47 protein-coding genes (1 of these 47 running past the window's edge) are annotated in these 57,671 nt (G+C 40.2%); 7 read left to right on the forward strand and 40 right to left on the reverse strand.

Going from position 1 to position 57,671, the window contains the following annotated elements:
• Positions 1–118: 118 nt before the first annotated feature.
• From PSE60_RS02170 to PSE60_RS02300, 27 genes are all read right to left on the reverse strand, one after another.
• Positions 119–877, reverse strand: coding sequence for an iron ABC transporter ATP-binding protein (locus PSE60_RS02170; RefSeq protein ID WP_102138091.1), 759 nt, complete (start codon positions 875–877; stop codon positions 119–121).
• Position 878: 1 nt separating this feature from the next.
• On the reverse strand, positions 879–1,862 hold the full coding sequence (locus tag PSE60_RS02175; RefSeq protein ID WP_210838764.1) for an iron chelate uptake ABC transporter family permease subunit: 984 nt from the start codon (positions 1,860–1,862) through the stop codon (positions 879–881).
• Positions 1,849–2,811: an ABC transporter permease gene (locus tag PSE60_RS02180; protein ID WP_004907840.1), complete on the reverse strand. Its 963-nt coding sequence runs from the start codon at positions 2,809–2,811 to the stop codon at positions 1,849–1,851. The genes PSE60_RS02175 and PSE60_RS02180 overlap by 14 nt, the downstream gene beginning before the upstream one ends.
• A gap of 3 nt (positions 2,812–2,814) precedes the next feature.
• Positions 2,815–3,783, reverse strand: a complete 969-nt coding sequence (locus tag PSE60_RS02185) for a siderophore ABC transporter substrate-binding protein (RefSeq protein WP_272664445.1) — start codon at positions 3,781–3,783, stop codon at positions 2,815–2,817.
• Between the two features lie 379 nt (positions 3,784–4,162).
• Complete coding sequence (locus tag PSE60_RS02190) at positions 4,163–4,432, reverse strand: helix-turn-helix domain-containing protein (protein WP_210838760.1); 270 nt, start codon at positions 4,430–4,432, stop codon at positions 4,163–4,165.
• Positions 4,433–4,446: 14 nt separating this feature from the next.
• Positions 4,447–5,289, reverse strand: coding sequence for an MrpH family fimbial adhesin (locus PSE60_RS02195; protein ID WP_210838758.1), 843 nt, complete (start codon positions 5,287–5,289; stop codon positions 4,447–4,449).
• Between the two features lie 15 nt (positions 5,290–5,304).
• The gene (locus PSE60_RS02200; protein WP_042845555.1) at positions 5,305–5,835 is read right to left on the reverse strand and encodes a fimbrial protein; all 531 of its coding nucleotides are present in this window, start codon (positions 5,833–5,835) and stop codon (positions 5,305–5,307) included.
• Complete coding sequence (locus PSE60_RS02205) at positions 5,835–6,320, reverse strand: fimbrial protein (protein WP_042845556.1); 486 nt, start codon at positions 6,318–6,320, stop codon at positions 5,835–5,837. The genes PSE60_RS02200 and PSE60_RS02205 overlap by 1 nt, the downstream gene beginning before the upstream one ends.
• A 10-nt stretch (positions 6,321–6,330) precedes the next feature.
• A complete protein-coding gene (locus PSE60_RS02210) occupies positions 6,331–6,885 on the reverse strand; it encodes a fimbrial protein (protein WP_042845557.1) in 555 nt (184 codons plus the stop codon).
• Positions 6,878–7,459, reverse strand: a complete 582-nt coding sequence (locus PSE60_RS02215; protein ID WP_210838756.1) for a fimbrial protein — start codon at positions 7,457–7,459, stop codon at positions 6,878–6,880. Before PSE60_RS02215 ends, PSE60_RS02210 begins: the two co-directional genes overlap by 8 nt.
• Before the next feature lie 13 nt (positions 7,460–7,472).
• Entirely contained in the window at positions 7,473–8,225 is a 753-nt protein-coding gene (locus tag PSE60_RS02220; RefSeq protein WP_210838753.1) for a fimbria/pilus periplasmic chaperone, read from the reverse strand.
• A 35-nt stretch (positions 8,226–8,260) separates the two neighbouring features.
• Positions 8,261–10,951 (reverse strand): outer membrane usher protein, encoded by a 2,691-nt coding sequence (locus tag PSE60_RS02225; RefSeq protein ID WP_272664446.1) that lies wholly within the window; start codon positions 10,949–10,951, stop codon positions 8,261–8,263.
• Between the two features lie 20 nt (positions 10,952–10,971).
• Entirely contained in the window at positions 10,972–11,523 is a 552-nt protein-coding gene (locus PSE60_RS02230) for a fimbrial protein (protein WP_272664447.1), read from the reverse strand.
• Positions 11,524–11,602: 79 nt separating this feature from the next.
• Positions 11,603–12,133 (reverse strand): fimbrial protein, encoded by a 531-nt coding sequence (locus PSE60_RS02235; protein ID WP_272664448.1) that lies wholly within the window; start codon positions 12,131–12,133, stop codon positions 11,603–11,605.
• A gap of 1,476 nt (positions 12,134–13,609) precedes the next feature.
• Positions 13,610–14,767 carry a sugar diacid recognition domain-containing protein gene (locus PSE60_RS02240; RefSeq protein WP_272664449.1) on the reverse strand — a complete coding sequence of 386 codons (1,158 nt, stop codon included), beginning with the start codon at positions 14,765–14,767 and terminating at the stop codon, positions 13,610–13,612.
• 175 nt (positions 14,768–14,942) lie between these two features.
• Positions 14,943–16,088 (reverse strand): glycerate kinase, encoded by a 1,146-nt coding sequence (locus tag PSE60_RS02245; protein ID WP_210840270.1) that lies wholly within the window; start codon positions 16,086–16,088, stop codon positions 14,943–14,945.
• A gap of 80 nt (positions 16,089–16,168) precedes the next feature.
• Entirely contained in the window at positions 16,169–17,491 is a 1,323-nt protein-coding gene (locus PSE60_RS02250) for an MFS transporter (RefSeq protein ID WP_272664450.1), read from the reverse strand.
• Positions 17,492–17,626: 135 nt separating this feature from the next.
• A complete protein-coding gene (locus PSE60_RS02255; RefSeq protein ID WP_272664451.1) occupies positions 17,627–19,129 on the reverse strand; it encodes a xylulokinase in 1,503 nt (500 codons plus the stop codon).
• Positions 19,130–19,149: 20 nt separating this feature from the next.
• A complete protein-coding gene (locus PSE60_RS02260; RefSeq protein WP_272664452.1) occupies positions 19,150–20,190 on the reverse strand; it encodes a zinc-dependent dehydrogenase in 1,041 nt (346 codons plus the stop codon).
• Positions 20,191–20,226: 36 nt separating this feature from the next.
• Positions 20,227–21,036 (reverse strand): class I fructose-bisphosphate aldolase, encoded by an 810-nt coding sequence (locus PSE60_RS02265; RefSeq protein ID WP_004259316.1) that lies wholly within the window; start codon positions 21,034–21,036, stop codon positions 20,227–20,229.
• A gap of 30 nt (positions 21,037–21,066) precedes the next feature.
• Positions 21,067–22,026 carry a D-2-hydroxyacid dehydrogenase gene (locus PSE60_RS02270; RefSeq protein WP_272664453.1) on the reverse strand — a complete coding sequence of 320 codons (960 nt, stop codon included), beginning with the start codon at positions 22,024–22,026 and terminating at the stop codon, positions 21,067–21,069.
• A 244-nt stretch (positions 22,027–22,270) separates the two neighbouring features.
• Positions 22,271–23,524, reverse strand: a complete 1,254-nt coding sequence (locus PSE60_RS02275; RefSeq protein ID WP_272664454.1) for an amino acid deaminase — start codon at positions 23,522–23,524, stop codon at positions 22,271–22,273.
• Positions 23,525–23,545: 21 nt separating this feature from the next.
• Positions 23,546–24,997 (reverse strand): sodium:solute symporter family protein, encoded by a 1,452-nt coding sequence (locus PSE60_RS02280; RefSeq protein ID WP_210837584.1) that lies wholly within the window; start codon positions 24,995–24,997, stop codon positions 23,546–23,548.
• Between the two features lie 24 nt (positions 24,998–25,021).
• Positions 25,022–25,414, reverse strand: coding sequence for a RidA family protein (locus tag PSE60_RS02285; protein WP_004259329.1), 393 nt, complete (start codon positions 25,412–25,414; stop codon positions 25,022–25,024).
• 13 nt (positions 25,415–25,427) lie between these two features.
• Positions 25,428–26,864 carry an N-acyl-D-amino-acid deacylase family protein gene (locus PSE60_RS02290; protein WP_272664455.1) on the reverse strand — a complete coding sequence of 479 codons (1,437 nt, stop codon included), beginning with the start codon at positions 26,862–26,864 and terminating at the stop codon, positions 25,428–25,430.
• Positions 26,865–26,882: 18 nt separating this feature from the next.
• Positions 26,883–27,509, reverse strand: coding sequence for a 2-dehydro-3-deoxy-6-phosphogalactonate aldolase (locus PSE60_RS02295; protein ID WP_210837588.1), 627 nt, complete (start codon positions 27,507–27,509; stop codon positions 26,883–26,885).
• 33 nt (positions 27,510–27,542) lie between these two features.
• On the reverse strand, positions 27,543–28,538 hold the full coding sequence (locus PSE60_RS02300; RefSeq protein WP_272664456.1) for a 2-dehydro-3-deoxygalactonokinase: 996 nt from the start codon (positions 28,536–28,538) through the stop codon (positions 27,543–27,545).
• A gap of 245 nt (positions 28,539–28,783) precedes the next feature.
• On the opposite strand from PSE60_RS02300, the gene PSE60_RS02305 reads away from it, so the two are divergent.
• Positions 28,784–29,566 carry an IclR family transcriptional regulator gene (locus PSE60_RS02305; protein ID WP_004907793.1) on the forward strand — a complete coding sequence of 261 codons (783 nt, stop codon included), beginning with the start codon at positions 28,784–28,786 and terminating at the stop codon, positions 29,564–29,566.
• A gap of 115 nt (positions 29,567–29,681) precedes the next feature.
• Here the strand turns inward: PSE60_RS02305 and narI are convergent, their stop codons facing one another.
• The 5 genes from narI to PSE60_RS02330 form a co-directional block, all read right to left on the reverse strand.
• Positions 29,682–30,359: a respiratory nitrate reductase subunit gamma gene (gene narI / locus PSE60_RS02310; RefSeq protein WP_004907792.1), complete on the reverse strand. Its 678-nt coding sequence runs from the start codon at positions 30,357–30,359 to the stop codon at positions 29,682–29,684.
• Positions 30,356–31,078, reverse strand: coding sequence for a nitrate reductase molybdenum cofactor assembly chaperone (gene narJ, locus PSE60_RS02315; protein WP_272664457.1), 723 nt, complete (start codon positions 31,076–31,078; stop codon positions 30,356–30,358). Before narJ ends, narI begins: the two co-directional genes overlap by 4 nt.
• The gene (narH, locus tag PSE60_RS02320; protein WP_109912751.1) at positions 31,075–32,616 is read right to left on the reverse strand and encodes a nitrate reductase subunit beta; all 1,542 of its coding nucleotides are present in this window, start codon (positions 32,614–32,616) and stop codon (positions 31,075–31,077) included. The genes narJ and narH overlap by 4 nt, the downstream gene beginning before the upstream one ends.
• Positions 32,616–36,377, reverse strand: coding sequence for a nitrate reductase subunit alpha (locus PSE60_RS02325; protein ID WP_272664458.1), 3,762 nt, complete (start codon positions 36,375–36,377; stop codon positions 32,616–32,618). Before PSE60_RS02325 ends, narH begins: the two co-directional genes overlap by 1 nt.
• A 67-nt stretch (positions 36,378–36,444) precedes the next feature.
• Positions 36,445–37,845 carry a NarK family nitrate/nitrite MFS transporter gene (locus tag PSE60_RS02330; RefSeq protein WP_272664459.1) on the reverse strand — a complete coding sequence of 467 codons (1,401 nt, stop codon included), beginning with the start codon at positions 37,843–37,845 and terminating at the stop codon, positions 36,445–36,447.
• A 327-nt stretch (positions 37,846–38,172) separates the two neighbouring features.
• Here PSE60_RS02330 and narX point away from each other — a divergent pair, with 327 nt between their 5' ends.
• Positions 38,173–39,915 carry a nitrate/nitrite two-component system sensor histidine kinase NarX gene (gene narX / locus PSE60_RS02335; RefSeq protein WP_272664460.1) on the forward strand — a complete coding sequence of 581 codons (1,743 nt, stop codon included), beginning with the start codon at positions 38,173–38,175 and terminating at the stop codon, positions 39,913–39,915.
• A 21-nt stretch (positions 39,916–39,936) separates the two neighbouring features.
• Positions 39,937–40,593, forward strand: a complete 657-nt coding sequence (gene narL / locus PSE60_RS02340; protein WP_272664461.1) for a two-component system response regulator NarL — start codon at positions 39,937–39,939, stop codon at positions 40,591–40,593.
• Positions 40,594–40,605: 12 nt separating this feature from the next.
• On the opposite strand, the gene PSE60_RS02345 is transcribed toward narL, so the two are convergent.
• From PSE60_RS02345 to PSE60_RS02375, 7 genes are all read right to left on the reverse strand, one after another.
• Positions 40,606–41,760, reverse strand: coding sequence for a CdaR family transcriptional regulator (locus tag PSE60_RS02345; protein WP_272664462.1), 1,155 nt, complete (start codon positions 41,758–41,760; stop codon positions 40,606–40,608).
• A gap of 14 nt (positions 41,761–41,774) precedes the next feature.
• Positions 41,775–42,938 carry a glycerate kinase gene (locus PSE60_RS02350; protein ID WP_272664463.1) on the reverse strand — a complete coding sequence of 388 codons (1,164 nt, stop codon included), beginning with the start codon at positions 42,936–42,938 and terminating at the stop codon, positions 41,775–41,777.
• Between the two features lie 33 nt (positions 42,939–42,971).
• Entirely contained in the window at positions 42,972–44,312 is a 1,341-nt protein-coding gene (locus tag PSE60_RS02355) for an MFS transporter (RefSeq protein ID WP_272664464.1), read from the reverse strand.
• Positions 44,313–44,435: 123 nt separating this feature from the next.
• Positions 44,436–45,620 (reverse strand): thiolase family protein, encoded by a 1,185-nt coding sequence (locus PSE60_RS02360; RefSeq protein WP_272664465.1) that lies wholly within the window; start codon positions 45,618–45,620, stop codon positions 44,436–44,438.
• Between the two features lie 9 nt (positions 45,621–45,629).
• The gene (gene fabG, locus PSE60_RS02365) at positions 45,630–46,367 is read right to left on the reverse strand and encodes a 3-oxoacyl-ACP reductase FabG (protein ID WP_272664466.1); all 738 of its coding nucleotides are present in this window, start codon (positions 46,365–46,367) and stop codon (positions 45,630–45,632) included.
• A gap of 26 nt (positions 46,368–46,393) precedes the next feature.
• Positions 46,394–47,962 (reverse strand): acyl CoA:acetate/3-ketoacid CoA transferase, encoded by a 1,569-nt coding sequence (locus tag PSE60_RS02370; RefSeq protein WP_272664467.1) that lies wholly within the window; start codon positions 47,960–47,962, stop codon positions 46,394–46,396.
• Positions 47,963–48,029: 67 nt separating this feature from the next.
• Positions 48,030–49,547, reverse strand: a complete 1,518-nt coding sequence (locus PSE60_RS02375) for a class I adenylate-forming enzyme family protein (protein WP_272664468.1) — start codon at positions 49,545–49,547, stop codon at positions 48,030–48,032.
• Between the two features lie 497 nt (positions 49,548–50,044).
• Between PSE60_RS02375 and yghU the strand changes: the two genes are divergently transcribed.
• Together yghU and PSE60_RS02385 are read left to right on the forward strand one after the other, a co-directional pair.
• Positions 50,045–50,884 carry a glutathione-dependent disulfide-bond oxidoreductase gene (gene yghU, locus PSE60_RS02380; RefSeq protein ID WP_272664469.1) on the forward strand — a complete coding sequence of 280 codons (840 nt, stop codon included), beginning with the start codon at positions 50,045–50,047 and terminating at the stop codon, positions 50,882–50,884.
• 644 nt (positions 50,885–51,528) lie between these two features.
• Complete coding sequence (locus PSE60_RS02385) at positions 51,529–52,797, forward strand: cytosine permease (protein WP_272664470.1); 1,269 nt, start codon at positions 51,529–51,531, stop codon at positions 52,795–52,797.
• A gap of 25 nt (positions 52,798–52,822) precedes the next feature.
• On the opposite strand, the gene PSE60_RS02390 is transcribed toward PSE60_RS02385, so the two are convergent.
• Complete coding sequence (locus tag PSE60_RS02390) at positions 52,823–54,565, reverse strand: lysophospholipid acyltransferase family protein (protein WP_272664471.1); 1,743 nt, start codon at positions 54,563–54,565, stop codon at positions 52,823–52,825.
• A 580-nt stretch (positions 54,566–55,145) separates the two neighbouring features.
• Here PSE60_RS02390 and PSE60_RS02395 point away from each other — a divergent pair.
• Positions 55,146–56,552 carry a cytochrome-c peroxidase gene (locus tag PSE60_RS02395; protein WP_115168044.1) on the forward strand — a complete coding sequence of 469 codons (1,407 nt, stop codon included), beginning with the start codon at positions 55,146–55,148 and terminating at the stop codon, positions 56,550–56,552.
• A 309-nt stretch (positions 56,553–56,861) separates the two neighbouring features.
• Positions 56,862–57,671: the 5' portion of a nucleoside permease gene (locus PSE60_RS02400; RefSeq protein WP_004259450.1), read on the forward strand. Its footprint extends 462 nt past the window's final position; 810 of the gene's 1,272 nt are visible here — the first part of the coding sequence; its start codon is at positions 56,862–56,864; its stop codon lies beyond the right edge, outside the window.

Genomic DNA, 57,671 nt, shown 5'->3' on the forward strand with positions numbered 1-57,671 from the left:
AAATCATTCGAACTGTAGCAAGGCGGCAAGAGAAGATATCTCGGGGAGCATACAAAGGTATGTGACCCGAGTAGCTAAACGAAGCCAACACCGCTACAGTGCGAAGGATGACGAAAATTTAGTAGTAAAGAGCAATATACTGATCATCCACCCGCTTAATATCCACTGGCGTATCAAAAATATCCTCAATAATTTCAGATTTCATGATCTCTTCTGGTTTACCGTGATAAGACAGACGCCCATTTCTCAGTGCAACAATGTAGTCAGAATAAACTGATGCAAAGTTAATATCATGGATGACTAAAATAATCGTTTTACCCAGCTCATCAGCTGCTTTACGCAGTAATTTCATCATAATCACTGCATGCTTCATATCGAGATTATTCAACGGTTCATCAAGTAAAACATATTCTGTATCTTGACATAAAACCATTGCAACATAAGCTCGTTGTCGTTGGCCACCCGATAATTCATCTAAATAACGGTGACGCAAATCTGATAAATTAAGAAAAGAGAGTGACTCATCAATTTTCTTTTTATCATCAATGGTTAAACGGCCTTTCGTGTATGGGTAACGCCCAAAACCAACCAGTTCCTCAACGGTTAATCGACTCGCAAATTGGTTCTCTTGACGCAAAACCGATAAACATTTTGCTAATTTATCACTGGGTGTTGTTGAGACATCGAGTTCATTCACTTTGACATAACCGCCGTCATCGGGCTGTAACAAACGCCCAATAATCGACAGCAGTGTTGATTTACCTGCACCATTAGGCCCGATGATTGAGGTAATACCGCTATTTTTAATTGTTGTTGTCACGTTATCTAAGACTTTAGTATCCTGATAACTTTTCGATATCTGACTAATTTCAATCATACTAAAACCTTCTTAACACCATATAAATAAAGAAAATTCCGCCGACAAACTCGATAACGACTGATAATGTTCCCGCCATATTTAGACCATACTCAAGAATCAACTGGCCACCAATCAGCGCAATGACACCAAGTAGAAAGGAAACGGGGAGCAAATAGCGGTGCTGGCTACTGCCAGCCACTAAATAAGCTAAGTTCGCGACCATCAAGCCTAAGAATGTTAAAGGGCCAACCAGTGCCGTAGAAACGGCAACCAAGATTGAAATAAGTAACAAAATAACAGTGACTTGTTGGCGATAATTGATCCCTAAGTTCACCGCATTGGCTTGCCCTAACGCGATAACATCAAAACAATAGCGCATGCGCCATAATAAGATACCCACCACAGCTGTAATCAGCAGTGTAAATATAATCAGTTCGGGAGTCCCCTTCGTGAAGGTTGCAAACATCCGGCTTTGTAAAATAGAAAATTCATTGGGGTCCATTAAACGCTGTAGTAATGTCGCCACACTGCGAAATAATGTGCCAAGAATGATACCTACCATCAATACTAGGTTGATATTCATTTTAACTGACACAAATAACCAGCGATAAAGCAGAACAGAGAACAGCACAAGTAATGTGGACTCTAATAAAAATTTACCAATATTCAATAACCAAGAGGATGGAAAGCTATCGGTATAGAAGACAAAAATGGTTTGTAATAATATAAATAATGCTTCTAACCCCATGATAGATGGGGTCAGTATCTTATTATTAGCAATGGTTTGAAAGAGAACTGTTGAAACCCCAGCAGCGAAAGCCACCACGATCATCGTGAGAACAATATAGCCTCGATGCGGCAAAATGTAGGCAAGGTTACTGCCCAAATTGACCGTCATATAAAGAATAATGGATAACAATGACAATGCCAGTAGTATCCATATTCTTTGCAACGGCGTTACCCTTTTCTTAGGCAACGCTATTGATGTATTAACTTTTTGCATAACGTTGTTGCTTCAACAATAAATATAAAAAAATCACCGCGCCAACAACACCTAAAATCACACTTGCAGGGATTTCAAATGGATAGCGAATTAAGCGCCCAATAATGTCACACAGTAAAACTAAGCCACCGCCAGCGATACAAATCCATGGGATGGTTTTACGTATGTTATCTCCCATCACTAAGCTCACGAGATTTGGAATAATTAAGCCTAGGAAAGGTAATGCCCCGACCACCACGACTACTACACCGCTGATTAAAGCGATAATCGATAAACCGATGGTCATCACTTTGCGATAATTTAGGCCAACATTAATTGAAAACTCACGTCCCATACCGGCAACCGTAAAGCTATCGGCAATCCAGCAAGCAATTAACGTTAATATTCCTACTAACCACAATAGTTCATATCGGCCTTGAATGATGCTAGAAAAGTCACCGCTCATCCATGCACCAAGTGATTGTAATAAGTCGAAATAATAAGCAGTAAAAATGGTTAATGCGCTAATCACTGCACCCAACATAATCCCTACTAAGGGGACTATCAGGGCGGATTTTAAAATTACACGACGCAATAGCACCATAAACAACATGGTGCCAAGAAGTGCAAAACCGCTAGCGACCACCATCTTAGTCATAATACTTGCTGCTGGGAAAAGCACCATAACGACCAATAAACCTAAACTGGCTGACTGGGTTGTCCCTGCAAGAGAAGGTTCAACAAAGCGGTTTTGTGTTAGTAATTGCATAATTAGCCCAGCAACGCTCATGGCGCTACCTGCTAAAATCAAGGAGACGGTTCGGGGAATTCGGCTAATAAAAAAGATGTCTTGCATCTCTGGGTCGGTGAAAAGCGAAACGGGTGATACGTCACCCGCTCCAATAAACAAGCTTAATACCGCTAAAACCAATAACGCGATAATTCCACAAAAAAGATAAAGCGTTTTCATTGGTTATTTTGCTTGGCTCTTCTCTAATGCTGTATTGATATCGTCCATTAACTTAGAGTAAGTTTGAATCCCACCCGCAATGTATACAGCAGTTGGGTCTAGGTAAGTAATTTGGCCTTTTTCCCACGCGGCGGTTTTTCTCACTAATGCGTTATCTAATACTTCAGCCGCTGGCTGTGCATCAGATTTACCAATTGCGCTATCACGGTCGATAACAAATAACCAGTCAGGGTTTAATTTTACCAGTAACTCGGCATTCACGATATTACCGTGGCGACCGGTGTTTTCTTCAAACACATAAGCAGGTTCAAAACCTAATACATCAAAGATAAAGCCGAAACGAGAACCTGGACCGTATGCGGAGATTTTACCACCACTGACTAAGATCACCATCGCTTTACCCGCAGTAGGCGCTTTAGCTTTGATACCGTCAATTTTGGTATTGAAGTCAGCAATCAGTTTTTTGGCTTGTTCTTCTTTACCAAACAATGCACCAAGTTCATTAGTACGTTCAGTTAAGCTACCAATAAAGTTTTTGTTATCAATGTCTAATGAAATTGTTGGCGCAACACCACTGAGTTTGTCATAGGCGTCACGAGCACGGCTTCCACCTAAAATCAGGTCAGGTTTAGCATTACTTAATGTTTCATAAGCAGGTTCAAATAATGTCCCGCCATTAACGTATTCAGAACCACTATATTTCGTTAAGAATTCAGGGAAGCGAACGTTGGTTTGTGGAACGCCTGCAACTGGGGCTCCCAGTGCATCCATGATGTCCAGTGTTTCCATGTTCATCACAATGACTTTTTGAGGGTGACGAGGAATTTCGGTTTTGCCTTGGGCATGTTCTATCGTAATAGTTTGTTTTTCTGCAACTTGAGTTGTTTCTGTCGTGTCTTTCGCGTTATCACAACCGGCTAATACTAACGCAGATAACAAAGCAATACCCGAAACTAATGATTTTGCAAACATCTAATGTCCTCCGTCCATCGATAAAAGTACTGATGATTAAATTTTGTGATTCACAATTTAGCGTATATTACACGCAAATAAGCGCAAATGATATTAGTTTGCATTTGCATTCACCGAAAAGTTGTCACAACGCACAAAAACATCAATTTAATACGTTGAATCCATGAGTTTTAATGTTTTAAAAGAAAAGGAAAATATAAAAAGCGAGGAAAATTGAATAAAAACGTGATTTGGCAGCGTGTGATGACACTTCATTCAGTAGAATAAATAGGTTGAGCTTTCGACTGTACTTGTTTGCATAACTACTTTTATTACAGCAGGCGACATAAAGTCATCATCTCAACCTATTTACCATTAACGCCCATTTAAATGCTCATTATTACATATCATCCAGTCGCCCATTTTCACTGAGCTGAGAACTAATATCTTCAAGGAACCAATCAATCGGTGTGCCCATCAAAAATGAGAGTTTAAATAAATGAAACAAATCAATTTTGATTTTGCCTCTTTCATAACGAGAGATTTGTTGCTGACTAACACCTAACAACTGAGCTAACTGAAACCCTGTATATCCCAGTTCTCTACGTTTTTCTAAGATCCTCTGACCTACCATATAATGGATTTTTTCACTGCCGTTTTCTGAATACATATTTTCACCATTTATTAAGGCACAGTTAAAATAAGAGCTGCGGCACCTTCAAATTGACCGGCTTGAACTCGGCCATTGGTACCTAATACTGCTTTCAGGGTGACCGAATTTGTTCCACCAGCAGGTACATGGATTTTGTAACCATTTTCCCCTGGGGTATCGTTCCCACCTAAATACAAATTCGCATATAAGCTATTATCTGCCCGTAAATTTACACGGCCATTTGTCACGTTAACACCTGTGGCAATCACCAAAACATCCATTGCTAAGTTACATGTCACACTGATGTTCACTTGTTTTGATTGGCCAGCAAGTTCTGCTTCGCTAATTGGGCCAAAGTTGATATCTGGGATCGTATTGTTGATCTTACAAGCTCCAATCGGTGGAGGCGCAATACCACATAATGAGCCGGGAATTAACCCACCTCTACTTGTAACCCCAGTATGATCTTGGTAAAACAGCCCCACGCACTCTTGGTTATTTTGCAGCCTAACTCCGGTATGAACTGCCCACTGTGTTGCTGGAGCTGTCGCCCTTGCCAAAACACCGGGTATATTCTGAATGTCACGCATGTATCGATACTTAGAAATTTCGGCCAACTCGACAGTTGCCGCCCCCGGTGTTCCACTAGCGGTATGCTTATGGCTTATGGTGAGATAGCACTTCGACCACCCAAAGCAAGGATTATACGTAGTTGGCAATTCAGGGTCCCAGCGAGCAATAACATACTTATAGTCTGCATCCCCATTATTTGGGTTATTACCGGGTCTTGATTCCGTGATATAAGAAAAAATAGAGGCGGATGCAGTAGATGACAACATGACTGCACCAAACAAGAGCGATAAAAAAACTTTCATATTAGTTCAGCCTTATTATTCATAATCTAATTTAAATGTTGCTACAGCACTGTAAGGCCCTACTTTTATTGTCTTATCAGCAATAGCATCCGGTTCACCTTTTAAATAGGCGTAGAACCGCAACTGGTTAGTACCATCTTGTAGCGTTAGCTTCGAGCCTTTCTGTTCAATCGCCAGTGGTGTTTTATCTGAATTTTGTAGCCCCACCGCGAAACCGGATGCAACACTACTCGTTGATAATGCTAAAAAACCAGGCAGTGCTAGATTAGGCGTTCCTGAAAAGGTGACTTCCACAAATTTGCCTATTGTCGTGTCACAGTCAGACAACTTAATCACAAACTCTTTAGGCGGGGTTTCACCATAGGCATAAAAGTTTTTCTCCGGTGTATCAAAAAAATCCATCGGAATGTTTTCATCACCCGGTAAAATAGTGCAAGGTTCCTCTACTAAATTACCGATAACTCTTAAATTATCAGGCACAGCAAAAGCAGCATTAAAGTTAATAAGTAAGGCTCCTGCTACTGCACATTGAATTAGTTTGTTCATTATTGGTACTCCGCTAGCAATGTCCCTGTTGCAGTAAAGCCTCCTTCAGGCAACGTAACTCCCAATCGCTTGACAGGAACAACCTCTAAAACAGGCGGTTGCCCATAGGTAATTTTTAATGGTTTATTGATTTCAAAACCTAAACCATTTTGGGTAATACGCATGCCAAGATCTCGGAAATTAGTTTCCAGTGCCGACTTATCAAAATCTGTTGCAGTCCCTTTGATAGTTAGCATTAAGTCCCAACCTTTTAAGTTGTCTTCACACTTCAAAGCGTAATTAATAGGTTTCGTAAATCTGACACCATCAATCTTATGTAAACCAATATCTTTGTATTCGATAACGTGGACTTTATCTTCAAAAACAGTGCAAGGCGGTGGAATTAGTAAGGTTCCCGTAAACTCCACATCATTTGCCATCACGGCACTGCTAGGTATAACTAACAAACTCATTATCAGAGGAAGTCTTTTCATTATTCTTTGCATTATTTTTCCCTCACTGATAATCAAGTTTGATAGTGACGCCTGCATGAAAAACCCCACCCTTTGTTAATGTTGTGGATAAATCACGAACAGGTATGGCTTCAAACTGAGGCGCATTTGGGTAAACAAACTTGATTTCTTGGTTTAATCGAAGCTTGCTTCCGTTATAACGAAAAGCAATTCCTAAACCCGGAAGATCTGTTTCAATTGCACCGTTATCAAAAGATGCAGGAACACCAACCAACGTCATTTTCATTTGTGATGTTGGTCTTTTCTCACAATTAATATTGTAATTTATAGGTTTTGAATAAGCGTTACCGTCAATTCGCGTACTCATGATTTCATCAAAATTGACTTTAATGATATTCCCGCCGTTGATTTTGCAAGGCGGTGGAGCCAAAACAACCCCTTTAATCGGTACAGTTATCATACCCGGCGTGATTGTCGCCCGTGTATTTCCCGATGGGCTAATACGCGAATCGGGTAATCCGGCATAAGAAACCGATGTAAAAAATAGTCCAGCGAGACAAGATGCCAGCAGGTACCGCTGCTTATTTAAATCACTCATAATCCACCTTAAAGTCCATTACGGCGCTGAAACTTCCTTCCGTCAGTTTTTCGGGAGTTCTCACTGGTGTAACAAAATATTGAAGAGTTCCCTGCGGTGCATCGAGAAATTGAGGACGACCTCGGCTTCCTAGCCTGATGTCTTCTCGTTGTGCATCTGTCACTTCTAACGCCAAGCCGGAGACGCCTTTTACACTTAACATTTCTGGAAAATGCTGATCTGATACAGCAACAAAAGAGACAGTTATCACTGGTTGCATTGCATCCCAAAGCGCTCGACCCGTTCTCGTGTCTTTCATTCGGCTTTCCGTGCGAATGCAATGTCTAAATTCTAATTCGAATGAAACTGGCTCAGCTCTATCACCCGGTTTACGGAGTGAATAAGAAGGGATCTCCCCTAGAGACACTTCTTGGCGCATTGAATTAGTCACATCCATCGTACAAGGTGCTTCGGTCATCATGCCATTTACTGTCAATGTTCCGTGTAATCCATCAATATCCCAACTGTCTGCTCCAAAGGTGAACACTGGAACTAAACCGAATAAGATAGTGCTGAACAGGAGAGTCCTTTTCATACGTTATTCCCCGTTATCTGTCCGTCGAAGATTCAACTTTGCAAGTTGTACCAGCGCAACCAAACGTCAATTTAGGCCTTCCACCATAATCGTTGATATAAGTTAGAACTGGTTTTGCCCCCATGGCGCTTGCACTACCTTTAAGCATTCCATTACTTTTTGGTGAGATCATGACAGGCTCAAACTGTTTCACCGTGTCTCCGCCCACTTTTGTACTTGCGTCTACAATAGTGACGAAATAAGCGGTTGGATTCGTGACTTCGTAGGCATCACCCTTACGTGTTAGCGTGATTTTTTCTTGCCATGGATTTTCTAAATCCGTGCGTGTGGCATATAACGCTTTTGGGCGATAAAACAATTTAATTCGCGTCTGTAATGCAATTTGTAATACGTTCGCTTCTTTACTACGTGGTGGAATTTCACGTAAATTAAAGTAATAAACACTCTCTCTGTCCTGAGGCAATGCGGCAACATCAGGGAGAGATTGAATTTTAACTTGGCTACCTTCCCCCGCTTCTACACGTTGAACCGGGGGTAAAACTGTGAGTGGGCTTTCAATTTTGTTACCATTTACATCTTCGATCCACCCCTGTGCAAGGTAAGGTAACTCTGTGTTTTCATTCTTAATATTCAAGCTAATGGTCTTTTCAGCCCCATTATAAATGACGCGTGTTCTATCAAGTGCAATCGCGGCCAAAGCCTGCCCACATAGCACCGCAGATAACGTGATTGTCGTAGTAAAAAATGCAATTTTTTTAATATTCATATGTACCAACTATTTATAAAATCAAGTAACGTGAGTTACTCGGTATAATCTGCACTGTAAGCAATATCCGGTGGTTTCAATAACCAACGCTGACTCGGTGCTACGCCCTGTTTAATCGGTGCAGGTTTGTAAACTGGAGCTGACTGCCCAACAGGAACGGCTTTTGCTGGCATATACCCAGGTTCAACACTTGGGCTGCTTGTACACGGTAATAACAGTGAGTTAAATTCAGCCGTTGTAATATTTTCTGGAACCTGAATTTTGCATTGCACACTTCCATCCCAATGCACATCTAAAACTTCATTTGGGTTAATACCAGAGATATACACGGAGCCATTGTCCGTCACGATACCGAGCTCTCTATTCTTCTCATTTCTCACGGTGGCGCCGAATGGCGGGTAACTACCGTCAGCCAATGCCAATCTCACCATGGTTTTAATACCTGATAACACTTCAAACTCGCGGTAAGCAACTGCCCCTTCGGTCAGCGTAATTGGCTGAGATGTTCGAATAGCTTCCACGTTGTCAGGCAATTGAGTCACATCAATATGTGTATTGGTACGGTAGTAATCACTGATATCGGCGACCACCGCTTTACCAAAAATATTGGTTTCAGTGCTCGGCCCAAAACCTTGGATAGGTACATTTTTTACACCTTCAGTACCCACCATCACACGGCTACCACCTGGGGTATTAATACGATGCAGTGCGGCACCATGACCTGTGACTGTTGCACCACCTTGTAAAGAAAAGGCGGCTGAAGAAGTATCGCCATTGATATAGCTGGTACTTGCAGTCACTGTTGCTAAATCTGCGTAACGCGTATAGAAACCATCAATAGTTCCACGGCCTCGGCTACTCACCCCAGTACCAACACGATAGTTGGTCTTATCATCAACGGAGTCGAAATAGCTGACAGTGTGTGAGTTACCATCTTTCGTTATCATATTGTTGTAGCTAATTGATGCTCTATCTGCCCATGGCAAAGAGAGGTTCATGTATAGCCCATCGTCATTATTTCTATTATCAAATTTGTTGCGGAATGCCGTTAAACTTAAATTGATATTTTTAAAACGACCAATATTGAAGTATTTCGCAATAGAAACGTTATAGCGTTTTGCCGCTGGCTTATTCCAATAGGTTTCGTGGTTATAGTTCAGATAAGCCGTCAGGTCTGCATTTGTGAAATACTTATTAAATGTAATCGTATACAGCTCTTTACTATTATCGAATTCCACACCTCTATAGCGGCGATCTAAGTATTGGTTCATACTCATAAAGTCACGTTCAGAGAATCGGTATCCAGCAAAGGTTACTTGGCTATCATATTCTTCAAAACGTTTTGAATAACTTAAGCGATACGATGCACCCGTATAGATTTTGTTATCCGTTTTCAGTTTTGCTCGTGACTCGGTGACATCAAATGAAATTGCACCAAAAGCCAGCAAATCTCGACCAATACCCAGTGATAACGCGTTATAATCACCCGCGGCTATACCACCACCGAATAATGACCAACCGTTGGAAACCCCCCAACTAAACTCACCGGTAACAAACCCTTGTCCCTCAGTTTCATGTTCCATATTATTCGGTCGGCCACCTGCGATCTTAAACAGCACGGAGCCTGGGCGAGTTAAGTAAGGAATAGAGGCGGTATTCATTTGAAATTCTTGTACGGAGCCATCTTGCTCTTCGACGCGGACATCTAATTTACCGCTTACCGCATCACTTAAGTCTTGAATACGAAAAGGCCCTGGTGCAACTTGGGTTTCATAAATAACTCGCCCTTGCTGAGTCACAATAACTTTTGCGTTGGTTCTTGCAACACCGGTGACTTCAGGCGCATAACCACGTAAATTCGGTGGTAACATTCTCTCATCAGAGATAAGGCTTACCCCCATATAGCGGAACGAGTCAAATAACCCAGAACGCAGAAATTGTTCACCCATAGTCAGCTTCGCGTTCAGTTCTTTTACTGCTCTATAAGCGTAATATTGGCTCCAATCCCATTTCCGGTCTGTCGGCTGCCCATTAGTACGATTATAACTTGCTTGCCAATCAGCCCTAAACCGCCACGCACCAAGGTTAAAACCTGTAGTACCATTACCAGTAACCGACTGTTTATTGGCTGAATCCGCAGGTCTTGTCACGTTAGCATTCAAGTTATAGTCAAAAATTAGAGCGGGTACCCCTTCATCCCAACGTGATGGTGGATCCCAGTTATCAGAAGTAAACTCGATATAAGCCTGAGGTACCGTAATTGTGATAGTTTCTTTGGCTAAAGAACCATTGATTGTCATTCCTGGGATCGTTTCAGGAATTAAACATTGGCTCTTATTAGCAAACTCAACCTTCTGCTTCCATTCATCGCGCAAAGCGATATGGTCGACAACATCTGGCGTTAAACAAGGCTCTGTCATACTCGGATCATTAGGATCCGCGATATATTCAATATCAAAAGTGTCAGCTAAGTCGCGACTATTTAAATTAATTTTAAATGGGTATTTCCCTGGCATGACATAGCCAGCTCGAGAAAACTCATTTAAGGAAATATTACTTTTATCCTGAAGGTCTAAAACATCCGTATTAAACTCAATACTATCATTATTCGCATTAGCTAAATTTATATGAGCAATGGCTATAAACACCATGGTAGCAACAGGCGTTAAAAAATAACTTACTGAGTTATTAAATACTTTATTTTTACTTTTTAATCGCAGAGCCATAATAGTCCCTTAGTAATAACTCAGTAATAATCCATTTTAAAACGGATAGTTGTCTGATAATTTCCTGGTTTTAAGCGTTTATTATTAGGTACTACCTGCACCTTATAGTGCAGAGTTGTCTCCCCCGCTCTAATGGGTAAATCAGGCATTGCCTTACCAGGTATTGCAACATTTCCAGCTATATCAGAAATTTTTACTGACAACCCATTTGCATGCCCGAAAACATCGAAGCTGCGGCCATCTGTTGGGCCATCAAATGTAATATTGAAAGTTTGCCAATTAGGAGTTCCAGGAGTTACCGGTGTTAGAACACAATTGATAAGGCGTATAGAAAAATTACTTGCAGGACTTTCTCTATCGTTAATTATCTGGCTAACCGGTACAGTTGTTATGTTAACTGATTGATCTCGGCTATCTGCATCAATTGCACAAGGGCTCTCAATAATTGAACCGCCCATAGTGACAGTTCCTTTGAACTGACTTTGTGCCCGAGAATTTTGATTTTGCGCACTCGCTATCGGGGCAAATATCATTCCTGAAAGCACCATGACAATGATGCCAAAGTGATTCATAGCGACTCCATTTCAACTTAATAACCAATTTCAACGCATTAAAATTAGTGCCCATACATCCTTGTACGGGCGGTACCAATTACTGGTAGCTCAGAGCAAATGTTGCGATTGCGTCAAATTCACCTGGTACAGCTGGTTTGTTTGTTGCATCAGCATCACCTTGCAAATACGCTTGGAAACGCAGTGTATTTGCACCAGTGAATAAAGCTTGAGATGGAGATTTAGCACCTAAAGCAATTTTAGTACCGTTGAAATCAGTGATCACGATACCTGCGTTTTTCGCAGTACCAGCGATAGCTAAACCATCAGTTACAGAAGCACTTGGCGTACCAGTAAATGTAGTTTGAACAGTTTTCAGAGTCGTGATATCGCACTGCTCTAATTGGATGTTGAAGTCACGAGCCAGACTTTTACCGCCACCGTTTAATGCAGATGTTGCGATAGCACCCATTGGTACTTCAAATGCTTGAGAACCTGGTGGGATTGAACAAGGAGCATCAATGATTGAACCTTTAAAAGTGACTTGGCCGCCACCTTGGTTTGCAGAAGCAGAACCAGCAACCACAGCCAGACCTAAACCTAATACTAAAGCAAGTTTATTTAATTTCATTTTATACATTTCCATTAGATAAAAAGACAACACAAATTAAAATAACAAGTTATTATTAATCTGATTATTTTAATTTTTTTCTTAAAATATATTCGGTTAGTAAACATTAAGGATTGACACTAATAACCATTCCTATTTATCAAACTCCATTAATAAATAAAATAATTAAACAATGCATCAATGCGTTGCCATTATTATACCTCATTTTAGTTATGTCAAATCCACAAATTAATTAACCACTCACATTGTAAGTTAGTGATATATATATAATATCCATAACATACTCTATTTTGAATACACCATTACAGGATAAACAAGTGATGTAAATCTAATTAAATTGATTTTTTCTTAATAAAAAACCACAAAATAAACCCAATCATTATTAATAAAGTTTTTTATACTCATAAAACGGGTTCTTATTAGTGAAAAAAAATGGTTCGGAAAATAACGCTAACATTAAAACAAGCCTAAATTATTAAACCGAAATTTTTATCGGTGGATAATTAATCAGAAATATCCCAAAAAAAAGAACTAAATAATTTCATAATATTTCTTAATTCATTAATTGTTACATTTCAATCCAAATAATTCAAACATAATAATTACAATAATATCAAATAGATAAATCAATATAACCATACATAAAAACATAAATCACAACGAGAAAAGAATAATATAATAAAACATTTTTTTAAATTAAAATGAAAATAGAAACAATTAAGTGAAAATTCAAAAAAAGCATACACTAGAAAAACCTTCGTATTACAAAATATTTCAAAAGGTAATTAAAGGTAATTTTTAATTAATTTATAAACACAAAAATCTTATCTTAAGACCTAGAAAATTCAAAATAAATATTTTCAATAACAATTTCATTATGAAATTAATCTATTTAATTAAGATAAGTTAGATAAAATCATTTATTAGAAAACTCACAATGAGTAAGTATGATATCTTAAATTGTTATCGATAATTACATCACTGACATAATAGTGACATTAAAATATAGAGACCTTACCGTTAAGTAAAAACACCCATCAAACAAAACATAATTCATCTTTATTATTAACATTATCGACATACTTATTGTTGCATTTGTAGGTAGCTAAAAACTTAATTTACTACCCAAGAACAATGGAACTAAAATATGATGAAAGTAGATATTATTGAGTCAAATATAAAATAGATTGATCTCAATCAGGTTAAGAACAATCTATGCTAGCTTAGTTTGATGTCAATACGTCTTTATTTTCATGATAAGGTATACATTGAGATGGTACATGTGAGTAAGCAAGAAGCCATATCATACTCTAAGCATCGGTGAGTCGGTAGATAGTCTCTAACTAGTCAAAGTATAAGATAAGAAGTAGAAATTTTACTGCCGCTTCGTGGCGTCAGAGTTTGAGGTGATTGCCAACAAGGCTAATTTTTTCTTCTCTTACCCCATGAGAGCTGATCCTCAATAGTGTTATCGGATTAATTTTTCAGCTGTAAAGCAACATACAATAGAACCTTGCTTTCAATCGTTAGTAGATCTAATTTTGTTATCTCAGATATTCTTTTTAAACGATAATCTAGTGTATTCCTATGAATAAACAACTCTTTAGCTGTTTCACGAGATAATAAATTATTTTTAAACCAGACTGTTAATGTTTTAATCAATACACCATTAGAATCTTCATGCAATAATGTATTCAATGGTTTTAATAATTCTTCTGAAGACCATTTAAAATTTAACCCGTATAATAATACGGGTAGCATGATATCTTGGTAACAATAAACTTTTAATTGGGGTTTTTTAGCTTTCCCCACTTGCATGGTAATTTTAGCTGTCTCATATGATTTTTTAATTGATTCCTCTGCAGGATCTAAAAAGAAATTACCTAATGATATTTTCACTTGTAATTTAAATAACTTAAGAATATCTGATTCTAATTTTAAAATTTTCTTTTTTTCATTGTCAATATCCCAGCGATTGAACTTATTTAATGCAGGGGTTAAGCAGACAATTTCCGTCAAAGATTGAATAGCGACTAAGTTATCAGGATTATTATATTCTATTAATTTTTTAATTTCTTGCAATTCACTAAATGCACTATTTACACCTAATTGTCCGCTATCTACTTCAATAATAATAGCGACTCGTGGAATAGAGAAATTAATATTAAGCTTTTTAGACCATTCAGTTATGTTATCAGGAATTATTCCATTTTCGATATACGCAAGAATAATTTCTTCTTTAAAACGATCGTTTAAATTCAAATGGTTATAAATTTCTGCCTGCTCTAGCATCATTACTGCCGTCATGGAAACCAGCTCCCCAAATTGTTTAATTTGGGTTGGCTCTCCGGTTAATCCTATTACACCAATAATTTTACTATTCAAATAAAGAGGTAAATTAACTCCTGGTTTAACCCCATGTAAATGATTCGCAGTGGCGTCATCAATAACAACTGTTCGCTTTTGCTTTATTGCGAGTAAAGCACCTTCATGAAACTCTCCTAATCTATTACTATCTCCACTTCCTATAATACACCCAGTTTCATCCATAACATTAATATTACAATCAATAATTTTCATGGTTCTATCAACGATTTCTTGCGCTAATTTGGAGGTAAGACAATAATCATACATATTTCAACCTCTTTTACTGGTGCTGTAAAATAGAAACAAACTTTCCAATCATAAATTTTAATAATGCTTATTTTTAATTTAATAAACTCCAGTATTCAATATTCCTTGAAAAAATCAAGAAAAATAAATTTCATTTAAAATAAAGCAAACAAAGCTAAATTTTAAAACTATTATTTCAATTTGTATTATCTATTTTAATATTCAGCGTATTTGCAATATTTTTAGTACAATTAAATAAATTACTTTCTGCGTTATTTAGAGCTTCTTTTAGTGAGCTAATTTTATGTAAAATACTAAACGCTGAATCAATACCATATTGTTGTAAATGACTGAGATCATCACCAAGGCTTCCAACAATGGCAATAACGGGTATTTTATGTTTTCTCGCTAACTGAGCGACGCCAAAAGGCACTTTGCCATTTAAACTTTGGCTATCTAACCGCCCTTCCCCTGTAATGACTAAATTTGCCCCTACCATATGTGATTCAAGGTTCAAGGTTTGTGCAATAATATCAAAACCAGGCTTAAGTTCCGCTTTGAGAAAAGCAAGTAATGCCGCTCCCATCCCTCCTGCAGCACCTGCTCCTGCAATATAGTGAACTTCCACATGCAAATCTCGCTTAATGATATCTGCAAAATGTTCTAAATTTTTGTCTAATATTTCAACATGTTCATTCGTCGCACCCTTTTGGGGGCCAAATATCACAGATGCCCCATTTTTCCCAATTAATGGGTTCGAAACATCACAAGCAATACTAAATTGACAAGCTTTTATCCTAGAGTCCATTGTGCTGACATCAATACTCGCTAAATCGGCAAGCGCTTGTCCCCCTAATTTGATTTGTTGCCCATGCGAATCTAATAATTTGGCCCCAAGTGCTTGCAACATTCCTGCTCCGCCATCATTGGTTGCACTTCCACCTATACCAATAATAATTTGCTTTACCCCAGTATCTAGGCAGGCCTTTATCAATTCTCCTGTTCCATATGATGTCGTAAGTAATGGGTTTCTTAATTCAATAGGGACTAGCTCTAGCCCACTTGCCGCAGCCATTTCAATAAATGCTTGCTGTTTATTTTGAGATAAACCATAGAATGCCTGAACACTCGAGCCTAAAGGACCAATAACATCAAGATGATAAATTTCCCCATTGGTCGCCTCAACCATCGTGACAACTGTGCCTTCACCGCCATCCGCAATAGGGCACTTAACATAAGTTGCATGTGGAAATACCTCTTTGAACCCGTTCTCAATAACCGTTGCGACTTTCAATGCAGATAAACTCTCTTTAAATGAGTCAGGTGCAATGACTATTTTCATAAAAATAATCCTTTAGAAATTTTTATTATCAATAAGTTAAAAATTCAGGTGGGTACTCGCCCACCTGATACGACTTTTTATTATTTCGGTTCATCGAGTAAAAGGATCATAATTAAGCCAATCACCGCACAGATACCAAAGTAAGAGAAAACAGCATCAAACTTACCGGTCATATCTAACAATAACCCTGCCATCATAGGTGAAACGAAGCCCCCTAAGTTTCCTCCACTATTCACAACAGATATCGCAATTGGATAGTTATTATTATCAGCGACTCCCATTGGATAAGCAGTAAATGCAGGCCAGCCAATATTCAAGAACAAACCAACCGAGAAAAGGGCAAGTGCAACTGCGGTCGTGCTTTCGGGTACATTCAACATCACTAACATCATCGCAACCGTCGCTACTGCGGTAAAAAGCATGGTGGGTTTACGACGACGACCAAAAACTTTATCAGAGATCCAGCCACCAAAAATCGAACCGATAAACCCACCAATAAATGGCATTGATGCAACAAAGCCCATCTTCATAAATGAAAAGCCTTTTTCATTTACCAGATAAGACGGTATCCAGGTTAATATTCCATATAAAATACTTACCATCATGAAATAAGAAATAGTATTACACCAAATATTTTTAGATTTAAATATTTGGGAAGCTGAACTTAATGGTGTGACTGATTTAACACGAATAAATTTATCTAACGTATTAAATTTAGGACTCAAAACAATATTGCCTTCTATTTTCTTTTCTGCAATTTCTGAATTATCGGCACGAATATAATCTAATTCACTTTGCGAAACAAAGCGACTTTCCTCTGGTTTTGTTCTAACAAATAAATACCAAATAATTGCGAGAAAAATACCGGGAATAGCAAATAAAATAAAAACCCAACGCCATCCATAAGTTAATGCAATCCAAACGACTAATGGTGGAACAATAATCGGAGCAAACATCGTTGAAGCAATATAAACGCCAGTGGCAGTTGCTTTTTCTTTTGCTGGAAACCAGTTATTAATTGTCGACGTTAGCCCGACAGGAGTTGGTGCTTCGGCCATACCTAGGCCAAGACGCAACCACTTAATAGCAAAGGCAGATTGGGCTAAGCCAATAAACCAAGTCATGGCAGAAAAACCGAGAATGGATAATGACACCATACCTCTGATCCCACGTTTTGCCATCCAAAATCCTGCGGGTATTTGGCATAAAGCATAACCGAGGAAAAACATACTCGCGAGAGAGCCCGCTTCTAAATTAGTTAATTTAAACTCATCAGTAATAAAAGGTAAAACCGCACCAATATTACTTCTGTCTGCATAATTTACAGCATAGACGATAAAAATCAGGGCTAATACCACCCAACGATAATTCGTCTTTGGCCTAATCGGATTTGAATTTATCATTATTTTCGCTCCAGAGCAGTTTATTATTTAATACACGTTTTATTACCTGCTTTTCTAAGAATGAAACGATCCCTGCTAATTTATTAAAATTAACATTTAGGAACGTTATTTAATTTAAACTTACTTCAACTAATTTTATTTACTCGACAAGCTATGCATTGTTTCTTTTAATAAAGGATACAGCCCATTGTAAATATTAAACTGCTTGTTATAAGTATCTTGTGTTTTTTTATCTTGATTTGGTGTGAATGTGATATCTTCTGTTTTTATAATCGGCAAATCAGGGTCATTAATGCCACAGAAAAAACCGGCTCCTGTCGCACCAACCATTGCAGCACCAAAAGCCGCTGCGTCTGCTGTTTGGGCAATATTATATTCAACCTGAAGAATATCCGCTTTAATTTGAGTCCATAACGTATTACGTGATCCTCCCCCTACGCTGAGTAATTCATCTAATATCACTCCCCATTTTTCATTAGCAATATTCAAAATCTGTTTTAAACCATATGCTGTACCTTCAAATGCCGCCCTGACCATATCATCGCGAGTATGATTTAGACGTAAGCCTATCCATGCTCCCGATGCATTAACATCCCAAATAGGGCTACGTTCTCCAGCTAAATAAGGCAGATAAATTAAGCCATTAGCACCAGGTACTGATGATTTTGAAAAGATCTCCAACTGTTCATGGTTATTAACTTCCGGCCAAACCGCCTGATTTAGCCAACTGAATGTCCCCCCAGTTGTCGACATCGCCCCATGGGCCAACCATTGATTAGGAACGATGTGGTATCGGTTCATAAAACGAGGATCAAAGTTCGGCTCTTCTAAGCAAAACGTAATGACCCCTGATGTTCCTGTTGATTCAAAAGCTGTTTCTGGGTCAAGTAGCCCAACGGCAAATGCCGCAGCAGCAGTATCTGCCGACCCTAAAATAATTGGTGTATTTTCTTTTAACCCCGTTTCTTGAGCGGCTTCTTTACTCACTTTACCAACCACAGAAGTGCACTGGTAAATCGGCGGTAAAATATCGTGATTAAACTTCCAATACCTTAATAGTTCTTTTGACCACTTAGGTGCTTTAGACAAAACTACTGCGCCAGAATACGCGGCTTGAGTCGGGTCAATGGCAGCTTTTTGACTTCCTAACTTTAAAGATAAAAAGCTATTAAGTAGCACAACTTTATGAACTTTTTGCATTAATTCCGGCTGTTGTTCTTGTAGCCATCCTAACGTTCCCACCCAACATGCGGACGGACTTGGACTATTACAAGAAAGCGCCCGAACATGCGTTATATTTTCCCCGAGTGTTTGCTGTATGAACCCTTCGGAACGTCCATCAAGATAAGTAATCCCATTTGCGACAGGTTTATTATGTTTATCCAATAAAACCAGCGTTGGGCAAGCAACAGAAAAACTCACAGATACGATATTCTTTACTTGAGAAGTCACTTCTCTGACTGCATCTGCGGTCTTTTTCCAAAAGTCATTTAAGTCGATTTCATGATTTTTGGGAGATTTGGAAATAATATTGGTATCACGTGAAGCCTTTGCCAATAATTCTCCATGGAAATTAAACGCACAAACTTTCACGCTACTGCTACCTGCATCAATTCCCAAATAGACACTGTCCATCATGCTGCCTCCAACGCCTGCTTTTAATTGTTATGTATAATAATTTTAATCGCGTCACCTTTTTGAGCGGTTGCCATGGCCTCGTTGATCTCATCTAAAGCAAATCGGTGAGTTACTAATTTCTCGATATCAATTAAGCCCGAAGAAATCAGTGTCAAGGCTTGCTGGTAGCCTTCTCGACTTAACGCACTGGCTCCTGTAAGAATAAGCTCGTTGTAGTGAATAATATTGACATCAATTTGCGCCATATCATCCTTTGAAAAGCCAGCAAACAGGTTAACTCGTCCTCCTTTTCTAGCGAGTTCCAATGCAGGATTAACTAATCCAGGGATGCCAATAGCAATAATCACAACATCTGCCCCCACCCCTTCCGTCAAGCCTTTTACCACATCCAGTAAGTTTTCTTGCTGGCTATTGACGACACGTGTGGCACCGCAATTTAACGCAGCCTGCTGGCGTTGTTCATTGAGTTCACTAACAATAATATTTGTCGCACCTGAGAAACGCGCAAGTTGCACATGCATTAACCCAATAGGCCCAGCACCAATAATGACCACAGTATCACCGAGCTCAATACCCACATTTTTTTGTCCATTGATACAGCAAGCTAACGGCTCAGCTAATGCTGCAGCTTCAAAAGACATTCCTTGCGGTATCTTAAAGACATTACCCGATGACAAAGCAACCTCGGGTATTCGAACATATTCCGCAAAAGCGCCATCAAATTCATAACCGATTGCTTGGCGGTTTAAACAGACATTTTCTTTACCGATACGACAATAAACACAAGAACGGCATGGCACGACAGGGTCAACAGCGATTGCATCTCCTACATTTAGTTCGGTCACATTTTCACCAACCTCGACAATTTCCCCTGAAAATTCATGTCCTATTACAGAAGGGTAACGTACACCTTTGGTTTTTTTACCGGAAATAATCCGTCCGTCAGTTCCACAAATCGCGGCAGCCTTGACTTTAATAACTACATCGCCTTTACCAACTTGTGGATATTTAACGTCTACCACTCTAAGTTCATTAGGCGCATACAATACCGCTGCTTTCATTTTTTCCTCCCCATGCATAACAGCTATGAACGTTGGTTATTTGCCACCCGCTTGCTTGTATTCCGCGATAGCTTGGTCAACCGAACAATCATCATTGATTAATGCATTCAGAGCCTTAATGACTGCTGTTGGGTTTTCGTGCTGCCATACGAAACGCCCGTACGTCACACCACCAACACCAATATCTAATGCTTTACGTGTATTTGTTAGGAAACTAACAAGATCGCTCCCCATATCGCCACCAGCTAAAGCAACCATCGCTGGGCAGCTATCAACGACAGATTTAAATGTCTCAGGGGAACCAGACCAGAGTGTTTTGATGATATCGACACCTAGCTCAGCACCTGCGCGAACACAGTAAGCGAGATTTTTCGCATCAAAACTGTCTTCAATCATTGGGCCTTTTGGATAAATATGTGCGACTAAAGGCAGTCCTGCGGAAGCAGCGGCTTTCGATACTTGACCTAAAAATGTCAATTGCTGTGCCTGTTCTGGTCCACCCATAATACAGCCGACGGAAATGGCGTCGGCTCCTAAACGAATCGCTTCTTCAACGTCAGCAACGGGTGTGTCATAAGCTTCATGGTAGGGTATGGAATAACTTGTCGCTTTCATGATGATAGAAACATCGGAAGCAACATACGGAGGATAAACCTTTTCAATAATACCTTTATGCATCGTAATGGCATCAGGTGCGCCCGCAACAACCTGTTTCATGACAGATTTAATATCACCAATTCCCGGTAATACACCACGTGTAATCGGATGATCCATAGTAATTGCAAGAAGACGACCAGATTTTTTATTTAATAATCTTTTTAAACGGATTTCTTTTCCTAAAAACATATTGATGACCTCTTTAAATCAATGAGTGAATTAATTAACTAAATTTTGAGGATGGCCAGATAAAAAGGCTTCGATATTGTCCATCATCATGTCTGATAAGGTTTGTATGGCTTCAAAACTAGCCCATGAGATATGAGGGGTAAGAATAAAATTTGATAACTGAGTTAATTTCATCATATAACTTTCTTTTTCTGGTGGTTCTGAAATACAAACATCAAACCCAGCACCTAATATTTTATTATTTATTAAAGCGCCATATAATGCTTCTTCATTAACGATCCCACCTCGTGCAGTATTAATTAAAATACAAGACGGTTTCATCTGCTCGAATTCTGGAAAACTAATTAAATCCCTAGTGGATTTGAGTAATGGACAATGAATAGAGATAATATCGCTTTTCGCAATAACATCTTCAAATGGTGTATATAGTGGGCCCATATTATTTGTGCCTTTGTATGTGGAAAATAGCACCTTCATACCAAAAGCTTTTGCGATATCAGCAACTGCCTTACCTAAGACACCATCACCAATAATACCAAGCGTCGACCCAGATAAATTATTAATTTTATAATCAAAATAACAAAACTGGCCTGACTCTTGCCAACGACCATTTCGTACTGATTGTGCATAGGCTAATAAGCTACGACGTAAGGCTAAAATCAAGGTAAACGTATGCTCAGGAACTGTATTTATTGCATAATTTCTGATATTAGAAACTAATATATTACGCTCATTACAAGCACCAATATCAATCACATCCGTTCCTGTTGCAGCGACAGAAATAAATTTGAGTTGCTTTGCAGCTTCAATAACTTTTTTAGTAATTTTTACTTTATTGGTAATAATAATGTCTGCATTTTTTACTCGCTCAATAATTTCATCTTCCGATGTTTTCCCATACAGTTCTAAACTATATTCTTTATTTATTTCCTTAATATTTATTCCTTCAGGGAAAGTTTCATGATCGAGAAACACGATTTTAACTGTCATTTTTATCACCACCCAATTAATCAACAAAATGAATATCAATTAGACTTTTTGATTTAATAAAATTATATAATTCACTTATCAGGAAGGCATTGTAAGAATGACTAGTTTTCAATGTTAAAAATTGAATATAGTTGTGCAAATGCACAATTTGTTATGAATTCGATCACAAGAATGTGATGAATAAAAAAATCGGCCACTTAAAACAAGTGACCGATTTAAAATAAAGTGAGTTAATAACTCTACATTAGAAAAAGGTTGGCATTTCCTCTATAACATCATATTTATCATCAACAAGATAAATCACTTTCCATTTATCAAATGTAATACAGGGGTGAGATGTCCCAAAGATCAGTATATCGCCAACTTGGAAATCACAATTTTCATCAAAAGATAAAATGGCATGTTGGTCCATTAATCCGACTGTGTTTGCACTATTCGTTTGAAAATAGACTGGCTTCCCCTCTCGATATTGCATTAGAGGCTGAGGTAAACCTGCATCAAAGGCGACATCCCTTTTGCCAAAATTAACAATCGCTCGTCCCTTCTCAGGTACTGACTGAATTAATGCCACAATTTCCATCGCTGGCATCAAATCGCCATCTAACTGGCAGGCCATACTATCCCTAACTTTCAATGCTTTCTGGGCTTCATCATAAATACCGTGGTCATATGTAATATAGCATCCAGGGCGGATCACAAACCGAATAGGTTTAGAAAGATGAAACTCTGCCATTTTTTTACTGACCAGATCATACCAAACTGAACCTGCCCCAGTGATTAATAACTCCCCTGAATAACGTGCAAATACGCCTAAGTTATCCAGTTTTTGACTGGTGGTTAACACTCGCTGTAAAAATTGCTGTATCTCTTCAATATCCTTTTGGGCATCATCGCTATGAATAACGCCTTCATAGAATTCAATGCCAGCAATCATCAAAGAAGGAAGTTTGGTTAACTCGTTTGCCAATGTGATGGCTTCTTCTTCACTTCGACACCCACAGCGTCCACCATTAACCCCTAACTCAATCAGAACATTTATGGTTAAATCTAACGATGAAAAAAAGGCCGCCAGCTGTTTTGCATGAGTCACGTTATCAACACAACAATAAATATTGGCTTGATTTAATTGCACTAACTCTGCAAGTAATCGAATATTGGTTTTACCCACGACTTGATTCGCAATAATGATATTCTGAACACCTGACTCCACTGCCACCTTGGCTTGATAAGCTGTTCCTACACTTAGCCCCCATGCACCTTGAGCAATTTGTCGTTTAAAAATGGCAGGCGTCATGGTGGTTTTACCGTGTGGGGACAACGAAACATTCGCCACATTCGAATAATGCTGCATCCATGCAATATTATTTTCCAGTTCATTACGCTTCACTACCACCGCAGGCAAGCATACATCCTCATGTAGAATATTTACCGAAATACCCTCTTGATTTAATGAGGCTGATTTATGCCCTACGCCTGCTAACACATTCAGTTTCGTCATTTTTTTTCCTCAACTTGCTGGTTACTGGCTTTTGGCTGTGTTTTCTCTCTCGTGAGTAATATTTTCTAGTACTTCTTCACGACTGAGTTTATTTTTTGGTGTTATCAATGTCACAACAACCGCACAGAGCAAACTGATGGCTAATGCAGGGATTACTGGATTACCTAATTTTGCAGACCACTCTGGCGTCAAGATAATCGTTAATGATGTTGAACTCCCCGCAACCAATGCAGCAATACAGCCTTGCCAGTTAAACCGATGCCAGAATTTACCCAACAACACGGTCACACACAGGCCTGACATAATCATTGATATCATTTTTGTAATGTAGCCGATAATGTCATTCGAAGTTAATGCAAAGATAAGTGCTAACAAGATGACGCCAAGTAAGAAGATACGAGATAAATTGATCGCTTTCTCTGGTGGAGGCATCTTACCTGTTACCATTGTATAGATATCACGTAGGATAATAGAAACACCCGCGATAGCATCTGAGCTGCCTGATGACATATTGGCAGACATACCTGCAATCAATACCACCATCGCTAACACATGCGGTAAAGCATTAGTTGCATATAAGAAAGCAAAGCTGCTGTTTTCTAAATTCGGCTCCATCACATGCGTTGCCATCCCGATAATCGCAGGTAGGAACGAAAACCCCATATACAGTAAACCTGTGATAATAAAGGACTGACGGATAGCTTTAGTTGATGCCGCTGAATAAATACGTTGGCGATATGATGGTGTCGCTAACACACCAATGCCAATGACCACAGCCAATGATATCGCAGGTAAAACGCCTAATTTACCAATACCAAATAAAGTAAAGGCGTCAGGGTCTGTACTCTTAACAACAACATCCCAACCACCGACATAGCTTACCGAAGCAACCGCTAGAATGATAAACCCGAGGAATAAAACAATTGATTGAAGTGTATCAATCCATGAAACCGCTTTATAGCCACCAATCCCCACGTAAAAAACAAAGCCAACCGCAATAATGATCTTCGCAACAGTAATATCAATATCTGCCGCCCATGCTAGGTATAAGCCGCCGCCAAGAATATGAGCGCCAAGCCAGCCTATCGATGCTAAGAATATTAATAATGCAACCAAGTTTTTCACTAGACGGCTGCCACCTGTGTAATAGCAAATCTCTTCACTCATGGTCATAAAGCGATAATTTCTTACTGGCGCAAATAACCAAGCCGTTAGTAAGATCCCCGTCGCTCCACCAATCCCATACAACATTCCCGCCCAGCCATTGGAATAACCAAAACTGACTGCACCGATACTTGAGCCCGTTCCCACCATCGTACCGACGGTTGAACCGAGAGTGAGTAACATTGGGAGCTTTCTGCCCCCAAGAATGAAGTCTTCACCCGTTTTTTGATGCCTTGTGACGTACCAACCCACAAACATCATCACAAATGCATATAACAAAAACCACATTAAGAAATTATCATGTTCCATAGTAGCCTCTCATCGCCTTAGCAATTAAGATTTGAATTTGCTGTTGAAGCAGGTGATATCCACTTCAACCATACAATCGACGACAAGGTCAGCAACAAAACACACCCGTGCAGGTGGGTTATCTGCAAAGAATTGCTGAAATACTTTATTAAAAGATTGGAAATAGCGCGCATCACTTAATACCACTTTCATATGCACAATATCTTGCGTAGCAAATCCCGCATCTTTCATAATGTTTAAACAATTCTCGATAGCCAATTTAGATTGAGCGATAATTCCGCCATCAATCACTTCCCCGTCAATCATGGGTGTTTGCCCTGAAACATACAGCCATCCGTCCGCTAACACGGCTTTAGCAAAAGGTAAAGATTGCCCGCCAGTACCTTTTGAGCCTTCAATTCCGAATCTTTTAATCATTTTTTTCTCTCTTTTATTTATTTCTTTCTAAGAATTTACCTGCTCTATTCCCTGTCATTTCTTTTTTGGTATAGGTCAGAACACCATTAACAAACACATATTCAATGCCATCTGCTTTTTGTTTTGGGTCTTGGAATGTGGCTGTTTCATTAATTTTTTCAGGGTCAAATACAACGATATCTGCAAAATAATTTTCTTGGATAAGGCCTCTATCCTTTAAAGAAAAACGTTGTGCTGACATACCTGTCATTTTGTAAATCGCAGTGGTCATTGGGAAAAGCTGCTCATCACGGCTATAGTGGCTAATAACTCGTGGGAAGGTGCCCCAAAGGCGTGGATGTGGATTAGGGTCACGTGGTAAGCCATCAGAGCCCACCATACTGCTTGGGTGCTGTAACACACGACGCACATCGTCTTCGTGCATTTGGAAATAAATCGCTCCCGCAGGCACAATTTTTTCAGCAACTTGGAAAATATCGCTACTCCACATAGCGGCTATTTCTTTTAATGTTTTACCTGCGACTTCAGGGAATGGCGTTGACCAAGTGACTAGAATGTCATAGTCTTCAGTGACTTGTGTGATATCTAAGTTTGATGAACCAGCACGATATGGATAACAATCGCAATTGATATCCTGCATGGCTTGGTATTTTTCAATGAGGGCAAGCGTTTCTTTTGTGCGTCCCCAGTTTTTTGCCCCAGCACACTTATGGTGGGAAATTTGCACAGGAACTTTTGCATGACGACCAATATGGAAGGCTTCATACATCGCATCAATGATACCGTCATATTCAGTTCGCATATGAGTGGTATAAATTCCCTGATGCTCTGCTAATAATTCAGCCAACTCACAAATTTCTTCAGTCGAAGAATTAATCGCATTACCGTAAGATAAACCAGTGCTTAATCCTAAAGCCCCTCCATCTAACGCAGAGGCCAATACTTGCTTCATATGAGCGATATTGTCTGGCGTCGCGGGTTTTAATAAGTCTGTCACACAATTATTTCTTAAGGTTGTATGCCCTATTAATGTCGCAACATTGACGGTTGGCATCACATTATTAATTTTTTGTTTATAACTGGTTAAATCAGCAAATTGAAATTCGTTTAATTCACCTAATAAATTAATTGGGTCAGGAACTTCGCCCTTTAATGTTGCACAGGCTGCACTGATACCACAATTACCGACAATAATTGTCGTTACACCTTGTGATGTTTTTTCGATATATTCAGGCTTATCAATCACAATTAAATCGTCATGAGTATGCACATCAATAAATCCAGGTGATAAAATTAAACCTGAGCAATCAATTATTTTTTCAGCATCTTCACTTATATTTTTTGATATTTTAATAATCCGTTCATCTTTAACGGCAATATCACTGACAAACTCACTTTTACCACTACCATCTATTACAGTGGCATTTTTAAAAACATAATCGTATTTCATTTGAATATCTCTTTAAGATTAATTAGTTTGATTTTTAAATGCGACATATGCAGATATAAATGCTCTCGCTTTTTCTCTGGTTTTCTCTGGTGTTTGGCCTATTCGATAAAGATCATTTCCCAACCCTGCACCATGGCAGCCAATACTTAGGTATTCATGCAAGTTATTCGGAGTGATGCCTCCTACCGCATAAATGGCAATATTTTTTGGGATCACTGACATCAGCGATTTCACATAATTAACCCCGAAAGGCGCTGTAGGAAAAATTTTTAAATTAACAGCACCGGCGTCAATCGCGGTAAAAGCTTCTGTTGCTGTTGCACAACCTGGAAATATTTCCATCTTATTTTCAAGAGCAGTCGTGATCACAGAAACATTAATGTTGGGTGTGACAATAATTTTAGCGTTCATTATTGCCAACTTTTCAACATTGCTTTTATTGAGTACAGTACCGGCACCGATTTTTAATTTATCGCCGTAGTTTTCAATCGCTAATGGAATACTTTTTTCCCACTCGGGAGAGTTAAGAGGAATTTCTATATAATTAAAACCTTCATCTGCAAGGATAGCGATATGTTCTAAAACTTCGTCAGGTTTTATTCCACGTAATATTGCAATAAGCGGTATTTCATTTTTAGAATTCATAACAATCACCTAATAAAAAACCATTAATAATATTTATTTGTATTGCGTTTCTTTTAATATTGAAATTGCACCCAATCCAGAAAAAGGCTGTTCCTTTTTATCGTCTAATAGGTGTATTTCCCCAGTGAAATAACTATCGTTTTTAATTAACTCTTGAAGTGCATCCGCCAAAATAGGTTTTCCACTAATAACAATTTTTATATCGCTAGTAATATTAAGAGCTTGGCTATGTTTTATTGCGAGTAAATCTGACGCCAAAATAGCTCCCAATAAAAAACTTGAGCGTTGGTCAAGTGTCGCTTCCGTGAAAAGGTCTAGTAGCCTCACCGAAAAACAACTTCTTGCAATCCCTACTTGCAGACTAAGCTCAGCACCTTTGCGTAAATATTCTTTATCTAAACATTGAACAAACTGGTGTTCTAAAGAGCTGGCTAAGATAGTCTGGTGCGTTAATGTATCGAAAATCTCCCCTGCCATCGTTGTTGCCAATGCAACCACATTATTATTTTCATCAAGACGTACAAACTTAGAATGCGAGCCGGGCAAAATGACTAAGGCAGGGCCAAGATCCGGTTGCTGTGTTAGAATGCCAAAAACTTCAACTTCTTCACCACGCATTACATCTATGCTTTCAATTGAATCAAACGTCATATTTGCCACGTTATTTTTAACGCCTGGTATAAAAATAATCGGCTTTTCACTGATTTCTTTGATAACACAAGGCATTGTGGCTTTAGCAAGTTGCTGCATTGAAACCGGGGTCACTTGGTGAGGTAAGTGACACAGCCCAATTTCGGATGTAATCATGCCTGATGCAACGAGCTGATAATTTTCTCTTTCTTCAGCATTCACTCCTGATAACAGCTTATCTAGCACTGTTTTTATCGATTGAATTAACAGCGTTTTATCGCCATTTTTTGCACAATCCCTAATACCAACTTCAACACTTTGTTCACGAACAACCGCGTTATTTTTCCATGCTCTAACTCGGGTATTCGTTGTCCCTGTATCAATGGTCACTATCAACATGTTTATCCCTTTAAAATAACGGAACGTCGTTCCTTTTTTAATAACATACATTAAAATATAGGAATGTCGTTCCGATTTAATAAGAATAACGACAGAGATCACAATCAAAAAATCAAATTCAATGAAGATCAATACATTACGTACTGCATGTTTTTTCAGAGAAAAAGATAACATCGAGGTAAAAATGGAACGACGTTTAAATAATGAGTACAATGAAAGAGCTTAGCGTGAGTGAGGAGCCTACGATGACGAAAGAAAGTCAAGCAAACTCGTCGAGTATCGACAGAGTACTGACCATACTTGAAGAGATTAGTAACCATTCTGACGGAATTTCTTTGGCCGAATTGGTCAAGAATACGGAGATTCCAAAAACTACGGCTTTTCGCGTATTAGAAACACTAAAAGAGCGCCAATATGTCAGCTTAGACCATCTTACAGAACGCTATAACCTTGACTTAAAAAGCCTTGAACTAGGCATTAAAGGCTTAATGAATGTTAATTTAGTCGAAGTTTCAATCCCTTATTTAAAAACGTTGTCGAGTTCAACGTTTGAAACTTGCTTTTTAGGGGTTTATAACAGTGGCCATGTGGTCTACCTCTATAAAAGTGAAGGAACGCTATCCATTCAAACCTCCGCAAAACTGGGTGCTCGACTACCCGCTTATTGTACTGGTATAGGAAAAGCTTTATTAGCCTTCCAACCGTTAGAAGAAATTGATGCAGTACTGGATAAACCGTTAACCAAATACACCGAAAAAACAGTTATCGACCGCATGAAACTGTATGAAGTTTTGGCTGATATCCGTATAAAAGGTTTTTCTTTAGATGATGAAGAAAATGAAGAAGGGCTTACCTGCGTAGCTAGGCCGATATTTAATTATACCGGTAATGTGATCGGCGCGATTAGTGTCGCTGGGCCGACTCACAGAATGGTTTCCAAAATAGACCGTGTTAATGAAGAACTTGCCCACGTTTGCTTACTGATTTCCCGCCGCCTTGGCTATATCGAGCCAACCAGCACTAAATAAAACAAAAAACCCCATCTCATATGAGATGGGGTGCCAAAATAGCAATATTTGTTGTTTACACAAGAACAAGTTGTACAAAAGCAATGTACTGGCCCACCTCCTTGTGGAACCCAACCTAATGGCGATTTCTCACCAATTGATACCGACGAGTCAGGTATTCGATAGGTGCACTCCAAATGTGCACTAAACGGCAGAATGGGAAGAGTAAAAATATCGTCATCCCCAACACAATATGCAGTTTAAAAACGATACCAACACCTTCTAGGTAATTGGATGCCCCCCAATGGAATGTCACAATAGACTGCGCCCATCCCACTAATTTCAGCATTTCGCTGCCATCCATATGTTGTGCTGAGAATGGAATGGTAAGTAACCCTAAGCAAACTTGTACCACCAGCAAGGTTAAAATCATGATGTCACCGAAGGATGAAGTTGCTCTCACTCTTGGATTCGTTAGGCGGCGTTTCAATAACATCGCGCCACCAATTAACATCATCACACCTGCTGCGCCCCCACCAATCATTGCCATTAGCTGCTTAATATGCATTGGCAAGAAAGATTCATACATCCAATGAGGCGTTAACATACCTAAAAAGTGCCCGACAAAAATCCCAATAATCCCCAAATGGAATAAGTTTGATGCCAAACGCATGTTCTTTTTATCCAACATTTGGCTAGAACCCGCTCGCCACGTGTATTGCCCATAATCGTAACGTAGCCAACTACCGACAATAAACACCGTCCCAGCGATATAAGGGTAAATATCGAAGAAAAATTGATTGATAAAATTCATTTTTGAACTCCTACATGGCTCCCCACACTGAGATCCAAATACTGCGGTACCACCGCATTGGCGAAGCGATGCTGATGTGCCGCCACTTCGCTACCACATGTTTTTTCATCGGCAAAAAATTTCACTTGCTCCTCTTCCCAAACCGCATCTAGCGCCTCTGGGGTGTCATCCCGTACTTCGGTTGCCACTTGTTTGCTTAATTGCTCCGCCGCAATATCGCTATGAGAAAGCTCAAGTAAAAAATCAAATAAAACGGAGAAACGGCTTTCTCGCTGTTTCAGCCTTTCTCCTAGCAACGCTAAAATTGGCGCAATATCCTGTAGCCCCTCGAGAGTTTCATTACTCGGTAATACCGTTAGATATTCCAAATAAATGGGCAAATGGTCGGGTAATTCACGGCAATCAATTTGCAAACCGTGTTGCTGATATTGAGCCATTAAATCAACCATCGCTTGTCCTCGGTCTCGGGACTCACCATGTACATGCTCAAATAGCAATAATGATGTTGCGCGCCCTCTATCAAACAGCTCACAATATTGCGCCTGCATATCAAGTAAGTCTTCGTTGAGATACTCGCGCACAAACACCATCAATTGAACAGCCCGTGTGACTGGCAGCTCATCAGCCTGTTCTAGTGCTTCAATGAGCTCATCGCGATGTAACCAAAGCGCTTCCGAAGGGTATTCCAATAACCGAGAAATCACTTTTAGTGTCATCATAGTGCTTTCTCCTGATTATTTTTTGGTGTGATATCAATGGCATCAATGCGCCTGCTATTAAATAAATTCGCTTTGCTATCGCTGCCATGGCAACCATCACCAAAACTAAAGCCACAAGCTTTGGCTTCAGGGAATGCTTCGCGTGCCAATTCTCGATGACTGGATGGAATGACAAAACGGTCTTCATAGTTAGCAATGGCTAAATAACGGTACATTTCTTGTGCCTGAGCTTGTGTTAAGCCAACTTGCTCTAACGCGCTGGTATCACATTGGTTTTCCACGGTTTCTGCCCGTTTAAAATGGCGCATTGCTAACATACGTTTTAACGCCAATAACACCGGTTCCGTATCTCCCGCCGTTAATAAATTAGCAAGGTATTGCACTGGAATGCGTAAGCTTTCTACATCTGGCAATACACCGTTATTGGCTAAGAGCCCTGAATCCGCTACTGACTGGATCGGTGACAAAGGTGGCACATACCACACCATTGGTAACGTGCGATATTCAGGGTGCAGTGGCAGAGCTAAGCGCCATTCCATCGCCATTTTGTACACTGGGGATTTCTGTGCCGCATCGATCACGCTTAATGGGATCCCTTGTTTTTGCGCTTCTTCAATCACTTTTGGATCATGAGGATCAAGGAAAACATCAAGTTGGCTCTGGTAAAGGTCAGTTTCCTTTTCTACACTGGCCGCCGACTCAATTTTGTCCGCGTCATACAGCAATACACCTAAATAACGGATACGACCAACACAGGTTTCAGAGCAGACCGTTGGCATGCCTGACTCAATACGTGGATAACAGAAAATACATTTTTCTGATTTACCACTTTTCCAATTGAAATAGATTTTTTTATACGGGCAACCGGTTAAGCACATACGCCAGCCGCGGCATTTGTCTTGGTCAATCAACACAATACCGTCTTCTGAGCGCTTATAAATTGCCCCACTTGGGCAAGTCGCGACACACGCTGGGTTTAAACAATGTTCACAAAGGCGTGGTAAATACATCATGAATGTATTCTCAAACTGCCCATACATCTCTTTTTGAATATGTTCAAAGTTTTTATCTTGGGCTCGTTTGGCGAATTCACCGCCTAAATCATCTTCCCAGTTTGGTCCCATTTTGACATTACTCATTCGCTCGCCAGTAATTAATGAACGAGGACGTGCTGTCGGTACGTGCTTGCCTTCTTTGGCATTTTTTAAATGGCCGTAGTCATAATTAAACGGCTCATAATAATCATCCAAGGCAGGTACATCTGGGTTAGCGAAGATTTTCGATAAAACACCCACTTTGTTTCCCATCCGTGGAACCAATTTACCCTTAATGGTGCGGATCCAGCCGCCTTTCCATTTCTCTTGGTCTTCCCAATTTTGGGGATAACCAATACCCGGTTTGGTTTCGACGTTATTAAACCATGCGTATTCTACCCCTTCGCGGCTAGTCCACACGTTTTTACAGGTCACTGAGCAAGTATGACAACCAATACATTTATCAAGGTTTAGCACCATGCCGACTTGAGAACGAATTTTCATTATGCTTTCTCCTTTCCGCTCAAGGTTTGCTGGTAGGCATCACCTTCACCATCCAGCCAGTCAACCTGTTTCATTTTGCGAACAACCACAAATTCATCACGATTAGAACCTACTGTTCCGTAGTAATTGAAGCTATAGGCAAGGTGCGCATAGCCACCGATCATATGGGTCGGTTTCGGGCAAACACGCGTGACCGAGTTATGAATTCCGCCACGTTGAGCCGTAATTTCAGAGCCGGGTAAGTTGATCAGCCGTTCTTGGGCGTGGTACATCATGATCATGCCATCAGGAATACGTTGGCTAACGATCGCTTTGGCGGTTAATGCCCCATTACTGTTAAAAGCTTCAACCCAATCGTTATCTTCAACACCCAGTTCGCGGGCATCTTCTTCGCTAAGCCAAACAACTGGGCCACCGCGGCCTAACGTCAACATTAATAAGTTGTCGCTGTAAGTAGAGTGGATCCCCCATTTTTGGTGCGGTGTTAAAAAGTTCAGTGCTTTTTCAGGGAATCCATTCGATTTTTTCCCCATAAGAGGCTGAGCCGCTCGTGTGTCAATCGGTGGGCGATACACCACAAGGCTTTCCCCAAAGGCACGCATCCATTCGTGATCTTGATACAATTGCTGACGACCACTGAGCGTCCGCCATGGGATCATTTCATGCACGTTGGTATAGCAAGCGTTGTAGGAAACATGTTCATCTTCTAAACCTGACCACGTCGGGCTGGAAATGATCTTACGTGGTTGTGCCACAATATCGCGGAAACGGATTTTTTCATCTTCTTTGTAGCGCGCTAAATGCGTGTGGTCGCGCCCTGTAACCTTACTTAATGCATCCCATGCTTTTACTGCTACTTGCCCATTGGTTTCAGGCGCGAGTGTTAAAATGACCTCCGCTGCATCAATGGCAGTGTCAATTTTAGGGCGGCCTGCATTGATCCCTTCTTGCTGGGTTTTATTCAGTTTTTTCAGGAAATCAACTTCATCTTGCGTATTCCAACTGATGCCTTTCCCACCGTTCCCTAATTTGTCCATTAATGGGCCAAGGGAGGTAAAACGCGCGTAAGTATTGGGGTAGTCACGTTCGACACAAATAATGTGCGGTGCAGTTTTTCCTGGAATAAGCTCACATTGCCCTTTTTTCCAATCTCTCACATCAAAAGGTTGTGCCATCTCGGCTGCACTATCATGTTGAATCGGCAACGTCACTACATCCGTTTCTTTGCCTAAGTGCCCAATGCTGACTTCAGAAAATGCTTTGGCAATCCCCTTATAAATTTCCCAGTCACTTTTGGATTCCCAAGCTGGGTCGACTGCTGCTGACAATGGGTGAATAAATGGATGCATATCCGAGGTATTCATATCGTCTTTTTCATACCAAGTAGCGGTCGGTAAAATAACGTCTGAGAACAGGCAGGTGCTCGACATTCTGAAATCGAGAGTCACCACTAAGTCAACCTTCCCTTCTGCTGCTTTATCTTGCCATTCCACTTCTTCCGGTTTGACGCCGCCTTGTTGGCCTAAGTCTTTGCCTTGAATACCATTTTCAGTACCCAATAAATATTTCAATAAATATTCATGGCCTTTCCCTGCGGACCCCAATAAATTTGAACGCCAAATAAACAGGTTACGAGGGAAGTTTTGTGGGTCATCAGGCTGTTCTGCTGCAAAGCGAATATTCCCTTCTTTCAATTGCTTAACGGTATAGTCTGTGGGTGACATACCTTCATTTTGTGCATTCTTCGCAATATTTAATGGATTTACATTTAATTGTGGTGCTGACGGCAGCCACCCCATGCGTTCTGCACGTACATTCATATCAACCAAACTGCCGCTAAAGGCATGTTTATCGGCTAGAGGCGACAGCAACTCTTCTGTTCCCACCGTTTCATAGCGCCATTGGCTTGAATGGTTATAAAAGAATGATGTGCTATTCATGTGCCGTGGTGGGCGCTGCCAATCAAGGCCAAAAGCAAGTGGCGTCCAGCCTGTTTGTGGGCGTAATTTTTCCTGCCCAACATAGTGAGACCAGCCACCACCGCTTTGCCCCACGCATCCACAGAAAATCAACATATTGATAATCGCACGGTAAGTCATATCCATGTGATACCAGTGGTTAATCCCTGCCCCGACAATCACCATCGCACGTCCGTGAGTTTTCTCTGCGGTATCCGCAAATTCACGGGCGATGCGAATGATATTTTGGCGGCTCACCCCAGTGACTTTTTCAGCCCATGCAGGGGAATACGCTTTCATATCATCATAATCAACCGCACAGTTTTCATCACCGAAACCACGGTCAATGCCGTAGTTAGCAAGCATCAAGTCATACACGCTAGTAACCAGTGACTCGCTGCCATCGGCAAGCTGAATACGTTTCGCGGGTAATTTATGCAGTAAGATATCTTTCAGTTCAACGCTTTGAAAATGTTCACTTTCTAAACCACCAAAGTATGGGAAGCCAACCTCAACAAATTCATCGTGCGTATCCGCAAGGCTGAGTTGCATTTTGACCTGGTGCGCATCTTGCCCTGCACGCGGTTCTAAGTTCCATTTTTGGCTATTATCCCAACGGAACCCCATTGAACCTTGTGGAGCACATAATTCGCCCGTCTCTTCATCAATCGCGATGGTTTTCCATTCGGCATTTTTCTCTTCGCCTAAAGAATCAACAAGATCCGAAGCACGCAGCATACGCCCAGCAACATAGGCACCATTTTCATGCTTATCGAGCATCACCAACATAGGCATATCGGTGTAAGTACGCACATATTCACGGAAGTATTCCGCTTCACGTTTTACATGGAATTCATTGAGGATCACATGCCCCATCGCCATTGCCATGGCGCTATCTGTTCCTTGTTTCGGGTTCAACCAATGGTCACAGAATTTAGTGATTTCTGCGTAATCTGGCGTGACAGCAACAGTTTTCGTTCCTTTGTAGCGGACTTCTGCAAAGAAGTGAGCATCTGGCGTACGGGTTTGCGGGACGTTCGAGCCCCAAGCAATAATGTAGGATGAGTTATACCAGTCCGCTGATTCTGGTACGTCCGTTTGCTCGCCCCACGTCATTGGGGATGCAGGCGGTAAGTCGCAATACCAATCGTAGAAGCTCAGACAAGCTCCACCGATAAGGGATAAATAACGGGCGCCTGAGGCATAGGAAACCATTGACATAGCGGGAATTGGAGAAAAGCCAACAATGCGGTCAGGACCAAATTCTTTAATCGTCGCGACGTTTGCCGCTGCAATCAGTTCATTCACTTCTTGCCAACTTGAACGAACAAAACCCCCACGACCACGAGCTTGTTTATAGCTTTGTGCCTTTTGTGGGTCATTGATAATAGATAGCCACGCTGCAACAGGGTCTTGCTGCTCTGCTTTTGCTTCACGCCACAATTTAAGTAAGCGCTTGCGCATCATTGGGTATTTAACACGGTTTGCGCTGTATAAATACCATGAATAGCTCGCCCCACGAGGGCATCCTCTTGGTTCATGATCAGGTAGGTCTGGACGAGTACGTGGGTAATCCGTCTGTTGGGTCTCCCAAGTGACTAATCCATTTTTGACATAAATTTTCCAGCTACAAGAGCCAGTACAATTAACACCATGGGTGGAACGCACGACTTTGTCATGCTGCCAACGGCTACGATAACCATCTTCCCAATCACGGTTTACATTTAATTCTTGCCCGTGATCACCTGAAAAGGTCTCGCCTAACTGCTTAAAATACCGAAATCTGTCTAAAAACTTGCTCATCGGATTGCCTCCAAAGAGACGGCGACCGGCGCCGTACATTGCTAAAATTGATTTTTATGACTTGTTATTATTTGTGTTTACGGCCATATACCAGCCATGTGATAAACACACAGGAAAGATAAAATACAAAAAACACTTTCATCGCATCTGCCGGTGAACCCGTCAGTGTTAGTGATGTACCGAACGCTTTTGGAATAAAGAAGCCACCTATTGCCCCAATTGCAGAGATAAACCCTAGAGCCGCAGCACTTTCTGTTACCGCCTCTTTTTGGGCTTCTTGCTCTGAAGCACCTCTTAAGATGGCTTTGTCCATAGTTAATTTACGGAAAACGACAGCAATCATTTGGAAGGTTGAGCCACTGCCTAGCCCTGCCGTTAAAAACAGCACCATAAATACGCCATAAAACGCCCCGAAAGAGCCTCCTTGACCGTTTTCTGGTAACGTAAAAAATAGCAAGCCGGAGAAAACAGCCATGACCACAAAGTTCAGTAATGTGACTTTCACACCGCCAAAACGGTCAGACAACATGCCGCCGACTGGACGAGCTAGTGCTCCGAGGAAAGGACCAAAAAAGGCAAACTTCAAAATAATGACATCTGGAAACTGTGTTTTCGATAACATAGCGAAACCGGCAGAAAAACCGATAAACGAGCCGAATGTCGCCAGATATAACAGGCTTAATACCCATAGATGACCCCGTTTCAAAACAGGTAATTGCGCTTTAAGAGATGCCTTATTCGCCGCTAAATCATTCATGCCAAACCAAGCCATCACAGTAAAAAGCAGCAGAAATGGCACCCAAATCCAAGCGGCATTTTCTAACCACAACGTTGAGCCATCCGGCTGAGTCGCTCCAGTTCCACCCACAAAAGTAAATACGCCGACGCCTACAATGAAAGGAGCCACCAATTGCATGACACTGACGCCTAAATTGCCTAACCCACCATTTAGACCAAGTGCCCCGCCTTGGCGAGCTTTAGGAAAAAAGAAGCTGATGTTGGCCATACTGGATGCAAAGTTAGCGCCAGCAAAACCACAAAGTAGGGAAATAATGACAAAGACTTGATAAGGCGTGGCTGGGTTTTGAATCGCATAACCTAGCCAAATACATGGGATCACTAAAAATAGTGTACTAATCGCCGTCCAGCGACGCCCACCAAAAATAGGAATAACGAATGAATAAGGGACTCTTAATAAAGCGCCTGAAACGGAAGGTAATGCGGTTAATAAAAATAATTGGTCTGTCGAAAAATTAAAACCCACTTTATTTAAGTTAACCGCAACTGCACTAAATAACATCCATACGCAAAATGCGAGCAATAAACATGGAATAGAAATCCATAAATTACGATTTGCAATACGCTGCCCCGTTTGCTGCCAAAACTGAGTATCTTCAGGACGCCAATCCTGTATAACTCCGTTATTTGACGGTGCAACTACGTTATTAACATTATCTCGTTGAGACATAAATCACCCCGATAAATACAATTTCTGCTCGCAGTGTGTGGCGAATAGACCACCGTGAAGCTGATCTAAATCAAGAGAGACTTAAATGAAATATGCGGGATTTTTTTCGTTAACCACCAGAGGAGTATTAGGAGTACACACCAATAACAAATTGAATTAAAACAAAAAAATTCATTACTCAGTAATTTTATATATTGGGATTTAAAGCGAATATCTCAATGGGATATTAAGGAGTAATACCGAAGTGGCATATTCAATTTTATATAATAGATAAACAATATCTACGTTATCAAAAATAATAAACATGTACCGTAGAAAGGATTATTTATGTCTATTGCTTATCACCGATTTTCAATCATTAACCAAGTTATTGGTTTAATGTTATTGATTGCCGTACTCGGTATTATTGGCATGACAATCTCAAATAGTATGATCATTAGTGTGCAAGGAAATGCACATGCAATTAATAAATCAGGCTCATTGCGGATGCAAAGCTATCATTTACTTTCATTAGTACCACTCAACCAATATTCTGACGTATATGTAAGTGAACTTGAAAAAAATTTATTAAGCGATGAACTGACACAAGTCGTCGAAATAGAAGATTTAAAACCGCAATTTTCTGAGATTTATCAATATTGGGTTACAGAATTAAAACCTGCACTTAACCATGCAGTTTCGCCTAATGATGCACGGCTTGCGGTCGTTACTTTTGTTAATAAGCTTGATGCATTAGTTCGCAATATTGATGAAAAAACAGAACGAAAGATAACCTATGTAGCAATCACTCAAATGGTATTTATTAGCCTCGTTTCGTTGCTGCTTATTTTTGCTATCTGCCATTTTAGAAAGAAAATTTATACACCTTGGCTTAAGTTACTTCATATGGTGAATGCGATTAGTCACCAAGATTTTAGTCAGCGCTTTCCTGTAGGCAAAAAACAAGATGAGCTAAATTCACTGGGCCAAACGTTAAATCAAATGTCGGATGAGCTTGCACAAAGTTACCATCAATTAGAATCTCGAGTTATCGAAAAAACGACTGACCTGCAAAATAAAAATAAAGTATTACTCTATTTATACCAATCTAATCGCACATTACATGCCATTGGGCCACTATCAGTCAGGTTAGAAAAAGTATTATCTGAGCTTAAAAACTTAATACCGCTACAGAATATCAGCTTGAGACTATACGAAGAAAATAATGATGCCTGCTTTCATGAAATTTATTGTCCAGAAAACAAGGAGGACTCACTCAAGTCACCCAAGGTAGCTGAACACATTAAAGTAATATCATGGGAGATTTCCGATAATTTACAGCGTTATGGCATGATTTTGGCTGAAATAGATATAAATCAGCCATTATCTGAAGAGCAAAATAATTTAGTGCTGATGTTAGTTAAACAAATTGCGGGAATGCTAGCAATGGAGCACCAATTAGAACAACAACAGCAGTTACTGATTATGGATGAACGCTCGGCGATTGCGAGAGAATTACATGATTCCATAGCGCAATCATTATCTTGTCTCAAAATGCAAATTAGTTATCTGCAAATGCAACCTAAAACATTGCCAACTAAGCACCAAGAACTATTAAACGAAATGCGTAATGAAATAAATTCCGCTTATAGCCAATTACGTGAACTTTTAACAACCTTCAGGCTAAAATTAACTGAACCCGGCTTATTTCCTGCTTTAGAAAGCACAATCCAAGAATTCAGACAGCGCCTTGGTTTTCAAATTGGATTAAATTACCAAATTCCAGCAAAAAGCCTCTCTCCACATCAATCTATCCATATTATCCAGATAATCCGAGAAGCTTTAAGCAATATTCTCAAACATGCTAATGCAAACTGGTCACAAGTCTCATTAATTGAAAATAACGGATTAATCACTATGACGATAGAAGATAATGGGGAAGGGATTCAGCCTCAGCCAACAAAAAATAACCATTACGGATTGATTATTATGAGAGAGAGAGCTCTGAGCCTAAATGGGAAATATCAAATTTCGCCAAGAGTTCAAGGAGGCACTACTGTAAATGTCGTATTTCCACTGACTGTGGCTTAATTGAATTGGAGTAACTCATTAATGAAAAATGAAAATAAACTAACTGGGCAATCCACCATTTTACTGATTGATGACCACCCAATGCTACGTAACGGTGTTAAACAATTAATTAGTTTAGAACCCACATTAAAGGTAATTGGTGAAGCAGACGATGGAATAACGGGTATTAAAATTGCTGAAGAGCAAGACCCCGATTTAATTCTATTAGATCTCAATATGCCGGGTATGAATGGCTTTGAAGTACTCGACAATTTACGTAGCCGCGAACTTTCAGGCCGTATTATCTTATTTACAGTATCCAATTACGGTGAAGACTTAATTAATGCATTAAAACGAGGTGCTGATGGCTATTTACTGAAAGACATGGAACCCGAAAAATTAATTATTGCATTAAAAGAAGCAGCAAGTGGAAAAATGGTCGTTAGCCCAACGCTCACCTCCATTTTAGCTGAATCCTTAAGAGATAACCGAGCCTCTACAGAGCATAATTTATCGGCATTAACCCCAAGAGAAACCCATATCCTAGATTTAATCTCTCAAGGGCTATCAAATAAGATGATTGCTAATAAATTACAAATCACAGAGAGCACCGTCAAAGTTCATGTCAAACACCTACTAAAGAAACTCAATTTAAAATCGCGTGTTGAAGCGGCTATTTGGGTTTTACAACAAAAGTAATGACACAGCACCTTAACTTAATGCATCAAGCCATGGCTGTTGTTTTGGGTAACGTCGACGATAGCCATGCATAGCAACAGACAATTGAATCAGATCCGTAAACCTTGTCGGGTCCAAGCTGGTTTGCTTTTTAATTTGCTGTAACCGATAACTTAATGTATTTCTGTGAATGCCTAATTGCTGTGCGGTACTGCCTATTTCTCCATTTTGCGATAGGAATAACTCAAGGGTTTCAATCAAAATATCCCCCGAATCATGCAACAATATTTTATGGCAAATATCCAAAAAGAAATTAAATAGATAGCTATTTTCCAATTCATTAAAGAGGCACAACGATGCCATTTCTTTAAATAGAAAAACTTGTTTATCGGGCACCGTTAGCCGGCCAACTTCAATGACTGAACGTGCAAAATGAACGGCATCCCTCACATGTTCCTGCGTATCTGCTTGAACACCAACACCAATATAATATTGGCTAAGCTGGCTATCTAGAATGAAATGAAGATTAGGAATAAATGATTCATGTTGATAATACGCTGATGGAAATAGCATCAAAATTTCGCGGCTATTAAGTAATAACACATCACTTTTTTCCATGGCTGATAATTCAGTAATGATCGTATCGAGTATTTCAGGACGATACTGAATAGCTTCAATATTAATAATCACAGGAATAGTCGGTAAAGTGAATGCAAAACCAGAGTTATGCAGTTTGAGTAACGCACTGCGCCCCTGTGCTTGCGTTGTACTTTCTATAAACTGGACAAATAACATATCACGCAAACGGTGCTGCCAATTAATACTACGCCGCTCAATTTCTTGTTGAATTAGCAGCTCAGCCGTCAGTATGGCAAGCTCGGCATAACGCTGGATCACAACAGGGTCACCACTCACCCCAATGACTAATTCCACTTTATCTGCCACAACAATCGGATGGTTTATCCCCGGAGCTACATTCGAATAAGCTCGCGCTTCATTTTCATTGTAAATAGTGATCCGTTTGCCGCAGCGAATCACTTCCACTGCGGCTTCATGAATTTCACCAATACGCTTTTTTTCCCCTGAGGCGATAATCACGCCCTGACTATTAATCACATTGACGTTGTGATGGATAATCCCCATTGCACGTGTGACAATATCATTGGCTAATTTTTCAGTCAGTAGCATCTTACCGCCTCACTTTAGGGTTTTATTTGCTTATTCGGATTCGCGAGTACGGTTCGCAGCAAATTTTCTGCTGTATCTGCCAAGTAACGCTCACCATTTGTCATGGCTTGCTCAAGGGAAATCGGCCCAGGGCACAATGACCACATTGCGCTAATGCCATGTTGATATAGGATACGGCTATCTTCACTATATCCTCCACAAAGCGCAATAACAGGCACACCATACTGGCTGGCCATACGAGCCACTCCGACAGGAGCCTTACCGTTCGCACTTTGGCTATCAAGCCGCCCTTCTCCTACAATGACTAAATCCGCTTGTTGAATATAGGATTTTGCACCAAGGAGCCCCAAAACGAGATCGATTCCTTTTTCGAGCTTTGCCGAAACAAACCAACGAAGCCCAGCACCTAATCCACCCGCTGCACCACTGCCGGCCTCCAGCGAAACATCTTTTCCCGTTATGGCTGACATTAATTTCGCATAGTGGGTCATCCCCATTTCAAGCTGGTCGAGTGTGGCTTTGTCCGCTCCCTTTTGGGGACCATAAATATAAGTCGCACCGTTATTGCCTAATAAAGGATTTTCAACATCGCAAGAGACATTAAATTCAACCTTAGCGGCTCGCGAGTCAAATTTATCAAAATCAATCTTTGCAATATTAATGAGGTCTTTACCGCAAATTGGCGCCTCAATAAGCTGAGAATTTTTATCATAAAACAAAGCACCTAGTGCTTGAGCAAACCCTGCACCACCATCATTAGTTGCACTTCCTCCTATCCCTATAACAATACGAGAGCAACCCATATCTAATGCATGCTTGACCATTTCACCCAAGCCATAAGTTGAGGCATTTTCAACGCGACGGTGCTCGCGTTGAACTAATTCCAGCCCACAGCATTGTGCCATTTCAATAAAAGCAGTTTTTCCCTCCAGCACTAATAATCCTGCATCAACCTTACTACCATAAGGTCCAGTACAGCTAAAAATGTAAGGTGTTACACCAGAAAGCGCAGGGCTATGTTCCAGTGACTCCAACAAACCTTCTCCGCCATCAGATATGGGTAATAACGTCATATCTAATTCAGAGGATACACGCTTGAAACCCTCAGCAACGGCTTGGCATGCTAACCTTGCAGAACAACTTCCCTTAAAGGAATCAAGTGCGATAACAATTTTCATGCAGACTTTCCTATTGTAAATGGCGATGTTGAATTATTTGCTTTCCACTGAAGCCGATACTTGTAATGGTTCGGGTTCGCTCATACCGTTAGTATTCACTCGTGAAGCAATAATCGTTCCGATAACTAACAAACCGACACCAAACCATAATCCAGAAGTCGCTGTTCCGGTATAATCCTCAAAAAATCCAAGAATAAACGGGCCGAGGAAACCACCAAATAATCCTAGACAGTTCAATAATGCTAAACTTCCTGCCAGCATGCTGCCACTCATATAAGTGGGTGGAAGAGAGAAAATAATCGATTGAACCACAAAAAACATAAATGCAGTCAAGCAAAAGCCTATTAAGCCGACAACTGGGCCTCCCAGCGCACCTATCACTAATCCAACCGCCATCACGGCATAACCTGAAATTAAAATGCGCGATGACCGACGCGGTGTATTCGCTTTTCTCGCTACAAAAATGCCACCAATTGCAGCTGAAATCCAAGGGATCGCTGTTAATAAGCCAATTTGAATCGGTGTCAGTTTGCCATACTCACCGATAATAGTAGGCAAAAAATAACTTAAACCATAGACGGAGAACTGGTGAGTAAAATAGATAGCAACAATCATCATAAAGGCTTTATTTTTGAATGCCGACTTGAGTGAGAACTTACTATTACTCACACTAATGCTGTTTTTATCTTGGTCGTGTTTAAATTTAATATAATTCCGATCATCCTCATCTAACCATTTCGCATCTTCCGGTTTATTCGGCAACACAAACCACACAACAAATGCGAGGATCACCGCAGGCAAACCTTCAATAATAAACATCCATTGCCAGCCATGGAAACCTAATAAGCCATCCATACTCAGCAATAAGCCACTTAGCGGTGCTCCAATAATATTCGCAAGACAGACCCCAAGTAAAAATAACCCTGTTGCTTTAGCTCGTTCCTCTTGGCTAAACCAATATGTCATATATAAAATAACCCCGGGATATAAACCTGCTTCAGCGGCTCCCAGTAATAACCGTAAGATATAAAAAGAAGTCGGCCCTGTCACAAACGCCATCGCCGCAGATAATAACCCCCACGTGATCATGATCCGCGTGATCCAAAAACGCGCGCCTACTTTTTCCATGATCAAATTACTTGGGATCTCAAGAATTGAGTAGGTTAGGAAAAAAAGCCCTGCTCCGATACCAAATGCGGTTGCAGATAATCCTAAATCAATCGACATCGCATTTTTTGCCATGCCAATATTCGTTCGGTCAATAAAGCTAATAATGTACGCTAAAATCAACAACGGCATCAGGTTACGGTATATCTTTGCGTTGGTTTTTTTCCCCTGAGCCGCAAAATCTAACTTTGCATTTGTAGAAAACATAGATAAGATCCTCATGTTGTAGTGAAACAGGTACGGCTCTTGGTTATCAGTGCCCCATACCTGTAGCTTTTACTTCAGCAACAGCCCGACGCCCCACGTCGGGCTTTCTGCTTGCAGTTTTTCTTATTCTCTTTCGAACAACATTGAAATCCCTTGGCCACCACCAATACACATCGTGACTAACCCGGTGGCAACCTGACGGCGTTCCATTTCATACATTAACTTCACGGGCAAAATAGCCCCACTGGCGCCCACTGGGTGACCCAGAGCAATCGCGCCACCATTCACATTCACCTTAGTGCTATCAAGAGATAAATCATTCATAACTGCGATAGCTTGTGCCGCAAATGCTTCATTTAGCTCAATTAAGTCAATGTCTTTTACATTCATCTTGAGCTTTTCCATTAGTCGGCGCGTCGCTGGCGCAGGCCCAAAGCCCATAATGGCCGCTTCACAACCCGCAACTGCCCAATCGACCACTTTCATGCGTGGGGTCAGACCACGTTTTTCCGCTTCTTCACGTCGCATCATGACTAACGCCGCTGCGCCATCATTAATCCCTGACGAGTTTGCCGCCGTGATCACGCCGTCGGCTTTAAATGCAGGGCGCAACTTAGCTAATTTTTCACGTGGTGTATCACGTGGATGTTCATCGGTATCAAAAATACGTGTGCCTTTACGGCCTTCTGGTATTTCTACTGGTAATATTTGGTCAGCAAAATAACCTGCTTGAATCGCTTTTAACGCTTTTTGCTGGCTGTCCCATGCAAAATCGTCCATCTCTTCGCGGGTAATATTGAACTGTTCTGCAACGTTTTCTGCAGTCATTCCGTTGTGATAAGGGCCTTCAGGCCAAGTTAGGATGGACGTTAATCCATCCTCGAGCACATCATTCCCCATGCGGTAGCCATAACGCGCTTTGCGTAAGTAGTACGGCAGCATCGTCATATTTTCTGTACCGCATGCCACCACAACATCGGATTGACAGGTCTGCAGTAACATCATGCCATCGGCTAAAGCTTGTAACCCGGAACCACATTGGCGGTTAACCGAATATGCTGTAGTTTCTTTTGGTAGCCCTGCTCGTAGCTGGCAAATGCGAGCGATAAAACCACTTTCTGCGATTTGCCCAACATTACCCACAATGACTTCATCGACATCTTCGGGAGCAATTCCAGCTCTTTTCACAGCTTCACGGATAACCACGGCCCCAAGGTCGTGTTGATGCGTATTTGCAAAGCTTCCCCCCATCGTGCCAATTGCTGTTCTCACACCACTGACAATGACAATATCATTCGCTTGTTTCATTATTTCCCCCTATAACACCATTCCGCCGCCAACATTGATCACTTCCCCATTGATATAACGCGCTTTATCAGAGGCTAAGAATGCAACACATTGGCCGACATCACGTGGATCGCCAGCAAAACCCGCAGGGATCTTGCTGATCATGATGTCCCAAACTTTTTCAGGTACACCACGTGTCATATCCGTATCAATAAATCCTGGGCAAATCGCATTTACTGTGACACCTTTACGAGCTAGTTCACGGCAAGCCGTTTTAGTCAGACCAATAACCCCGGCTTTGGACGCGGCATAATTGGCTTGCCCAACATTCCCAAGCCAACTCGCCGAGGAAATATTGACAATTCGGCCACTTCCTTGCTCACGCATTAATTTTGCCGCTTCTTGCATGCTGTTAAATGTCCCTTTCAGATTGATATCAATCACTTTGTCCCAATCATCTTCCGTTAATTTATGCAGCATGCCATCTCGGTTAATCCCCGCATTATTCACCAGTACATCAATCGCCCCAAAATGTGCTAATGCTTTAGAAAATAAGGCATTCACCTCTTCACGTTTAGCAATGTCGCAAGGAATGAAAATGGCTTGATGGCCTTGTTCTTGTAGCTGTTTTGCACTTTCTTCACCTGATGACATGGCTAAATCAGAAATAACAACTTTTGCCCCTTCTTCTGCAAGTACCTGAGCAATCGCAAAACCAATACCTCTTGCAGAACCCGTCACAATGGCAACTTTATCTTTTACTAACATGGATAAATTCCTCTTTAATATTGAAACTACAAATACGAAACCAGACCAAAAGGCGCCTCTTCAAATAATGAAGAGGCCATCACTTTCAGGTCTGGAGAAATTTCAGGTACGAAGTCCATATGGGCAAGAATGTCACGCTCTAGGTCGATACCGGGGGCAATTTCAACCAATACAGGGGTTTTCCCCCCTAAAGTGAACACCGCACGCTCCGTGACAAAATGCATGGTTTGGTTGATATTTCGCGCGACATCCGCATTCCATGAAATTTGCCGTACTTGGTTAACTAACTTTCTAATATCCCCTTCCCGCACAATAACTAATTGCCCATTTTCACAACGAATATCTAACCCTTTTGCCGTAAACGTTGAGCAAAACACTACGTGCCGAGCATTTTGGGTAATATCAATAAACCCACCTGCACCAGGGCAAATATTGCCTAACAACGTCGCATTAACATGGCCACTGGCATCCATTTCCCCTGCGCCCATATAGGTGATATCAACGCCTGCACCGTTGTAGTACAACATTTGGTCTTGGTGACTAATCATCGCTGACAGGTTGCGGCCTATGCCGAAATCAATACCGCCAGCTTGGACGCCCCCCCAAATCCCTGACTCCACGGTAATATCAACACGCTTGGTTGCATTTTCTTCCTGAATAATTGAACCAATAACATCGTTTGGAATTCCCGTTCCTAAATTAATCACACAGTTTTCATATAGATAACGGCATGCAATTCGCCCAATCAATTTGCGAATATCTAAAGATAATGGCGTAGTTTGTTGGATAGGCGTGCGAATATCGCCGCATAGCGTTGGGTCAAAAAACCAGCTTGAGGATTGGCGATGGTCTTCTTCAGGGTTATCACACACGACAATGTGGTCAATAAAGCTAGCGGGAACCGTGACACGTTTAGGATGCAAAGTTCCTTCTTCGACACAATACTTCACTTGTGCAATCACTTTGGCACCAAAGCGTTTAGCAGCCAGTACCGCATGTAAAACCTCTAACGCCATGGCTTCTTCATCGGTGGTCAGGTTACCTTTACTATCCGCATGGGTTCCTCTGATCACCACCACATCTAAAGGAATTTCTGGATACCATAACCATTCTTCCCCTTTGAAATTCACTTTTTCAACTAAAGGAGGAAGCGCCAACGTTTTAACGTTCATCCTCCCCCCTTCGAGATCAGGGTCGATAAATGTCCCTAGCCCCACTTTGGATAAGCGCCCTGGTAAACCTGCGGCCATTGCGCCATATAAATGCACCATTTGCCCTTGCGGAAGACAATACGCTTCGACTTGATTGTCATTAATCATCTGCATCCATCTAGGTGCTAACCCCCAATGGGAACCAATAATCCGTTTCACCATTCCTTCATGGGCAAAGTGTTGATTCCCGCGAATACGGTTACATTGCCCAGCCGCATGAACGAGAGTTAATTGATTTGGTACGCCCTCGGATAAAAAACGTTGTTCAATTGCCGATAAAATAGATTCAGCAGCACTGGTTAATGTCATTCCCACAGTACAAATCGTATCACCATTATTAATTAATTTAGCGGCATCTTGTTTAGAAATAAATTTATTATTCATGATAAAACCTACCTGAAGGCTAATATTTCATAGCCCCTTTTTGATTAATTAAAAACTAATTTAGATTTTAGTTATTTAAAGAGTAATAGCGTAATTTCAAATCTTTCTTACTTATTTTCCCATTCCAAGTTCTAGGGAAATTACGTGTAAACATAATTCTTACTGGAACTTTATACGTTGGCACTCTATTTTTTAACCATTCAATAATTTCTTTACTGGTTAAACATACTTGGTTCTCAGGAATAATAAATGCAATGGGTTCTTCGCCATATATTGTACTTTCAATTGGAATGACCGCGACCTCATTAACGCCTGGGTAATTAGAAATCAAATCTTCGACTTCAATAGAATATATTTTTTCCCCACCACGGTTAATCATGTCTTTAATTCGATCTTGAATATAAAGGAAACCATCATCATCCCTATAACCAATATCGCCAGTAAAAAACCAACCATCATTAAACGACGTGGTGTTCGCAGGGCTATCTGGCCAATAACGTTGGATAACAACATCTCCCTTAACCCAGATATTACCGGTACTGTTAGCGGGCTTATCTTCACCTTTATCATCTCGTATGGCCACCTGTAATCCAGGAACCGGTGTACCTGAGCTCGCCTTTTTATCACTGTATCGAATATCTTCACGAAATACGGTGGCTGGGGATGATGTCTCTGTCAAACCATAAATAGAATGAATGGATGTTTTAGCGAATAGATAAGAAAGCTCTTTAATCGTGCCTTCATTCAAATGACCTGCACCACAAGCAATCATTTTTAATGAGTTAAATCTTTCTAGATTAATCCCTTTATTTTCTTTTATTTTTTGAATTAATAATATAAATACGGTTGGTGAACCGTGTAAGAATGTGATTTTTTCTTTTGCAATTGTTGAAATAATATCTTTTGCATTAAATCTCTTTTGAAGATAAACAGTTCCACCAATATGAATAAATAACGCTAAAATAGCAGAAAGCCCAGTAATATGATAAATCGGTACCGCTAAAATTGTTTTATCATGTTCAGATAACTTTAATGTTTCCTGGTAGGCATATACTGCAGACAATATATTCTTGTGCGTGATCACTGCACCTTTTGGTGCACCTGTTGTACCTGAGGTAAATATCACAACCGCGGGGTCTTCCTCATTAACTTGGTTGATAAAGTTAATTTCTTCAGTAAGTATTAGATTACGCCACTGAGAAAGACTCATCCCTTTTGTACTGAACTGAGCTAACCATGGTTGATATGTGTCATCCCAAAAAATAGCATCCGCATTAATACAAGATAAATGCTCTTTGCCTTCAAACTCTTTCATTTTAGTACTTAAAGGAATTACCTGAATACCCAACCCTACAGCGGCATAAAATAATTGGCAAAATTCAATTGTATTACCCCAGCCGAGTACTATCCGATCACCTTTTTTCAACTGTGCGGCGGTAGTTAGCCATAACATTGTTTGGTTTACTTTCTCAAGTAATTGGTGATAACTCCAACTTTGCTCTTCAAATACAATCGCAACAGCGTCTGGCTGCACTTTTGCTCTTTGTGATAAGCTTTGATAGATGTTTGAATTTGGCGCAAGCATGGACACACTCCGATACACCTGAATATGACTGATATGCTATCAATGTATAAAATACACTCCAGCAAATTAGTGCCAATCTTCACAAATTATTCACACCCTTTTTTTATTTGAATTAGTGATCTGCACAACGCGTTTGTTAACAATTTTTTCACTTAAGTCTTATTTCAAGCGCTGATTTTTTATTATGCACGAGCATATTTACCTTTTGTTATTACCTAACCATTCAAAACATGTGTTAATTTCGATGAATAACTCAACTATCATTGTGCGTATAAACAATAACTCCCAGACTAAAAAGTCGCTCAGCGCGAATACTTAACTCATCTGTTTATCTTCTATATGTTCTTGCACTCTGTGCTATTTAGCCTTCCTACCAAACCAAATACGATAAAAACAGTGGCGAATTCATTAGAGCTTGCTACAGTGAAAGACCTTCACAATGAAAAGATTGATGAGAAAACAATCACCACCTTTGCAAACGGTTAAGGAGATAACTCATGGCAAACACCCCCTATATTCCGCCAAAAGTCTGGCAGTGGGAGCAAGGTAACGGCGGAAAATTCGCCAATATTAATCGTCCCATTTCCGGTGCAACTCACGAAAAATCTTTACCTATAGGTAAGCACCCACTACAGCTATATTCCTTAGGAACGCCGAACGGGCAAAAAGTCACTATCATGTTAGAGGAGTTATTAGCCCTTGGCATTAAAGAGGCAGAATATGACGCTTGGCTAATTAACATTGGTGAAGGCGACCAATTTAGTTCTGGTTTTGTTGAAATTAACCCTAACTCAAAAATTCCCGCTTTAGTCGACAGAAGCGGCAAGGAGCCTATCCGAGTATTTGAGTCAGGCTCGATTCTGACCTATTTAGCCGAAAAATTTTCTGCTTTTTTACCCACAACTCAGCCGGAACGAGCTGAAACCTTATCCTGGTTATTTTGGCAAATGGGCTCAGCACCTTTTGCTGGCGGCGGTTTTGGGCATTTTTATGCCTACGCACCTGAAAAATTTGAATACCCAATTAACCGCTTTGCCATGGAAACTAAACGTCAATTAGATGTGTTAGACAAGCGTTTAGCAGAACATAAATATGTTGCAGGGGAAAACTACAGCATCGCTGATATCGCCATCTGGCCATGGTACGGTGCATTAGTGAAAGGTTGGCTTTATGATGCCGCAGAATTTTTATCTGTCCATGAATATAAAAATGTTATTCGTTGGGCTGATGAAATCTATGCACGCCCAGCAGTACAGCGAGGCCGCCGGGTTAATCGCCTACAAGGCGACCCTACACAGCAAGTACGCGAACGCCACGATGCGAGCGATATAAGTTAATTGATAAGTTTTTATATGTATCATTAGTGCAAAGAGTACAAGTAAGTTAGTAAATGCTTACTTTGTACTCTTTACCTATATCCCCTACACCTGAAAATCCATAAAATATTTTCATTGTTAATAATAGATAATATATTTATGTTATTTAAAGAAAACATAAAAATAACAATTAACAATTAACAATTAACAATTAACAATTAACAATTAACAATTAACAATTAACAATTAACAATTAACAATTATTTATTTTGATGTAAATCACAAATAAGAAATTACTATTTATATAATAAATAATAATTCCAATTTATAATTTAAATACCATCTAAAAACGACTTTAATTTATCAATTAATAATGCGTATGGTCACATAAATGAACCTTTATTGAAAACTAATCAACAATCGCCCACCCTATTGATGAATCTTTTTCAAATGGATTCTATTCCATATCAACTGTTGCTATTCTTGCTACACCATCAAAACAAACCCAAAAAATCAATCAATTACAGGTTAATAAAGTTATTTATTCGCCATGGGATTTATTTAATCAGTTCATTCACATTCATAAAATTTAAATTATAAAAATTTTATTATTAATTTTTATAGGTACGCCAATTAATTTTAATTAAAATGAGGTTCACCTAATTATGTCAATTAAAGAAAAAGATAATGTCTTATTAGATTCCGAGTATGAACATGTCCCCGTTCCCCTTGAACATCGTAAAAGCTTTGCATCTGTTTCCGCTGTTTGGTATAGCTTCCCATTAGTCTTAACTAGTGCCGTTATTGGTGGTGTTGTAACTGCCATGCTAGGGTTTAAAATGGGCGTTGCCGCCATTTTAGTGGGTAACTTATTGCTATGTTTAGTGATTGGGTCATTGAGCTATTTAGCAGGGAAGACAGGTGAAAATTTTGCAATTTCAGCCAAAAGAACCTTTGGGCAGCGCGGCTATATTGCAGTTTCAGGACTGCTCGCTACGGTCGTTATCGGCTGGTTCGCATTGATGGTCGGTCTTACAGGCGATACGATGTTTCGCTCATTTGGGCAGGATTTATTACTCATGACCATTTTAGGCGGTGTATTATATGTTGGCGCAACGTTTATTGGTATTAAAGCCCTCGCTATTTTAGGGTATATCGCTGCACCGATGTATTTGATTTTAGGGTTAATCTCCGTTTACATCGCGATGAAAAGTGGCTCATCAGATATTATCAATTACCAACCTCTTGCAGGGGCTGGAGCACTATCATTTGGTGTTGCAGTTACAATGATTTTCTCTACATTTACGGACTCAGGCACCATGACAGCCGACTTTACCCGTTGGGCAAAAAATGGCAAACAAGGTTTTCTAGCAGCCTTTACCGCGTTCCCCATTTCTAAATTTTTTGCGGAAGTGATTGGAGCAATTATTGTGGCAACAGGTGTAGTCATGCACCCCGGAGTCACTGGCGGTGATTTCATCACTATTTTAGCAAATTCAAGCCCACTACTTTCTATCCTCGCGATTATTTTTGTATTTGTTAACTTAGGTGTGGGCTGTACTCACTGTTTATATAATGGAGCTGTGGGCTGGTCTCATATTACGAAAGGAAAGATGAGAACCTTAACCATTATTTTAGGTGCCATTGGGATTATTGTTGCTGTGACTGGGATTTGGAATGCGTTTCAAACCTGGTTGAATTTACTGGGTTTAATTGTGCCGCCAATCGCCGCTATTATCATTATGGATCAGCTGGTACTTAAGCGTAAAAATAATGAAGCAAAAAAATGGCAACCACTGGCTTTCATCTCTTGGATACTCGCCTCAGGGATTGCCTTAATCGTTAATGCTTATGCTCCTGAGCTTTCCGTCGTGGTTGCAGGGTTAATTTCTTCCTCTGTTATCTATTGGATTGGTCATCAATTTTCAAAATAATCGCTAAGTAAATAATGAAAGAGGGTTAATCCCCCTCTTTCATCTGCCCTTTATGTTCTTCTTGTGAAACCAAATGTACCCCTATATATCGCTGATAACGTGCGGGTTTTAATTTGGTTAAGTCCACCAGTACCAAGCCATCGATACAATCATTGAATGCGGGGTCTGTACCGAAATCCATAAACTGTACGCCTCCCGGCTCGCATAATTCAGTATATTGCTTATAAAGCGTCGGAATCGAACAGCCAATGTTATTGAGTAAGCTTTTCAATTTAACTAAATCTTCGTGGTAATTGTCCCCTGAAAATTGGGCTAATACCTGTGGCAAAGAAGCTGGATATGGCTGATGTGACTGTGCAATGCTGTGTTGCGCCGAAAAATAGAGCCGATAAAAAGTAATCAGTAAGTCACGCGCCGCAATCGGCATTGAGCCAGAAATAGATACTGGGCCAAAAAGATAACGATATTGTGGGTATTTCACCAAATACGCGCCAATACCTAACCATAAATAATCTAAACCCCGTTTTCCCCAATATTTAGGCTGAATAAAGCTCCGACCAAGCTCAATACCTTGCGCTAATATTGGCATCATGGCTTGGTCATAATGAAATAAGCTAGAGCTGTAAATACCCTGCAAACCTTTGGTCTCAATTTGCTTTTTAGTGGGTATAAACCGATAAGCCCCTACAATATCAAGTTCACTTTCGTCCCATAATACCAGATGATAATAATCGTTATCATAGCTGTCTAAATCACGGCGCTTACCTGAGCCTTCCCCTACAGCACGAAATGCAATTTCGCGTAATCGCCCTATTTCTCGCAAAATCGGCGACCTTACTTCTTGGTTTCGGTGATAAAGGTAAATCGCTTTCCCATCAGGGGATGTTCCTAGCCGCTCACATGCCACCAACGCTTTTTTTAATTCAATTCTGTCTTCTGGCAACGCAATTGGTGATTCGCTGGTAAATAGCCCTTCCTTACCTTTTCCCAACAAATAGACATGGCGACGAAAGCGCCCTGCTAGCTCATGAGCCGCTGTATGCCCATCATGCCAATGAATAAATGGGATACTGCCACCAATACGAATTTTTAATCTTTTTCCTCGCTGCTTAAACATTTCCCTGACTAACATTAAAGTCGATAACGGCTTGTAAACCAACGAGGTTAAATAGAATAAATGGCTATTTCGCCCTTGAATATGAATAGGGACGATAGGTGCTCTGGCCTTTGCGGCTAAACGCAAAAAACCTGTACGCCAGTGACCATCACAAACCCCTTTACGGCCAAACCGAGAGACTTCACCCGCAGGAAACACAATTAATGCCCCTTGCTTGTCCAAATGCTGTTGGATTGCTTCAACTTGCTGCCGACTGGTTCGGTTATTCATATTATCCACTGAAATAAATAAGCTTTTTAGTGGCTCTATATAATTGAGGAACTGATTTGCCACGATTTTGACATCAGGACGAACGGCAGCAACTGCACGTAATAAGGCAAGACCATCGAGTGAACCTATCGGGTGGTTAGCAACTAAGACAACAGGGCCTTGAGTCGGAACATTTTCTAAATCACCCTCAACCATTTCGCAAGAAATATCAAAAAACTCCATGATTTGTTCAATAAGATCCAAGCCCTTTAAGTGCGGATAATCTTGCGCAAATTGGTGAAATTCTTGTTCAAACAACAGCTTTTTTAATAAACGACGTTTCCATTTGCCTGGTGTTTGATGAGGAAAAATATCGTGCAGCAGGGTATCGACACTAAACATAATGCTATCTCCTAACTGAGTTACGACGAACTTAAGTCAGATTCATAACAACAATATGTTTATTTTATGACAAAATGGTGAAAGCACAAAAACGATGATGTAGATCATTACTTTTCATTTACTAATATTATAGTTATCTAAAATCAATAATTTTTCAGAATATTGCTTTCTTGAATAATTTATATTTTGCTCATTTTATAATATGCATTTAATCCACAACAATAAAAAAAGTATAAAACTAAAGTTTTTGATTAGTTTTACTTAATTTATTTTAATAATTCAGAATTTATTATTTATAAATACCCACCAATTAAATTGAACTAAGAATTTATTACAATAAGATTATATTTAAATAATACCCTTTAAATTCAATCAAATAAAAATTAATTATACGTTTATCTTTTGATTTTCTTCTTATTGATAGGTAAATCTTATTTCAGCAATTGCTTAAACCGATGGCCATCATTGATAAAAATCAAGAACCTCTCAACCTTATTTATACATGATAGTCCGGCTGTAGAATTATATTAATTAAAAAATATTTAAATATATTTGACCGCAATCTTTCAAGGATAGTGTAATGAAAAAACTTACTCGCATTACGGTCGCTGTCATATTTTTGCTTTTACTCGGTTATTTTGGGTTATCTGGATATGTGTGGTATCACGATAATCAACGAAGAGAAAATAATGACATTCAGACATCTAAAATTGCAGAAAATAATCAAGTTCTCAAATTCTTCGCTGAAAAGGGATGCGATTACTGTCATACGCCGTCAACTGATTTACCTGCCTACGCATCATTCCCCATCGCTAAGCAATTGATGGAGTACGACATTCAGCTAGGTTATAAATCATTCAACCTTGAGGCAGCACGCGCTGCACTCATCGCAGGAGAACCTGTACCACAAAGTGAGCTAAATAAAATTGAGTGGGTTATGCAGAACCACACCATGCCACCAACTCGTTATGTTGCACTTCATTGGGCAAGTAGCGTCAGTGACGAAGAGCGTAATAACCTCTTGAATTGGATAGCTAAACAGCGAGAAGAGCACTATGCCAGTCAAGATACCGCTGCTGAGCACCGTAACGAACCGATTCAACCAATTCCAAAATCACTGGATGTCGATGATGCAAAAGTCGCATTAGGCTTCCGCTTGTATCATGATGCACGCCTGTCAGGGGATAGCACGATTTCTTGTGCGCACTGCCACGCACTCAATGCAGGTGGTGTTGATGGCCGTAAAACGTCAATTGGGGTTGGTGGCGCGGTGGGTCCAATCAATGCGCCAACGGTGTTTAACTCCGTATTTAATGTCGAGCAATTTTGGGATGGTAGAGCGCCTGATTTACAAGCACAAGCCGGTGGGCCACCATTAAATCCTATCGAAATGGCATCAAAATCATGGGATGAAATCATTGAAAAATTGGATAAAGACCCTGTCTTAAAACAAGATTTTAATGCAGTTTATCCAGAAGGGTTTACAGGTGATACCATCACAGATGCGATTGCAGAGTTCGAAAAAACCTTAATCACTCCAGACTCTCCGTTTGATAATTGGTTAAGAGGCGACAAAACTGCATTAACCGCACAACAGCTCCATGGTTACCAGTTATTTAAAGAGAACAAATGTGCAACCTGCCATGGTGGCGTGATCTTAGGTGGTCGTTCCTTCGAACCTCTGGGCCTGAAAAAAGACTATGAGTTCGGTGAAATCACTGCTCAAGATATTGGTCGCATGAATGTCACCTCTGATGAGCGTGATAAGTTACGCCAAAAAGTGCCAACACTGAGAAATGTTGAATTAACCGCGCCTTACTTCCACCGAGGGGATGTTGCCACCCTAGATGAAGCAGTGAAACTGATGCTGCGTTATCAAGTCGGTAAAGAACTGCCACAAAAAGATGTCGACGACATTGTTGCCTTTCTTGAAAGCTTAACGGGTGTGTATACACCGTATGTACAACAAGGTGAATCACAACAGTAAATATCAATAGCTGATTGATATGAAAAACCAATAGCACCGCTCAAATAATAGCGGTGCTATTTTTTTATTTAAAACTGCCGTATAGGCTGCCTACAACCCTGACTTAATCTATATTCAAAGCAATTCACGTTATCGTGTATCTCTTTCCCACTGTGTTATTACTTGAACGACCCCTGCTTCCCTATTTATACGAAACAATGTTATCTAGCTCAAAGTTTTCATCAAATGGTATTTAAAAGGTATTATTAAATGGTATTGTCATTATTGTACCCTACAATACCTATAATTAGCCGTATAAAGGAATGAAAGATGAAAAAAACAACAGCAAAACTCTCATTCATGATGTTCATTGAATGGTTTATATGGGGGGCTTGGTTTGTTCCCTTATGGCTATTTTTGAATAAAAGTGGCTTCACCCCTTCTCAAATAGCATGGTCTTACGCCTGTACAGCCATTGCTGCGATTATCTCCCCCATCCTTGTAGGCTCAATTACTGACCGATTTTTTGCCGCGCAAAAAGTTCTGGCAGTACTGATGTTTGCAGGGGCGGTCTTTATGTTTTTCGCAGCTCAGCAAACTGAATTTTCTAGCTTTTTCCCTCTACTCTTAGCGTATGCACTAACTTATATGCCAACCATTGCGCTCACCAATAGTATTGCTTTTTCCAATGTGGAAGATGTGGAACGTGACTACCCTCGTATTCGTGTAATGGGGACTATCGGCTGGATTGCATCAGGTATTGCATGTGGATTTTTACCTTCCATGATGGGCTTTGGTGATATTTCTGCAACTAATATTCCACTCTTAGTGACAGCCGCTAGCTCGGCTTTACTAGGCTTTTTTACCTATTTCTTGCCAGACACCCCACCAAAAGGAACTGGCAAAATGAGTATTAAAGTCATGCTCGGATTGGATGCCATTGTGCTGTTAAGAGACCGTAATTTCTTAGTGTTTTTCGTGTGTTCATTCCTCTTCGCCATGCCTTTAGCCTTTTACTATATTTTTGCTAACGGCTACCTTACTGAGGTTGGGATGAAAAATGCTACGGGGTGGATGACCTTAGGGCAATTCTCTGAAATCTTCTTTATGCTTGCTTTGCCCTTCTTTACCAAACGTTTT

Origin of the sequence: Providencia sp. PROV174 (assembly GCF_028480685.1) — a bacterium.
GTDB lineage: Bacteria > Pseudomonadota > Gammaproteobacteria > Enterobacterales > Enterobacteriaceae > Providencia > Providencia rettgeri.

Coding starts and splice junctions, on each gene's coding strand:
- PSE60_RS02170 (WP_102138091.1), bottom strand. CDS start 877: ATGATTGAAATTAGTCAGATATCGAAAAGTTATCAGGATACTAAAGTC.
- PSE60_RS02175 (WP_210838764.1), bottom strand. CDS start 1,862: ATGCAAAAAGTTAATACATCAATAGCGTTGCCTAAGAAAAGGGTAACG.
- PSE60_RS02180 (WP_004907840.1), bottom strand. CDS start 2,811: ATGAAAACGCTTTATCTTTTTTGTGGAATTATCGCGTTATTGGTTTTA.
- PSE60_RS02185 (WP_272664445.1), bottom strand. CDS start 3,783: ATGTTTGCAAAATCATTAGTTTCGGGTATTGCTTTGTTATCTGCGTTA.
- PSE60_RS02190 (WP_210838760.1), bottom strand. CDS start 4,432: ATGTATTCAGAAAACGGCAGTGAAAAAATCCATTATATGGTAGGTCAG.
- PSE60_RS02195 (WP_210838758.1), bottom strand. CDS start 5,289: ATGAAAGTTTTTTTATCGCTCTTGTTTGGTGCAGTCATGTTGTCATCT.
- PSE60_RS02200 (WP_042845555.1), bottom strand. CDS start 5,835: ATGAACAAACTAATTCAATGTGCAGTAGCAGGAGCCTTACTTATTAAC.
- PSE60_RS02205 (WP_042845556.1), bottom strand. CDS start 6,320: ATGCAAAGAATAATGAAAAGACTTCCTCTGATAATGAGTTTGTTAGTT.
- PSE60_RS02210 (WP_042845557.1), bottom strand. CDS start 6,885: ATGAGTGATTTAAATAAGCAGCGGTACCTGCTGGCATCTTGTCTCGCT.
- PSE60_RS02215 (WP_210838756.1), bottom strand. CDS start 7,459: ATGAAAAGGACTCTCCTGTTCAGCACTATCTTATTCGGTTTAGTTCCA.
- PSE60_RS02220 (WP_210838753.1), bottom strand. CDS start 8,225: ATGAATATTAAAAAAATTGCATTTTTTACTACGACAATCACGTTATCT.
- PSE60_RS02225 (WP_272664446.1), bottom strand. CDS start 10,951: ATGGCTCTGCGATTAAAAAGTAAAAATAAAGTATTTAATAACTCAGTA.
- PSE60_RS02230 (WP_272664447.1), bottom strand. CDS start 11,523: ATGAATCACTTTGGCATCATTGTCATGGTGCTTTCAGGAATGATATTT.
- PSE60_RS02235 (WP_272664448.1), bottom strand. CDS start 12,133: ATGAAATTAAATAAACTTGCTTTAGTATTAGGTTTAGGTCTGGCTGTG.
- PSE60_RS02240 (WP_272664449.1), bottom strand. CDS start 14,767: ATGTATGATTATTGTCTTACCTCCAAATTAGCGCAAGAAATCGTTGAT.
- PSE60_RS02245 (WP_210840270.1), bottom strand. CDS start 16,088: ATGAAAATAGTCATTGCACCTGACTCATTTAAAGAGAGTTTATCTGCA.
- PSE60_RS02250 (WP_272664450.1), bottom strand. CDS start 17,491: ATGATAAATTCAAATCCGATTAGGCCAAAGACGAATTATCGTTGGGTG.
- PSE60_RS02255 (WP_272664451.1), bottom strand. CDS start 19,129: ATGATGGACAGTGTCTATTTGGGAATTGATGCAGGTAGCAGTAGCGTG.
- PSE60_RS02260 (WP_272664452.1), bottom strand. CDS start 20,190: ATGAAAGCAGCGGTATTGTATGCGCCTAATGAACTTAGAGTGGTAGAC.
- PSE60_RS02265 (WP_004259316.1), bottom strand. CDS start 21,036: ATGTTTTTAGGAAAAGAAATCCGTTTAAAAAGATTATTAAATAAAAAA.
- PSE60_RS02270 (WP_272664453.1), bottom strand. CDS start 22,026: ATGACAGTTAAAATCGTGTTTCTCGATCATGAAACTTTCCCTGAAGGA.
- PSE60_RS02275 (WP_272664454.1), bottom strand. CDS start 23,524: ATGACGAAACTGAATGTGTTAGCAGGCGTAGGGCATAAATCAGCCTCA.
- PSE60_RS02280 (WP_210837584.1), bottom strand. CDS start 24,997: ATGGAACATGATAATTTCTTAATGTGGTTTTTGTTATATGCATTTGTG.
- PSE60_RS02285 (WP_004259329.1), bottom strand. CDS start 25,414: ATGATTAAAAGATTCGGAATTGAAGGCTCAAAAGGTACTGGCGGGCAA.
- PSE60_RS02290 (WP_272664455.1), bottom strand. CDS start 26,864: ATGAAATACGATTATGTTTTTAAAAATGCCACTGTAATAGATGGTAGT.
- PSE60_RS02295 (WP_210837588.1), bottom strand. CDS start 27,509: ATGAATTCTAAAAATGAAATACCGCTTATTGCAATATTACGTGGAATA.
- PSE60_RS02300 (WP_272664456.1), bottom strand. CDS start 28,538: ATGTTGATAGTGACCATTGATACAGGGACAACGAATACCCGAGTTAGA.
- PSE60_RS02305 (WP_004907793.1), top strand. CDS start 28,784: ATGACGAAAGAAAGTCAAGCAAACTCGTCGAGTATCGACAGAGTACTG.
- narI (WP_004907792.1), bottom strand. CDS start 30,359: ATGAATTTTATCAATCAATTTTTCTTCGATATTTACCCTTATATCGCT.
- narJ (WP_272664457.1), bottom strand. CDS start 31,078: ATGATGACACTAAAAGTGATTTCTCGGTTATTGGAATACCCTTCGGAA.
- narH (WP_109912751.1), bottom strand. CDS start 32,616: ATGAAAATTCGTTCTCAAGTCGGCATGGTGCTAAACCTTGATAAATGT.
- PSE60_RS02325 (WP_272664458.1), bottom strand. CDS start 36,377: ATGAGCAAGTTTTTAGACAGATTTCGGTATTTTAAGCAGTTAGGCGAG.
- PSE60_RS02330 (WP_272664459.1), bottom strand. CDS start 37,845: ATGTCTCAACGAGATAATGTTAATAACGTAGTTGCACCGTCAAATAAC.
- narX (WP_272664460.1), top strand. CDS start 38,173: ATGTCTATTGCTTATCACCGATTTTCAATCATTAACCAAGTTATTGGT.
- narL (WP_272664461.1), top strand. CDS start 39,937: ATGAAAAATGAAAATAAACTAACTGGGCAATCCACCATTTTACTGATT.
- PSE60_RS02345 (WP_272664462.1), bottom strand. CDS start 41,760: ATGCTACTGACTGAAAAATTAGCCAATGATATTGTCACACGTGCAATG.
- PSE60_RS02350 (WP_272664463.1), bottom strand. CDS start 42,938: ATGAAAATTGTTATCGCACTTGATTCCTTTAAGGGAAGTTGTTCTGCA.
- PSE60_RS02355 (WP_272664464.1), bottom strand. CDS start 44,312: ATGTTTTCTACAAATGCAAAGTTAGATTTTGCGGCTCAGGGGAAAAAA.
- PSE60_RS02360 (WP_272664465.1), bottom strand. CDS start 45,620: ATGAAACAAGCGAATGATATTGTCATTGTCAGTGGTGTGAGAACAGCA.
- fabG (WP_272664466.1), bottom strand. CDS start 46,367: ATGTTAGTAAAAGATAAAGTTGCCATTGTGACGGGTTCTGCAAGAGGT.
- PSE60_RS02370 (WP_272664467.1), bottom strand. CDS start 47,962: ATGAATAATAAATTTATTTCTAAACAAGATGCCGCTAAATTAATTAAT.
- PSE60_RS02375 (WP_272664468.1), bottom strand. CDS start 49,547: ATGCTTGCGCCAAATTCAAACATCTATCAAAGCTTATCACAAAGAGCA.
- yghU (WP_272664469.1), top strand. CDS start 50,045: ATGGCAAACACCCCCTATATTCCGCCAAAAGTCTGGCAGTGGGAGCAA.
- PSE60_RS02385 (WP_272664470.1), top strand. CDS start 51,529: ATGTCAATTAAAGAAAAAGATAATGTCTTATTAGATTCCGAGTATGAA.
- PSE60_RS02390 (WP_272664471.1), bottom strand. CDS start 54,565: ATGTTTAGTGTCGATACCCTGCTGCACGATATTTTTCCTCATCAAACA.
- PSE60_RS02395 (WP_115168044.1), top strand. CDS start 55,146: ATGAAAAAACTTACTCGCATTACGGTCGCTGTCATATTTTTGCTTTTA.